Origin of the sequence: Microbispora rosea, assembly GCF_900156315.1 — a bacterium.
In the GTDB taxonomy this organism is placed as follows: domain Bacteria; phylum Actinomycetota; class Actinomycetes; order Streptosporangiales; family Streptosporangiaceae; genus Microbispora; species Microbispora rosea.
In genome coordinates this window covers 113,736-170,893 of record NZ_FTNI01000018.1, presented here as the reverse complement: position 1 = coordinate 170,893, position 57,158 = coordinate 113,736, and the positions used below count along the sequence as shown (strand labels likewise).

At 70.0% G+C, this 57,158-nt stretch carries 50 protein-coding genes (2 of these 50 cut by a window edge); 25 read left to right on the top strand and 25 right to left on the bottom strand.

Going from position 1 to position 57,158, the window contains the following annotated elements:
• Positions 1–2,881: the 5' portion of a S8 family serine peptidase gene (locus BXA11_RS45460; RefSeq protein ID WP_159454837.1), read on the bottom strand. Its footprint begins 851 nt before the window's first position; only the first 2,881 of its 3,732 coding nucleotides appear in the window; the start codon lies at positions 2,879–2,881; its stop codon lies beyond the left edge, outside the window.
• A gap of 210 nt (positions 2,882–3,091) precedes the next feature.
• On the opposite strand from BXA11_RS45460, the gene BXA11_RS45455 reads away from it, so the two are divergent.
• The 3 genes from BXA11_RS45455 (at position 3,092) to BXA11_RS24505 (ending at position 8,098) form a co-directional block, all read left to right on the top strand.
• Positions 3,092–5,986 (top strand): helix-turn-helix transcriptional regulator, encoded by a 2,895-nt coding sequence (locus BXA11_RS45455; RefSeq protein ID WP_076438208.1) that lies wholly within the window; start codon positions 3,092–3,094, stop codon positions 5,984–5,986.
• 317 nt (positions 5,987–6,303) lie between these two features.
• A complete protein-coding gene (locus tag BXA11_RS24510) occupies positions 6,304–7,221 on the top strand; it encodes an NADP-dependent oxidoreductase (RefSeq protein WP_076438258.1) in 918 nt (305 codons plus the stop codon).
• A 253-nt stretch (positions 7,222–7,474) separates the two neighbouring features.
• Positions 7,475–8,098, top strand: a complete 624-nt coding sequence (locus BXA11_RS24505; protein ID WP_030511553.1) for a sigma-70 family RNA polymerase sigma factor — start codon at positions 7,475–7,477, stop codon at positions 8,096–8,098.
• 48 nt (positions 8,099–8,146) lie between these two features.
• On the opposite strand, the gene BXA11_RS24500 is transcribed toward BXA11_RS24505, so the two are convergent.
• The 4 genes from BXA11_RS24500 to BXA11_RS24485 form a co-directional block, all read right to left on the bottom strand.
• Entirely contained in the window at positions 8,147–8,518 is a 372-nt protein-coding gene (locus BXA11_RS24500; protein WP_051762542.1) for a GNAT family N-acetyltransferase, read from the bottom strand.
• 19 nt (positions 8,519–8,537) lie between these two features.
• A complete protein-coding gene (gene nhaA / locus BXA11_RS24495; protein WP_076438206.1) occupies positions 8,538–10,412 on the bottom strand; it encodes a Na+/H+ antiporter NhaA in 1,875 nt (624 codons plus the stop codon).
• Positions 10,372–11,652: an MFS transporter gene (locus tag BXA11_RS24490; RefSeq protein WP_076438203.1), complete on the bottom strand. Its 1,281-nt coding sequence runs from the start codon at positions 11,650–11,652 to the stop codon at positions 10,372–10,374. Before BXA11_RS24490 ends, nhaA begins: the two co-directional genes overlap by 41 nt.
• A gap of 265 nt (positions 11,653–11,917) precedes the next feature.
• Positions 11,918–12,265 (bottom strand): TraR/DksA C4-type zinc finger protein, encoded by a 348-nt coding sequence (locus BXA11_RS24485; RefSeq protein ID WP_143734492.1) that lies wholly within the window; start codon positions 12,263–12,265, stop codon positions 11,918–11,920.
• 252 nt (positions 12,266–12,517) lie between these two features.
• Here BXA11_RS24485 and BXA11_RS24480 point away from each other — a divergent pair, with 252 nt between their 5' ends.
• From BXA11_RS24480 to BXA11_RS24470, 3 genes are all read left to right on the top strand, one after another.
• Positions 12,518–13,105 (top strand): GNAT family N-acetyltransferase, encoded by a 588-nt coding sequence (locus BXA11_RS24480; RefSeq protein ID WP_076438198.1) that lies wholly within the window; start codon positions 12,518–12,520, stop codon positions 13,103–13,105.
• Between the two features lie 131 nt (positions 13,106–13,236).
• Positions 13,237–13,707 (top strand): hypothetical protein, encoded by a 471-nt coding sequence (locus BXA11_RS24475; protein WP_076438196.1) that lies wholly within the window; start codon positions 13,237–13,239, stop codon positions 13,705–13,707.
• Positions 13,707–14,333 carry a TetR/AcrR family transcriptional regulator gene (locus BXA11_RS24470; RefSeq protein WP_030511559.1) on the top strand — a complete coding sequence of 209 codons (627 nt, stop codon included), beginning with the start codon at positions 13,707–13,709 and terminating at the stop codon, positions 14,331–14,333. The genes BXA11_RS24475 and BXA11_RS24470 overlap by 1 nt, the downstream gene beginning before the upstream one ends.
• A gap of 236 nt (positions 14,334–14,569) precedes the next feature.
• Here BXA11_RS24470 and BXA11_RS24465 read toward each other — a convergent pair whose 3' ends face one another.
• From BXA11_RS24465 to BXA11_RS24445, 6 genes are all read right to left on the bottom strand, one after another.
• Positions 14,570–14,920 (bottom strand): GNAT family N-acetyltransferase, encoded by a 351-nt coding sequence (locus tag BXA11_RS24465; RefSeq protein WP_051762544.1) that lies wholly within the window; start codon positions 14,918–14,920, stop codon positions 14,570–14,572.
• 134 nt (positions 14,921–15,054) lie between these two features.
• Positions 15,055–15,366, bottom strand: coding sequence for a hypothetical protein (locus BXA11_RS41530; protein ID WP_204053832.1), 312 nt, complete (start codon positions 15,364–15,366; stop codon positions 15,055–15,057).
• Between the two features lie 243 nt (positions 15,367–15,609).
• Positions 15,610–15,915, bottom strand: coding sequence for a DUF427 domain-containing protein (locus BXA11_RS24460; RefSeq protein WP_076438194.1), 306 nt, complete (start codon positions 15,913–15,915; stop codon positions 15,610–15,612).
• Between the two features lie 207 nt (positions 15,916–16,122).
• Positions 16,123–16,443 (bottom strand): DUF6510 family protein, encoded by a 321-nt coding sequence (locus tag BXA11_RS24455; RefSeq protein WP_204053831.1) that lies wholly within the window; start codon positions 16,441–16,443, stop codon positions 16,123–16,125.
• Positions 16,440–17,165, bottom strand: coding sequence for an FAD-binding oxidoreductase (locus tag BXA11_RS24450; protein WP_239105129.1), 726 nt, complete (start codon positions 17,163–17,165; stop codon positions 16,440–16,442). The genes BXA11_RS24455 and BXA11_RS24450 overlap by 4 nt, the downstream gene beginning before the upstream one ends.
• Before the next feature lie 88 nt (positions 17,166–17,253).
• A complete protein-coding gene (locus tag BXA11_RS24445; protein ID WP_030511565.1) occupies positions 17,254–17,850 on the bottom strand; it encodes a sulfite oxidase-like oxidoreductase in 597 nt (198 codons plus the stop codon).
• Between the two features lie 333 nt (positions 17,851–18,183).
• Here BXA11_RS24445 and BXA11_RS24440 point away from each other — a divergent pair, with 333 nt between their 5' ends.
• Positions 18,184–19,023, top strand: a complete 840-nt coding sequence (locus tag BXA11_RS24440) for an RNA polymerase sigma factor (RefSeq protein WP_143734491.1) — start codon at positions 18,184–18,186, stop codon at positions 19,021–19,023.
• Positions 19,024–19,194: 171 nt separating this feature from the next.
• Positions 19,195–19,692: an NUDIX domain-containing protein gene (locus tag BXA11_RS24435; RefSeq protein WP_076438190.1), complete on the top strand. Its 498-nt coding sequence runs from the start codon at positions 19,195–19,197 to the stop codon at positions 19,690–19,692.
• Here the strand turns inward: BXA11_RS24435 and BXA11_RS24430 are convergent.
• A complete protein-coding gene (locus BXA11_RS24430; RefSeq protein WP_076438188.1) occupies positions 19,665–21,884 on the bottom strand; it encodes an NACHT domain-containing protein in 2,220 nt (739 codons plus the stop codon). The genes BXA11_RS24435 and BXA11_RS24430 overlap by 28 nt on opposite strands.
• Before the next feature lie 199 nt (positions 21,885–22,083).
• Between BXA11_RS24430 and BXA11_RS24425 the strand changes: the two genes are divergently transcribed.
• Positions 22,084–23,490 carry a hypothetical protein gene (locus BXA11_RS24425; RefSeq protein WP_143734490.1) on the top strand — a complete coding sequence of 469 codons (1,407 nt, stop codon included), beginning with the start codon at positions 22,084–22,086 and terminating at the stop codon, positions 23,488–23,490.
• On the opposite strand, the gene BXA11_RS45655 is transcribed toward BXA11_RS24425, so the two are convergent.
• The 3 genes from BXA11_RS45655 to BXA11_RS24410 form a co-directional block, all read right to left on the bottom strand.
• Positions 23,462–25,117: a cellulose binding domain-containing protein gene (locus tag BXA11_RS45655; protein WP_083744548.1), complete on the bottom strand. Its 1,656-nt coding sequence runs from the start codon at positions 25,115–25,117 to the stop codon at positions 23,462–23,464. The genes BXA11_RS24425 and BXA11_RS45655 overlap by 29 nt on opposite strands.
• Before the next feature lie 228 nt (positions 25,118–25,345).
• A complete protein-coding gene (locus tag BXA11_RS24415) occupies positions 25,346–25,999 on the bottom strand; it encodes a response regulator transcription factor (protein ID WP_076438183.1) in 654 nt (217 codons plus the stop codon).
• A complete protein-coding gene (locus BXA11_RS24410) occupies positions 25,977–27,128 on the bottom strand; it encodes a sensor histidine kinase (RefSeq protein WP_076438181.1) in 1,152 nt (383 codons plus the stop codon). Before BXA11_RS24410 ends, BXA11_RS24415 begins: the two co-directional genes overlap by 23 nt.
• Positions 27,129–27,294: 166 nt before the next feature.
• On the opposite strand from BXA11_RS24410, the gene BXA11_RS24405 reads away from it, so the two are divergent.
• The 4 genes from BXA11_RS24405 to BXA11_RS24390 all read left to right on the top strand — a co-directional run bounded on the left by BXA11_RS24405 (position 27,295) and on the right by BXA11_RS24390 (position 32,026).
• Positions 27,295–29,151: a serine hydrolase domain-containing protein gene (locus tag BXA11_RS24405; protein WP_076438179.1), complete on the top strand. Its 1,857-nt coding sequence runs from the start codon at positions 27,295–27,297 to the stop codon at positions 29,149–29,151.
• A 162-nt stretch (positions 29,152–29,313) separates the two neighbouring features.
• On the top strand, positions 29,314–30,243 hold the full coding sequence (locus BXA11_RS24400; protein WP_239105128.1) for a copper resistance CopC family protein: 930 nt from the start codon (positions 29,314–29,316) through the stop codon (positions 30,241–30,243).
• A gap of 31 nt (positions 30,244–30,274) precedes the next feature.
• A complete protein-coding gene (locus tag BXA11_RS24395; protein ID WP_076438175.1) occupies positions 30,275–30,700 on the top strand; it encodes a cupredoxin domain-containing protein in 426 nt (141 codons plus the stop codon).
• 9 nt (positions 30,701–30,709) lie between these two features.
• Positions 30,710–32,026, top strand: coding sequence for a hypothetical protein (locus BXA11_RS24390; RefSeq protein ID WP_076438173.1), 1,317 nt, complete (start codon positions 30,710–30,712; stop codon positions 32,024–32,026).
• A 76-nt stretch (positions 32,027–32,102) separates the two neighbouring features.
• Here BXA11_RS24390 and BXA11_RS24385 read toward each other — a convergent pair whose 3' ends face one another.
• Positions 32,103–32,750 (bottom strand): response regulator transcription factor, encoded by a 648-nt coding sequence (locus BXA11_RS24385; protein ID WP_076438171.1) that lies wholly within the window; start codon positions 32,748–32,750, stop codon positions 32,103–32,105.
• A complete protein-coding gene (locus tag BXA11_RS24380; protein ID WP_076438169.1) occupies positions 32,741–34,759 on the bottom strand; it encodes a sensor histidine kinase in 2,019 nt (672 codons plus the stop codon). Before BXA11_RS24380 ends, BXA11_RS24385 begins: the two co-directional genes overlap by 10 nt.
• A 134-nt stretch (positions 34,760–34,893) precedes the next feature.
• Here BXA11_RS24380 and BXA11_RS24375 point away from each other — a divergent pair, with 134 nt between their 5' ends.
• Both BXA11_RS24375 and BXA11_RS24370 read left to right on the top strand, forming a co-directional pair.
• Complete coding sequence (locus BXA11_RS24375; RefSeq protein WP_076438167.1) at positions 34,894–35,538, top strand: hypothetical protein; 645 nt, start codon at positions 34,894–34,896, stop codon at positions 35,536–35,538.
• A gap of 97 nt (positions 35,539–35,635) precedes the next feature.
• Positions 35,636–36,118, top strand: coding sequence for an RICIN domain-containing protein (locus BXA11_RS24370; protein ID WP_076438165.1), 483 nt, complete (start codon positions 35,636–35,638; stop codon positions 36,116–36,118).
• A 38-nt stretch (positions 36,119–36,156) separates the two neighbouring features.
• Here BXA11_RS24370 and BXA11_RS24365 read toward each other — a convergent pair whose 3' ends face one another.
• From BXA11_RS24365 to BXA11_RS24340, 6 genes are all read right to left on the bottom strand, one after another.
• The gene (locus BXA11_RS24365) at positions 36,157–38,502 is read right to left on the bottom strand and encodes a tetratricopeptide repeat protein (protein ID WP_143734489.1); all 2,346 of its coding nucleotides are present in this window, start codon (positions 38,500–38,502) and stop codon (positions 36,157–36,159) included.
• 241 nt (positions 38,503–38,743) lie between these two features.
• A complete protein-coding gene (locus BXA11_RS24360) occupies positions 38,744–40,183 on the bottom strand; it encodes an aldehyde dehydrogenase family protein (protein WP_076438161.1) in 1,440 nt (479 codons plus the stop codon).
• A 59-nt stretch (positions 40,184–40,242) separates the two neighbouring features.
• Positions 40,243–41,853 (bottom strand): thiamine pyrophosphate-binding protein, encoded by a 1,611-nt coding sequence (locus BXA11_RS24355; RefSeq protein WP_076438159.1) that lies wholly within the window; start codon positions 41,851–41,853, stop codon positions 40,243–40,245.
• A gap of 66 nt (positions 41,854–41,919) precedes the next feature.
• Positions 41,920–43,176 (bottom strand): MFS transporter, encoded by a 1,257-nt coding sequence (locus BXA11_RS24350; protein ID WP_159454836.1) that lies wholly within the window; start codon positions 43,174–43,176, stop codon positions 41,920–41,922.
• A 93-nt stretch (positions 43,177–43,269) separates the two neighbouring features.
• Complete coding sequence (hisC, locus tag BXA11_RS24345; protein ID WP_076438155.1) at positions 43,270–44,340, bottom strand: histidinol-phosphate transaminase; 1,071 nt, start codon at positions 44,338–44,340, stop codon at positions 43,270–43,272.
• A gap of 200 nt (positions 44,341–44,540) precedes the next feature.
• Positions 44,541–45,497, bottom strand: coding sequence for a LysR family transcriptional regulator (locus BXA11_RS24340; protein ID WP_051762556.1), 957 nt, complete (start codon positions 45,495–45,497; stop codon positions 44,541–44,543).
• A 192-nt stretch (positions 45,498–45,689) separates the two neighbouring features.
• On the opposite strand from BXA11_RS24340, the gene BXA11_RS41525 reads away from it, so the two are divergent.
• The 8 genes from BXA11_RS41525 (at position 45,690) to BXA11_RS24305 (ending at position 53,763) form a co-directional block, all read left to right on the top strand.
• A complete protein-coding gene (locus BXA11_RS41525; RefSeq protein ID WP_143734487.1) occupies positions 45,690–45,863 on the top strand; it encodes an MHS family MFS transporter in 174 nt (57 codons plus the stop codon).
• Positions 45,860–46,102, top strand: coding sequence for a hypothetical protein (locus BXA11_RS24335; protein ID WP_083744544.1), 243 nt, complete (start codon positions 45,860–45,862; stop codon positions 46,100–46,102). The genes BXA11_RS41525 and BXA11_RS24335 overlap by 4 nt, the downstream gene beginning before the upstream one ends.
• A gap of 19 nt (positions 46,103–46,121) precedes the next feature.
• Positions 46,122–47,816 (top strand): FAD-dependent monooxygenase, encoded by a 1,695-nt coding sequence (locus BXA11_RS24330; protein ID WP_076438151.1) that lies wholly within the window; start codon positions 46,122–46,124, stop codon positions 47,814–47,816.
• A gap of 30 nt (positions 47,817–47,846) precedes the next feature.
• Positions 47,847–49,325 carry a fumarylacetoacetate hydrolase family protein gene (locus BXA11_RS24325; RefSeq protein WP_076438149.1) on the top strand — a complete coding sequence of 493 codons (1,479 nt, stop codon included), beginning with the start codon at positions 47,847–47,849 and terminating at the stop codon, positions 49,323–49,325.
• Positions 49,326–49,437: 112 nt separating this feature from the next.
• Positions 49,438–50,946 carry a 5-carboxymethyl-2-hydroxymuconate semialdehyde dehydrogenase gene (gene hpaE / locus BXA11_RS24320; protein ID WP_076438147.1) on the top strand — a complete coding sequence of 503 codons (1,509 nt, stop codon included), beginning with the start codon at positions 49,438–49,440 and terminating at the stop codon, positions 50,944–50,946.
• A 67-nt stretch (positions 50,947–51,013) separates the two neighbouring features.
• Positions 51,014–52,174 (top strand): 3,4-dihydroxyphenylacetate 2,3-dioxygenase, encoded by a 1,161-nt coding sequence (gene hpaD, locus BXA11_RS24315; protein WP_076438145.1) that lies wholly within the window; start codon positions 51,014–51,016, stop codon positions 52,172–52,174.
• 15 nt (positions 52,175–52,189) lie between these two features.
• The gene (gene hpaH / locus BXA11_RS24310) at positions 52,190–52,975 is read left to right on the top strand and encodes a 2-oxo-hept-4-ene-1,7-dioate hydratase (RefSeq protein ID WP_076438144.1); all 786 of its coding nucleotides are present in this window, start codon (positions 52,190–52,192) and stop codon (positions 52,973–52,975) included.
• Entirely contained in the window at positions 52,960–53,763 is an 804-nt protein-coding gene (locus tag BXA11_RS24305) for an HpcH/HpaI aldolase family protein (RefSeq protein ID WP_076438142.1), read from the top strand. Before hpaH ends, BXA11_RS24305 begins: the two co-directional genes overlap by 16 nt.
• Before the next feature lie 114 nt (positions 53,764–53,877).
• Here the strand turns inward: BXA11_RS24305 and BXA11_RS24300 are convergent, their stop codons facing one another.
• Positions 53,878–54,522, bottom strand: coding sequence for a TetR/AcrR family transcriptional regulator (locus tag BXA11_RS24300; protein WP_030511337.1), 645 nt, complete (start codon positions 54,520–54,522; stop codon positions 53,878–53,880).
• 69 nt (positions 54,523–54,591) lie between these two features.
• Between BXA11_RS24300 and BXA11_RS24295 the strand changes: the two genes are divergently transcribed.
• Complete coding sequence (locus BXA11_RS24295) at positions 54,592–55,002, top strand: VOC family protein (protein ID WP_076438140.1); 411 nt, start codon at positions 54,592–54,594, stop codon at positions 55,000–55,002.
• Positions 54,999–55,478 carry a quercetin 2,3-dioxygenase gene (locus tag BXA11_RS24290; RefSeq protein ID WP_076438138.1) on the top strand — a complete coding sequence of 160 codons (480 nt, stop codon included), beginning with the start codon at positions 54,999–55,001 and terminating at the stop codon, positions 55,476–55,478. Before BXA11_RS24295 ends, BXA11_RS24290 begins: the two co-directional genes overlap by 4 nt.
• Before the next feature lie 44 nt (positions 55,479–55,522).
• Here the strand turns inward: BXA11_RS24290 and mgtA are convergent, their stop codons facing one another.
• A protein-coding gene (gene mgtA / locus BXA11_RS24285; RefSeq protein WP_239105126.1) for a magnesium-translocating P-type ATPase crosses the window boundary here: on the bottom strand, positions 55,523–57,158 show its 3' portion. Its footprint extends 881 nt past the window's final position; the window shows 1,636 of its 2,517 coding nt (coding positions 882–2,517); the start codon falls outside the window, past its right edge; the stop codon is at positions 55,523–55,525.

Sequence of the window (57,158 nt, the reverse complement as noted above, 5' to 3'; positions counted from 1 at the left end):
GGCCGTCGTACTGCACGAACCAGGACTGCTTGCCGGTGGCGGTGTCGTACGCGGCCGTGAAGTAGTCGTTCTTGTCGGCCTCGCCGAACGAGGTCATGCCGCTGACGTAGACGGTCTTGCCGTCGGGCGCGACCGCGGCCCCCTTGGCGTAGTCGCCGGAGGAGCCCTGAGTGGCGTGCCGGGTCTCCCACAGCTGCTCACCGGACGCACTGTCGTACGCGATCGTGACGGCGTCCAGGCCGATGCCGGCGCCCTGGCTGGTGCCGACGACGAAGAGCTTGGAGCCGTCGGGGCTGATCTCCAGGCCGTACGGCTCGTCGTACACCTTCGCCGGGCCTGCGTAGGTCTTGCTCCACAGCTCGGCGCCGGTGACCGCGTCGTAGGCGACGGTGACCATGGACGTGCTGTTCTGGCCGAACGTGGCCGCCTGGCTGAGGCCGGTCACGTAGACCCGCTCACCCTTGGGGTCGAGCGTGACGTACTCGCCGGAGCCGGCGTCGCCCGCGACGCCGTACGAGGCCGCCCAGGTCTCCTGCGCCGGCCGGACCACCAGCGGGATGCGTACGGTGTGCTTCTCCTTCTCCTTCCAGGTGAGGTGGCCGCCGGCGTAGGCGTTCATCGCGGCGGTGGTGCGGCTGAACGTGACCGTGAACGACTTGGTCTCGCCCGCCTTGAGCTTGAGCGTGTCCGGCGTCACCTCGGCCTCGATCCCGTCCAGGCCGGTGACGGAAGCGGTGTACGTGGCGGTCGAGCGGCCGACGTTGGTCACCTTGCGGGTCACGGTCTGCGTGCCGGTCAGCCGGCCGATCGCGATCGAGGGGGTGTTCAGGTCGTTGGGGTCGAACGAGTAGCCCTTGTTCTTCAGCTCGTCGCAGGCGTCCTTGGTGACGCCCCTGGTCTCGCCGCAGAGGAACGCGATCCAGTCGTCGGTGCCGCTGTCGTAGACAAGGCCGGGGTCGGCGGCGTTGTTCGGGGCGGCGTGGCCGGCGCCCGCACCGAAGATCACCGAGGGATCGTCGGCAGGGCCGTCCTTGACGTCGGTGCCGCTGGTCATGAGGGCCGACTTGACGGCCATCGGCGACCAGTCGGGGTGCAGGTCCTTCAGCAGCGCGGCGAGGCCGGCGATGTGCGGGGCGGCCATCGACGTGCCGCTGGACAGGTTGAAGTCGAGACCCCCCGAGCCGGCCGGGGAGAACGCGGCGAGGATGTCCTGGCCGGGGGCGATCACGTCGGGCTTGAGCACGTCGCCGCCGCCGGCGCTGAGGGGGCCGCGCGAGGAGAAGTCCGCGACGTACGGAGCCGGGGCGCCGGTGTCGACCGTCGCCTGCTCGACGGTGGCGGTGGCGCCGTCGGTGGCCGCGTAGTCCTTGACGGCCTGCCGGTCCTTCACCCGCAGCTGCACTGTGGGCACGGGGGTCAGGTCGGTGTACAGCGAATCGTCGTCGACGTTGGTCAGGATGACGCCCAGGCCGCCGGCCTCCGACACCGCGACGCTCTTGCTGACCCGTGCCGTCACGCCGCGGTCGCAGACCACGATCTTGCCCTTGATCTTGGCCGGGTCGAGCACCGCCGTGCCGCCGTTGTCGCGGGCGGCCCAGCACTGCGCCGCCTCGGTGGGGTCGGCTCCGGGCAGGCCCGCCGTCGCGGCGTCGACGAGCGGCGCCGGACCCGCCTTCGCGGGAGCCGCGGACGGCCCGGTGTAGGAGGTGCCGTCGCCCAGTGTCACCTTCCCCTGCGTCGTCCGGTTGTGTGTGCCGGCGGCGACCGTGGTGAGCCACGGGGAGGGGTGCGCCACCGTGTTCGCGGCCGGGCCGCTGTTGCCTCCGGCGGCGGAGACGAAGATGCCCGCGTCGGCGGCGGCCAGGAAGGAGAGCTCGGCCGGGTCGAGGAAGTCGGTGCTCGTCCCGGAGACGGAGTAGTTGATGACGTCGACGCCGTCGGCCACCGCCTGGTCGATGGCGGCGACCAGGTCGGAGTTGTAGCCGCTGGCCGTGTCCGCGGCCTGGGTGGACCACAGCGCCTTGTACATGGCGATCCTGGCGCGCGGCGCGATGCCGCTGATCTTGCCGTACCCGGCGGCGGGGCCGGTCACCTGCACGTCGTGGTTGCCCGCGGCGGTCGAGGAGGTGTGGGTGCCGTGGCCGTTGTAGTCACGCGGCGAGGCGAACTCCCAGGGCATGAACTCCTTCATGCCCTGGTCGCCACCCCAGCCCTCGTCGAAGTGCCGGGCGCCGACGATCTTTCCGTCGCACAGCGAGGCGTCCCAGGAGTCGTCCGGGCTGCTCTGGTCGCACGTGCCGGTGTAGCCGCTGACCGGACCGTACGCGTGGCCGTCCGGATCGGGGTTGGCGAAGCTCGGGTTGTCCGCCCAGATGCCGCTGTCGATCACGCCGATGACAAGGTCCTCACCGGCGCCGCCCTTCCTGCCGCTGGGACCGCCGAGCCGGTCCCACAGGCCGCCGCGGGCGTCGAGGCCGAGGAACGACGGCGTCGAGGAGGTCTGTACCGTGACCTTCTTGTCCTCGGTGACCGTCACCACATCGGCCAGCGCGCGCATCTTCGCCGCCTGCGCGGCGGTCATCTTGGCGGCGAACCCGCCGAAGGAATAGACGTAGTCGTAGATCTTCTTGCCGCCGGCCTTCTTCAGCGCGGCGTCGTGGCGGCCCTTGAGATGGTCGACGTACCTCGTCACCGCGGCGGACCTGGGCTGAAGCTTCTTGCCCCGCTCCGGCTTGGTCCTGGTCAGCCCGGCCACGTCGCCCTCGTACGTCGCGACGGGGTCGGAAAGCATCTGCACGATGTAGGTCTTCTGCTCCTCGGCGCCGGTCGCCGCGGAGGCCGATCCAGGCCAGGCGAGGCCGCTCACCGCCAGTGCGGTCAACGCTGCGGCCGCTGCCAGCCTTCTGGGGACTATGGGGGTTGTGGGATGCATTGTTGCCCTTCATGCCTCTCCGCGCATCGCACGGACGATCGCTGAGGCTAGAAAGGGGCACGAGACGAGGCATCCGTACTGTATACGGATTTTTGGACGGTACTTTACCCACTCTTGGTACCCTGTTCGTGCCGGTTGGTGCAGGTAGGGGGTGGCCGCATGCCGTCGGGCGCCCTGTCCGACACGCTCGTCGGCCGGCACGCCGAGCTGGCCCTTCTGCGCGGGGTCATCGACGCACGGCCCTCGCTCGCCCTGGTCGAGGGCGAGGCGGGCATCGGCAAGAGCCGCCTGGTCGCCGAACTCTTCGCGGCACCCGGCCTGGCCGCGACCCGCCGGCTCGTGGGCCAATGCGAACAGCTCCAGGAACCGCTGCCGTTGTCGCCGCTGCTCGACGCGTTCCGCCGGGCGGGGGCCGAGCTGGCCCGGTCGCGACCGCCCAACCCCGTCGTCGGAGCGCTGGCGCCGCTGCTGCCCGAGATCGCCGAGCTCCTGCCGCCGCCGCTACCGCCTCTGCCCGACCAGCGGGCCGAGCGGCACCGGGTGTTCCGCGCCGCCGTCGCGCTGCTCGACCACCTCAGCCCGCTGGTGCTCGTCCTGGAGGATGTGCACTGGGCCGACGGCGGCACGCACGACTTCCTCGCGTTCCTGGCCGCTCACATGCCACCCGGCCTGACGGTGATCCTCACCGTACGCACCGGGTCGGGCTTACTGCCGATCCGCGAAGCCCTCGCCCGGGCCCCGTCGGGACCGGCCCGCACGATCAGCCTGGCCCCGCTCACCCTGCCCGAGGTCGAGGAGCTCGCGCGGAGCATAGTCAGAACCGATCTTCCTCCGGCGTTCGCCGAACCCCTCTACGAGAAGACCGGCGGCATCCCTTTCATCGTGGAGGAGGTGCTGCGCACGCTGCTGGAACGGCTGCCCGCGGGCCAGATCCCCGGCCGCCCCGACGTCCTGGCCGACCTCGCCGTGCCGACCGTGCTGCGCGACGTCGTCCTGCAGCGGCTGTCCGCGCTCGACGACCCGGCGCGGGAGATCCTCGGGGCCGCCGCCGTCGTCGGCATGACGCCGGACGAGCGCGTGCTCGCGGAGGTCGCGGGCAGCGGGCCGCCGGCCGTCGCCAGGGCGCTGGCGCAGGCCCAGGCGGTGGGGCTGCTGCACGAGGAGGGCGGCCGGTGCCGCTTCCGCCACGCGCTGGCGCGGCAGATCGTGTACGAGTCCGTCCCCGTGTCCGGCCGCCGATGGCTTCATCTCCAGACCGCGCAGGCACTCGAAACCGGCGCTGCGTCCGGCGCCGGGCCCAAGCCGGTGGCCCGGCTCGCCCACCACTACCGGCACGCGGGGCGCGCGGCCGAGTTCGTGGCCAACGCGGAGGCCGCCGCCGACACCGCCTCCTCCCACGGTGACGACGCCACCGCGGCACGGTTCCTGCTCCAGGCGCTGGAGATCGGCGAGTTGTCCCGTGAGGTACGCGTGCGGCTGGCCGTCAAGCTCGGCCGGGCGGCGGTGGACGGGCTGGCGCACGCGGAGGCCCTGCCGGTGCTCGAACGCCTGCTGGCCACCGAGCCCCTCCCCGCCCACCTGCGCGGCGAGCTGCGTTTCGCGCTCGGCCGCCTGCTGCGGCAGCAGGGCGAGACGCGGGCCGGCCACCTCCAGATCGAGGGCGCTCTGGAGGACCTGGCCGAGCGGCCCGCGCTCCTGGGACGGGCGCTGGCGGTGCTCGCCGCGCCGGAGACCGTCGTGGACCGGCACGTCAGCGAGCACGCCGCACGCTGCGACCAGGCCGAGAAGGCGGCCCGCCGCAGCGGCGAACGCGACGTCCGCGTCGCGGTGCGCATCGCCAGGGCCTCACTCCTGCTGGAACAGGGCGACCCCGCCAGCACGCGGCTGATCGCCGGGCTGCTGCACGACGACGAGCTCAGGGCCGCGCCGCGGGAGCACGCCCGCGCCTGCCTCAACTGGGCGCAGGGCGCCTTGCACGTGGGCCGGCTGGAGTTGGCCGAGGCCCTGCTCGCCGAGGGACGCCAGGTGGCCGACCAGGCCGAGTATCTCCGGCTGGCGGAGATCACCGAGCTGGTGACGGCCGCCGTCGACCTGGCCGCCGGGCGGTGGGCGGGCCTGGAGGAGCGCGCCTCCCGGTTGGCGGGCCAAGGGGCCAAGGTGGGGGCCGCGTCCCTGGACCGGCGGCTGCTGCACGCCACGCTTCTCGCCGCGACCGGCCCGGCCGAGGACGCGACCGCCCGGCTGGGTGACGTGATCGCGGTGGCGGAGCGGGTCGGGGCCGTCTGGCCGCTCATCCCCGCCCGGGTGACGTTGTCCCGGCTGCTGCTGACCTTGGACGACGCCGCCGGAGCGGTCGAGCACGCCACCGCCGCGCTGGCCCACGTACGGAGCAAGGGGAACTGGGTGTGGGGGGCGGAGAGCGTGCTGTGCCTGGTGAACGCCCTGGACGCGCTCGGCGAAGCAGACCAGGCGGCCGGGCTGGTGGACGAGCTGGGTGTGGGGATCTCGGGCGCCGACGCGCCGATCGCGCAGGCGGCGCTGCTGAGCGCGCGGGCCGTCCTGGCACGGGCCCTGGATGCGCTGGAGGCCGACCGGCTGCTGGACGCGGCGCGTACCACCCTGCGTGAGGCCGGGCTGCGCTACGAGGAGGCGCTCGCCGCCGAGCGCCTGGGCCGGTGGCGCTGCGAGCGCGGGGCGGCCGACGGCGGGCGGCTGCTGGAGGGCGCGCTGCGCCTGTACGGCGAGATGGGCGCGGACCGGGACATCGCGCGGGTGTGCCGGCTGATGCGGCAGAACGGGGTGCCCATTCCCTATCCGTGGCGCGGTGGGCGGCCGTCCCATGGGCAGACGTTGTCGTCCCGGGAGCGCGAGGTGGTGGCGCTGGCCGCGCGGGGGAAGACGAACCAGGAGATCGCCACCGAGCTGTTCCTGTCCAGGCGCACCGTGGAGAGCCACGTCTCCAGCGCGCTGCGCAAGCTCGGGCTGCTGTCGCGCAAGGAGCTGCGGGGGCGGGCGGCGCTCCCTGCCGAGCCGACCGGCTCGGCGGAGGCTTAGTCACCTCGATACGAGGGGTAGGTCAAGCCGGCCGCACATCTCCGCGAGGAGCTGGCGCCCGAGTAGCTTGGACTATTACGTCCACTATGCTGAGGTCCAGGGGGCTCCATGACAACAACCATCTGTGACGATCAAGCAATGAAGACGATCAGCGGCGTTCGTCCCTGAGTGACGCGCGCCCATCGATGCACGCGGCCGGCCGGCGGTGTCCAGATCGACCGGCCGCCTCCCATGGCCCCTGGCGCCCAGATGCCGAACGGGCTTCCATCCCCGCGACATCTCCGCAAAGAAGACACATGACCGAGGAGACGATTCTCATGAAAGCGATCGTGGTGACCGACCAGGCCGCCGGACCGGCCGGGATGAGGCTGGTGGAGCGGCCCGAGCCGCCGGCGGCCATCAACGACGTCATCGTCGAGGTTCATGCGTCGGGATTCGTCCCGACCGAGATGGAGTGGCCCTCGACCTGGACCGATCGCCGCGGCCTCGACCGGACACCGTCGATCCCCGGCCACGAGATGGCCGGAGTGGTCACCGCCCTCGGTTATGGCACGACGGGGCTGTCGGTGGGGCAACGGGTCTTCGGTCTCACGGACTGGCATCGCGACGGCACCCTGGCGGAGTACGTGGCCGTCGAGGCACGCAACCTCGCACCGCTCCCCGGCGACGTCGACTTCGTGGTGGGCGCGAGCCTGCCGATCTCGGGGCTGACCGCGTGGCAGGGACTGTTCGACCACGGCCGCCTGAAGGCCGGGCAGAGCGTGCTCGTGCACGGCGCGGCCGGCGCCGTCGGGTCGTTGGTGACGCAGCTCGCGAAAGAGTTCGGCGCGTACGTCATCGGCACCGGGCGCGCCGCCGACCGCCAGAAGACGCTCGACTACGGCGCGCAGGAGTTCGTCGACCTCGACAACGACGCACTGGAAGACGTCGGCGGAGTCGACCTGGTCATCGACGTCATCGGCGGCGACGTCCAGAGGCGGTCCGCGGCCATGATCCGAGCCGGAGGAACGCTGGTGTCCGTCGTCGGACCGCCGGAGGCGCGGCCCGCGGACGGCTTGGCGATCGACTTCGTCGTCGAGTCGGATCGCGCCCAGCTGGGTGAGATCGTGCAGCGGGTGCGGGACGGACGGCTGCGGACGAACATCGGCGCCGTCGCGACCCTCGACGACGCCGTCGCCGCCCTCAACCCGACCGAGCGACGCAAGGGGAAGACGGTCATCAGCGTCCGTCCGTGAGGCTCGGGGACGGCGAGAAACCCTTCCCCCCGGTGGATCACGGTCAGCCACGCGGCCGGATTCGCCGGCTCGTACGGGGACAGGCGATCGGACCGGTTCGCCATCCGGCGTGCACCCGGAGTAACCACGGCCGACTGTCGCCGGGTGGCGATCCTGGACTAAATCGTCCACTTTATGATTGCTCAGGTGCCGCGCCGGAGCGACCTGATCAGTGCGTGCGCGGCGTTGTGCTGCTCTGGCGAAAGAGGAGGCAGTGGGCGACCCAGAGACTGATCGAGAGAACCGCCGATGGGTGCGTGATCTCGCCGCCGCCGGCCCCGCCAGAGAGGCGGCGTCCCGGGAGCTGTATCCGTTGCTGCTTCGCATCGCGATCACCGAGGCACGCCGGCGTGCGCCGATCCTGGAGCTGGACGGCCCGGAGCTCGACGACATCGCTCGACAGGCCGCCGCCGACGCGTTGATGGCCGTCACCGAGCGTTTGGACAGATTCCGGGGTGAGGCACGGTTCACCACGTGGGCGAGCAAGTTCGTGATCTTCAACGTGGCCACCAAGATGAACCGTCACTTCTGGCGTCGCCAGGATGTCCCCTACGATCGAGAGGATTGGTCCAAGATCGCATCGCGGTTCGACGTGGGCCCCGACGACGAGGCGCAGGTCCGGGAGTTCGCGGCGGCGGTCTCGGCCGCGGTCGAAGAGAATCTGTCGGAGCGACAGCGCATCGTGTTCGTCGCGACGGTCCTCAACGGCATGCCGATGGATGTTCTGGCCGACGAGCTGGGCTCGACCCACAACGCGCTGTACAAGGTGCTCTTCGACGCCCGCAAGAAGCTCCGCGCGGCGCTGGTGGCGAGTGGCTACCTCGCCCGAGGCACCTGAGGCCCGCTCCGCGGGACGGCGCCCGTTCCGATACACGACCTGGCGGTCTCAGCCACCGGGCCTCGCGCGCGCCGCTGCCTCGGCAGACGCACGATCGGAGTAGCCAGGGTGCCGGGCGTCGATCAGATCGGCGTAGGCGGTCGTTCGCGAAAGGTAGTCGGCGACGAAGGGGCAGATCACGGTGATCGTGCCCTCGCGGGCGCGGATCTCGTCGAGCACGCGCCGCACCATCGCGCCCGCCACGCCCTGGTGCTGATGATTCGGCTCCACCTCGGTGTGCACTAGGGCGTACCGGTTGGGCTTCAGGTGGGTGTAGTAGAGCCACCCGACCAGGTCGCCGTCGCGATGGAGCTCGAAGCGGCCGCGGTCGGCGTTTTCGGACAGCTCCTCGGTTGCCGGCGCCTGTTCCTCGCCGCTCATCGACTCATTCCTCCAGTGTTCAAACGACGGGTGTGTCGGTCGCGTTCGTCAGCGCTCGCAGCAGCGATCGCGCGTCGTACGGGCCGGAGTGCCTGCGGCCGTTGATGAAGAGCGTGGGGACGGCCGTGATGTTCATGGCCTCGGCGTCGAGCATGTCGTCGCGCACCCGGCCGGTGACCTCGGCCGAGATGAGGTCCTTCTCGAACCGCTCGAGGTCCAGGCCCAGATCGTCGGCGATCCGGATGATGTCGGACGGCCGCTGGTTGTCCTGGTCGTCGAAGAGCGCGCGCGCGAAGTCGAAGAATCCGCCCTGTGCCGCCGCCGCCTCCGTCGCCTCCGCGGCCGCGAGGGCGTTGGGGTGGATCTGCACGAGCGGGGCGTGGCGCCAAACGTAGCGGAGCCGGTCTCCGAGTACGTCGCGCACCTCCAGGATCGAGCCGGACGCCTTGAGGCAGAAGCCGCACTGGAAGTCTCCATACTCGACGATCGTGTAGGGAGCGTACGGGTTCCCGAGCACGTGGTCGCGTGCGGGGTCGACCGGGCGCGCGAGCGTCTGACCGGAGTCGTCGTCGGGGCGCACGGCGTCCGAGATCCGGAAGATGATCGTCGCGAGCACGAAGGCGACGACAGACGCCGCGAGCACACCCACCCGCGCCTCGTTCTGCGCGAGCTCGTCGTCGATCGCGAGGTCCACGATGAACAGCGAGATGGTGAATCCGATCCCGCACACCGCGGCGCCGCCGAGGACGCGATCGAGGGTGAGTCCCGCTCCGAGTTCGCCGATCTTCAGGCGTCGGAGGACCGCGCTCGACCCGAAGACGCCGAGGAGCTTGCCGACGACGAGGCCCACGACGACGCCCCACGTCAGGGTGGAACCGGCAGCGCCGGCGAGAACCTCGGGATTCAGCACCACACCCGCGTTGGCGAGGGCGAACAACGGAAGGATGACGTACGCGACGTACGGGGCGTAGGCCGACTGGAGTCGCTCGTTGATCGAGATGGATTCGCGCAGGCTGTTCGCGGCGGCGCGGGCGTACTCGGTGTTGGGCGACTGGCGGAAGGTGCGCGCGAGTTCCAGCGCGCGCTCGACGTCGCTGCGGTTGGGGCGGTACACGGGGACGAGCAGTGCGATCGCGACGCCCGCGAGGGTCGGATGCACGCCCGAAGCGAGGAAGGCCAGCCACACCACGATCGCGAGAGACGCGTACACCGGCCCGCGGCCGCTAGGGAGATAGCGCGTGAAATACACCCCGGCGAGCCCGGCGGCGGCGATGAGGAGCGGCAGCGGGGTGAAGTGCTCGGTGTAGACCAGGGCGATGATGCTGAGCGCACCGATGTCGTCGACGACCGCGAGTGCCAGGAGGAACACGCGCAGGCGTCCGGGGACGCGGGGGCCGATCAGGGCCAGGGCGCCCACGAGGAAGGCCGTGTCGCTCGAGATCACGGCTCCCCACGCCTGCTCGTTTCCGGAGCCTCTCGCGATGAGGACGAAAAGGAGTGCGGGCACCACCAGGCCCGCGATGGCGGCGGCGACGGGCACCAGGGCACGGGACCAGCTCGTCAGTTCGCCGATCGCGAACTCCCGGCGCACTTCGAGCCCGACCGTGAAGAAGAAGACCGCCATCAGCGCGTCGTTCACGAGTGCGTGAAGCGTGAAGTCCAGATGCAGGTCGCCGATGCCGACCATGAGATGGGTCTGCCAGAACGTCTGATACGACCCCAGGGACACGTTGGCCCAGATGATCGCCGCAAGCGTCGTGCCGAGGAGGAGCAGGGCGCCGATCCGGTTCTGGCCCATTGCGCCGATCCGCGCGGCGATCGACGGGCGTCGACCAGCGCCGGCGGCGCCCTCCTCAGGGTCGAGTGAGGTCTGGATGACGGTGGGGTTCGTCATGATGACTCCCGTGCCGGCTGTTCCCGCTCGTGTCGGGGTGCGGGTTGCGTGCGGCGATGACGGTGAACACGGTGGCGACGAGGGCGAGCGCGCCGTATCCGAGGGCGATCTGAGGCAGTGAGAAGGTCGTGGAGAGTCGGCCGGAGACCAGGGCGGGGACAGCAGCGCCGCTGTAGCAGAGCAGGTAGATCACGCTGAAGATCGGTGCCCGGTCGGCCAGGGCGCTGCCGTACAGCAGGCCGCGGGTGGCGGCGCTGATGGCGATGCCTTGGCTGGCGCCCGCGACGACGGTTGCGGCGATGAACAGCACCAGGGTGCCGGTGGCGATCGCTGTGATGACGCCGATCCATCCGGCCAGGAAGATGATCACGCCGAGACGTTGGGCGGCCGCGGATGTGAACCGGCCGCCGAGGGGGGCGCCGAGAGCACTGGGGCCCATGTAGGCGGCGAACACCAGCCCGATGACGAGCGGGCTGCGCGTGTGGAGTTGATCTTCGACGAGTGCCGGTACGAAGGCCTGGTAGAAGGCCCCGGTCGCCCAGGTGGCCAGGAACACCGCCACCGCGACGGGGAGCAGATGCCTGACCCGGGCCGGCACGCGGACCTTGGGACGCAGTGACGACCAGGCGCCGGGCGACGGAGGCGCCGTCTCCGGGCTGACGGCGACGAGTGCGGCGGACAGGAGAAGAAGGCCGGCGGCGACCAGGTAGATGAGCTGTCGTGGCCAAGGGCCGAACTGGACCAGCGTTCCGGACGCGATGGCGCCCACGGCGAGGCCCAGCATGACTGTCTGGCTGGAGGCGACGGAGGCCAGCCAGGCCGGCCTGGCCGGTGCGGCATCGACGATGTAGGAGGTGAGGCTGCTGCTGGCCAGCCCGGCGCCGAGGCCCATCAGGAGCCGACCGGCGATCAGGACGCCGATGTCGCGCACGTTCAGCAACAGCAGACAGCCCAGCACGAGGAGGCCGAGGCTCGCGATGGAGATGGGCCGGCGGCCCAGATGGTTCGACAGCCGTCCCATCACCAACAGCGTGACAAGAGTGGCGGCGGAGTAGGCGACGACGGTCATCGAGATACCGGCGTTGGTGAACCCGTTCTCCGCCCGATAGATATTGAAAAGCGGGATCGTCGACCCCACCGCCGCGAACGCGGCCACCAGGGATACCACCGCAGCCAGGAATGCCAGCCGGATCGTTCTGCCCCGGCGAGTCTGGTCGAGCGCCGGCGTCACCTTCTGCATCGGGCCGTGCCTTTCTGTTGTTCTGGACCACCGTTTCCGGAGACTTCGCATCGCGCACGCCGACGTGGCCGCCCACCGTGAAGGTGTCGAGTCAGGTCCGCACCCGCGCACTTCCTCGGGGTGTGTTCCGCCCGCCTGAGGCCGGGCGTGCAGGAGAGGAACACGAGGTCGCGGTCTGCTGGAATGCGGACGGCGCCGGTGTACGAGGCGGTGTCGCCTCGCGACCGGCGCCCCGCGCGCGTGGTCGGGTCTGCGCTGCACGAGGTCAGGGCCGCGCGTCCTGCTCGACCTCATCGACGAGAAGCTCCGCCGCAGGGTCGGCCTCAAGCCGCTCATCGGGGATCGGACGGCCGCTGCGCAACGAAACTCCGTAGGTGCCGGCCCGCAGGCGCTCGCCGGCCCGATCGAGCGCAGCCAGCCGCAGGTTGAGTTGCTCGGCTACAGCATCGTCGAGAAGCTCTTGGGCGAGCGGGTTCGCCGAATCGAAGACCGAGGTCCTCGCATCAGCGGCCGCCTCCAGGTCGGCCGCCCGGGCAGCGGCCGCGTACATGAGAAGTTCCTTGATGCGTTCACGTTCACCCTCGATCAACTGATGTGCGCGGGCTGGATCCATGTGCGACTCCCTGCTGGTGCCGATCGGTGATCAGCGTCGGTGGCGGGACTTCGGCCGGGCCAGTCACGTCCGCCCCTGGCGGTCTTCCGAGTTAGTGTCCTGAAGGCCGCATCTCTTTCGTCTGCTGTCTCCGGCTCGCTGCGACGTCGCCCGATGCGAGCCCAAATGGACGACTTCGTCCAGTACGGCGTAGCGTTGTCAGCTGCCGAGCGCGCCTTCCGGCGCGCCCCTTTCCCGCATCGAGGAGCAGCGTTGGCTCACGAGGTCACTATCGCCGGTTCGACCATCAGCACTCCGCGGTTGCGGCTGCGTCCGTGGCATCACGATGACGCGGCCGCCGCGCTCGACATCTACGGCAGCTCGGAGGTCTCCCGGTGGCTGGCCCCGGCGATGGATCACGTCATCGACCTTGAGCAGATGCGCGCCGTGATCACCAAATGGATCGCCGCACCTTCGCGACCCCAGGGGCGCCCGAGTGGCCGGTGGGTGATCGAGGAGACCGAGAGCGGGCGCGTCGCAGGCTCGGGTCAGATTCTTCCGCTGCCGCCGGAGGGCGAGGACCTGGAGCTGGGTTACCAGCTCGCCCCGTGGGCGTGGGGTCGGGGGCTGGCGGCCGAGGCGGGTCACGCCCTGGCCCACTACGCGTTCAGCAACGGCGAGGAGGAGATCTTCGCCGTCCTACGGCCCAAGAACGAGCGCGGCGAACGCGCCGCCCGCCGCATCGGGATGGAGTGGGTCGGAGAGACGGACAAGTACTACGACCTGCGGCTTCAGATCTTTCGGCTGCGGAAGGGCGACTTGGACAGCTCCGTACTCCGGCCGGGCCCCGTCGAACGCTGATCTCGGTTCGTCCCCTGCCGTTCTCCCACAGGACGGCCGCACCCCGTCCTGTGGTGCCACAGTAAAGTGGACTAAATAGTCCTATATCGTGGCAGGATAGATAGGTGGTCTCGACTGGCCGGGAGGGATCGATGAGCACGCACTTCGCAGAAGTGCTGGCCCGCGAGAGCGCATGCCTGGCTGGAGTCACCGACGGGGCGAAGCTGGCCGACTGGCGCCGCCGGGTCGTCCAGGAGCTCATGACCCCACTGTCGCCGTACGTGTTCGCACTGAGACAGACAGGGGACGTCCCCGGGCGAGCCGACTTCCTCGATCGGTGGCGCGAGCTCCTCGCCGAGACGGTGGACCGGTTGCTGCGGTCCGGCACGACGGGCGACACACATTCCTCAGGTCAGACCCGGAGGACCGATGTCGACGCCCAGAAGACCGCGCTGCTGATTCTTGCGGCGCTGCATGGAGGCAGCACCCTGAGTCAGATCACAAAAGACCCTTGGCCACTCAACGCCGCGCTCGACCTCGCGCTCGCGCCTTTCACGGCAACGGAGGACAACAGCCCCGCAAGGACGGGGACGAGTAGTCCGATCGGTAACATGAACACGTGATGACGACCGCCGACCCGCGCAATGGCAGACGCCTGACGGCGCGCGGCGCAAAGACGCGGGCGAGGATCGTCGCTGCGGCAACCGACCTGATGTACGTAAAAGGAGTCGGGGCCACCACGCTTGATGACGTGCTGGCGGCGAGCGGAGTCAGCAAGTCGCAGTTGTACCACCACTTCGACGGCAAGGACGCGCTCGTACGGGCCGTTATCGACAACGTGGGGGAACGCGTCATCGAGCGCGAGCGCGAGGCCCTCGGTCACGTCTCGACCATCCGGGGCCTGCGACGCTGGCGGGACGTGCTGGTCCAGAACAACGCCCTCCGGCATGGCGCCTACGGCTGCGCGCTCGGCTCGCTGGCCTCCGAGGTCTCCGATCACGACGCTCTCGCACGTGAAGCCCTGTCTCGGCTGTTCGCCGAATGGCAGGGACTCCTGGCAGGCGTGTTGCGACGGCTTCAAGACGATGGTGTGCTTCCGCCCGACGCGTCGGTGGACCAGCTCGCGACCGGGCTCATGGCCGCCCTCCAGGGCGGGTACATGCTTGCCCAGACGGCGCGCGATGTCACACCCATGGCGACAGCGATCGACATGGTGCTTGCACACATCGAGAGCCTGTCCAAACGCTGAGCTCATCGCCCGACGGCTTCGGAACGACACGACTTCGGAACGACTCGAAGTCGCGGGGCGCCCGGATCTGCTCCGCCACCACGCGGCGGAATCCACGCTGTCGTGCACGGCCATCGCCTTCGATCCCCCGCGATCTGGATCTCGCCATCGCGAAGGATCAGGCGATGGCCGTCCTCGGCTCACGACGCCACGCCTCTACCAGCGCAAGCTCTTACACCACACCCGTGGACGCAGCGTCAGCGCCCGCCGTTCGTGTCTCGCGCGGTGCGAGTGGCGATGAAAGCCGAGCGGTGGACGTCGATGGCGTCCTTCCATTCGGGATGGTCTTCGACGTAGTCGGCGACAAACCCGCAGTAGATACCGGCCTTGGTGTGACTCTGGCTCAGATCTTCAAGCGCGTAGCGCGCCAGCGCCGAAGCGACGCCTCGATGCCGTTGGTCCTGGTCCACGAAGGAGTGCGTGAGCGAGACCCGTCCGCCGGTGGTCTCGTAAGCCAGAGTGCCGACGACCTGGCCATCGATCAGTGCCTCGTAAAGGCGGGTGGTCTCATCCTTGCGCACCTCGACGGTGGCCGGTGATCGCTCCATGCTCTCTTGCTCGCCTCGTTCGTCTCAAGTCGGTGGGTCTGGCCGGCGCCCGCATGGGCGCCTTCGGACTATTCAGTCCAATCTAAGGTACTTCAACCCCATGTTCCAAAGCAGCCGTACGCCCTGATTGGACTTCAGGGTCCAATATGAGAATCCTCGCCGGCGTGCTGCGGTGGGCCATGCCGAGAAGAGGCTGAGCCTGTGAGCGCCAATAGCAGGCCCTCCAAGTCCTGGGCGCATGGACCGCAGGCCGACAAGTGCGCATGAACGCCCGGGAACCGCTCGCTCGGGTCGTCTCCCGCAGCCAGCAGCTCCCCGTAGACGTCCAGGATCTCCATGGCTTCGTCGCAGCCGGCGTCGCGTGGATCGGTCTGGAGAAAGGCGTCCAGTCGAGCCCAGTGATCACTGCGCTGATCACCGGATCCGTTTTGCGCGTTGTCATCCACGCATCCACCTTGGTTGATCCATGCCTCGGACGCCTAACCGGAGTGTCGAGGAAACGGAAAGCACTCCCCCATCTCGTCGATGCGGTAGCGCGTCCCCACCCGTATCGGCTGGGCCGTACGGGAGGAGACGACCGCGGCAGCCGACGGCACGACCCGAGGGCGAGGCCGGGATGGGTGGCTCTGATGTGAAGAGCGGATCAGCAGGGGTTGAGACTGCAGCGTGCTCGGCACCGGCGTGATCGGTCAGGTATCAATCTGAACCTGGCGGCCGTCGAAAGCGACGTAGCCGCTGAAGTCGCGGCCGACACGGGCCGCCGCCGACTCCTTGATGTCCGGGTAGGACCAAGCCCCGTCCCTGAGCACCGTCTCGCCGGCCAGGACATCGTGATACTGCGCCCTCCCCTTCCAGGGGCAGGTGTAGGGCGTTGGGCTGTCGCGGAGCACGCCGGCCACGACCGAGTCCGGCGGGAAGTAGACATTCCCCTCTATCCTCACTACCGCCTCGTTCGCGGCCTCGGCCACGACCGTCTCCCCTACCACTGCCTTCATTCCGTTTCCCTCCATCGATCCTCCGGCCGACCACATTCGCCCTTGCGATGCGGGCACCAGAACCCCGCTTCCCTCGACGGACTCTTCGAGTCGAAGTCGGCTTGCACGTTCACCTAGACGTTGGTGACGGGAAGGGCGCTCCTTCTTACCCGTGTCTTGAGAACACACGGCCGGACGGATGAGCGCGCCGGCTGCCGGCGGTCGCCGTCAGGCGCGCCCTGGGGCCGGCAGAAACAACCACGAGCTGGAACCCGACATGTCGAGCCACACGCCCTGTGGTGTCCGGGCCACTCGGGCGACCATCGCCTCGCACTCGCGACAGCGCAGCACGGTTCCGGGTCCGCCCATGTAGGCCTGCAGCTGTCCGAACGCTTGGGCGACGCCGCAGCTACCGCAGCGGACGGTGACGGTGGTCGGGTCGCCTGCGAGGATCCCGGCGAACTCGCCGGCCGCCGCGTTGCCGTCCAATACCGTGCCTGACCCGGCGCCACCGTCGGGCGCGGCCGCGGTCGGGAGATCCCAGCTCATCGATCCACTCCTGTCGGTCCGAATCGTTCTGTGCGTATGCGATCGTCGGGGTATCCCGCCTCGCGGAGCAGGCGCGTGGCGTGGTCGACGAAGCCAGAGGGGCCGCACACGTAGACCCGGGCCGCCGAAGGCTCCGGCCACGAGGACGAAGGTCGGATGTCCCCGGCCGCGAGGTGTGAGGCGGGACGGGGATGCCCGTCGGGAACCTTGCGTGTGTAGACGAGACGCACTTCGGCAGACCCCGGCGCGGACAGATCGGCCGACATCTCTTCCAGCTCAGGCCCGTACATGAGGTCGCGAGGGCCGCGAAGCGAATACACGAGCGTCGTCGGCGTCGAGTCCCCCGCCCGTTTCCGGGCGCGCAGCATGGTGACCAGCGGCACCACCCCTGATCCGCCGGCGATCAGGAGGACCGGGCCGTCCCCGATGGACGGGTCCCCCGGCTCCCAGACGAACCACCCGCCGATGGGCCCGCGCACGTCGAGCTCGTCACCGATCTGCATGATCTCCACCAGGTACGGCGAGACCTCGCCGTGGGGAAGGAGGTCGACGGTGACCGCGACGCGGCCGGGCGTGGCGGGCTCAGCCAGCGAGTAACTCCGTTGGGCCGAGTAGCCGTCCTCGGCTGTGAGACGTAGGTCCACGTGCTGACCGGGCAGATGTCCGGTCCAGCCGGGGACGCGTAGAACAAGTGTCCGGGAATGCTGGGACTGCGAGCGCACACCGATGAGCGTCGCCTTGCGCCAGTGATTCCTGGCCGGCGGAGTCGCTTTCACGGAGCTTCCGGCCGGGCCTTCGGTCGTGTTCGTGTCAGTCACCGGCGTGCCGCTCCTCGCGCCACGGGTCCCCGTAGTTGTGATAGCCGAAGCTCTCCCAGAATCCCGGCTCGTCGAAGCGCTGCATCGTGATGCCGTTCACCCACTTCGCGGATTTCCAGAAGTAGAGATGGGGCACCAGCAGCCTGGCCGGACCACCGTGCTCGGCGGGAAGCGGCTCTCCCTCGTACTCGTACGCGATCCAGGCCTTGCCGCCGACCAGGTCCTCCAACGGGAGGTTCGTGGTGTAACCCCCGTACGAATGCACCATCGCGTATTCGTCGTAGGTCTCGATGTCCTCGAAGAAGGTGTCGAGCGCGACGCCCCGCCAGCGGGTCCCGAGTTTCGTCCACCGGGTCACGCAGTGGATATCGACGTTGATCTCCTCAGAGGGCAAGGCCATCATCTCGCCCCAGCTCCACCGCCTCGGCTTGCCGCTCTCGGGCGTGATTGTGAAGCTCCATTTATCCGTCGAGATCAGCTGCGTCGGCCCGGCCGTCAGCACGGGGAATCCGTGGGTCAGATGCTGGCCGGGCGGCAGGTCGGCGGCACGCGGGTCGTGTTGGCCGAAGAAGCCACGTGAGATTGTCACCCTGCGCTCTCTTCCAGACCCAACGGTCTCTAGTGGTGGGCGTCCCACGGTCGGGTCGATGGCGGAAGCGACCTTACAGTGGACCTTTTCGTCCAACCTAGGGTTCCGCTGTAATCGGTGTCAAAGCGCTCGCGGTCCGTCGCACACCGACCGAATCCCCAGTCCACTCGCCCCGGTCGCCCACAAGAGGGGCCGTCCCGAGTGTGTTAGATTGCACAACTTGGACTATATAGACCAGGCTCCGGCGAGATGGTCAAGAGGGACGGGCCGTCGATCAACGCCCCCTGGCCGGCCCTGTCGCGGTGCGACCAGGCGAACCGAGAAGGTGACTCCATGACTGAAGGCAGATGTTCCGACGTGGTGCGCTTCGGCGGCGATCTCGGGCTGGCACCTGAGCACCTCCAGGATTCGTTGACCGCCCATGTGTCCGGCTGCCCGGACTGCGCGACGTATGTCGCACAGATCGCCACGACCCGCGAGCTCCTTGGACGGCGCTCCGGTTACGGCGGCGTCCCGGACGACCTGGCCGGCGACGCGATGCCGGTGGCGGAAGAGTCGCAGGCGACGGGCGCCGAGGACCTGCGAAGCGCTCTCCTCACGCGTGCCTCACTGCTCGACCCCGCCAACGCCGAGGACCTCGCCCAGCGATCGCTACAAGTGGGCCTTGCTCTGCAACGCAGAGATTCCCGCCCACGGGGGATCGTCGAGCTGACCGAAATCATGCACACACTCAGCGATGCGCAAATGCGGCTTGACGGGCGTACAGCGCCCGCCGTCGACGTCACCGCGGCTGCCCGAGCCCGAGCGGGCTCGCTCGAAGACCTCAACAGCGATGCCGACGAGCCCGAGCTCTTCTACCCGGATCTCTACCCAGGCGAGGACGGGATCGACGGGTGGGTCGACAGCCCGAACGGGTGGCGCGATGGCGCGGAGATCCTGGGCCCGGAGGAGGTCGACGAGACCGAAGAGGTGTATGACCTGCTCGACAAGGCACTCGGCGAACTGCCCGAGCCACTCGGCGATCTTCTCGCGCTCGTCGATCTGCAGGGCAACGCGCTGGCCGGCTCAGCGAAGGCACTCGGACTCGACGAGCTCTCGGCGACAGCCGCCCTGGCCCGCGCCCGGAACCACGTTCGTGGCCGTCTCGACGAGTACCTGCACGGGACCGAGTAAAGGGTGTGCCCCGGCGAGCCGAGAGACTCCATCCGGCGGCGACCCCGGAGCGACCTGTCTGCCTCGACGGGCAGGGCGTAGCGAGATCGACGGGCAGGGCGTAGCGCGATCGAACGGTTCGTCGCGCCGAGGCCGGCGACCGACCCGCCATCCGTTGCTACCCTCCCGATCATGGCGATCAGGAACTCCCACTGCTCCTTCTGCGGAGCGGCCTACGCGCCCGGCCTGTCCTGGCCGAGGACCTGCCGGCAGTGCGGCAACACCAGCTATCTCAACCCTCTGCCGGTCGCGGTCGTGGTGCTTCCGGTGGGCGACGGCCTTCTCGTGGTGCGCCGGGACGTCGAGCCGCACCGCGGCCTGCTCGCCCTCCCCGGCGGCTTCATCGACGTCGGCGAGTCCTGGCAACAGGCCGCCGTACGAGAGCTCCGCGAGGAGACGAGCATCGCCGTCGACGCGGCCGGCGTCCGGCTGTTCGACGCGGTCAGCGCGCCCGACGGCACCGTGCTGATCTTCGGCCTCGGGCCGCGCACGTCCGCGGACGCCCTGCCGCCGGTCGCACGCACCGCGGAGACCAGCGAGTGGCTGGTGATCGACGGCCCCCAGGAGCTGGCGTTCCCGCTGCACACCCAGGTCGTGGCCCGCTACTTCGGCTCCGGCCGATCGTCGTGATCGTCGAGTTGGGCGAGACGATCCTGCAGCTTCTCGTGCCGAAACCGGTACGCCGGCCCCACCTGCCGCAGCAGCCCGACGCGATGGGCGTCCTCCAGAAGGCTCATCAGCCGTAGCGGGATCCGTCCGCGGGCGCGGAGCATCGCGACGGCGACGAGGTAGATCGAGCTGGCTCCCGTGAACCCGAACGTGAGCGTGAACACGACGCCGCCCGCGAGCCCGAACGCGATCCCGGCCTCGGCGCCGTGCAACAGCCCGGAGAAACCGTTCACCAGCGTCCCGGCGACGCCGAACGCGAGGCCCAACGCCAGCCCGAAGGTGAGGGAACGCCCATACACGAGCTGGAGGTCCCGCCGCAACGTGATCAGCGGGCCCTGCGGCCGGTCGTTCGTCAGGGGGGTCGTCACCCACTTGTTGAGCCCGAGGGTGACACCACCGATGACGCCGATGACGAGCGCGTAGAGGATCAGGTTGTCGACCTGCGAGGAGATCCCCGCGACCCGCCACAGCGCGAACGCCGCGATCATGCCGACCGGGAGCACCGTCACCAGCCCGAGCGCGAGCTGGACGGCGAGCCGGCCGACGCTACCTCGCCAGCGCAGCTTGGCGTACGCCGGCTCCAGCGTGTAGCCCTTCAGCCGCTCCAGGATGAGCCCGCCGGTGAGTCCGCCGACGAGCCCGCCCACCGGGCCACCGCAGAGGCCGAAGAGGAGCGCGTCACGGAGGCTGCCCTCGTGCGGGCTGCGCAGCGCCACCACGGCATCGCTGGTCAGCCCCACCGTGACGCCGACGGTCAGTCCGACGGTCACGCCTCCGACGAGGGTGATCCAGCGTCGTGAGATCGCCCGGTGGAGGTGCCACCAGTAGAAGTCCCTGGTGCCGATCTCCGACATCTGACGGGCGACGAACGACAGCCACCTACGCGCCTCGCTCGGGTCCCACGACCGCTGGGAACGGAACGGGTGGTCGTGCTCGTGCCGTTCGGTGGGGTCGTCGTCGGGTGAGGTGGCCGCGAAGCTCGCCTGCACGAGGTTGTCGAGCAGGTGGTCGGTGACGGCGGCCGCCGTCGGGAAGCGCCCGGCGTCGCACAAGGGGGCGGGATTCGAGCGGGTCTCGACGTACACCTTGTGCAGCAGCCACACGACGAGCGGCGTGGAGAGGGCCTTGGGCAGCGGGCCGTCCGGGTCGGCCTTCAACGCGGACAGCAGGCCGGTCCAGTCGGCCCGTTGCCCGGGCGCGAGCCGGTCGCGGAGATAGGAGACGACGTCCGAGCTCTTGACGGGTCTGGGCTCGATGACGGCCGCTCCCGCGAGCGCCACGCCGTCGTGGAGGTTCACGGCCGTCACATACTCGGCCGTGCGGCAGGTGAGGATGAGCGAATCGACTTTCGAGGCGGCGTTCAGCGCGTTGACCGCCCTCGGGCGCATGGCTTCGGGCAGCTCGTCCAGGCCGTCCAGGACCGGAAGGATCCGCCGGTAGGCGACCAGGCCGCGAGCCGCGTCCGGACCGAACTCGGGGGCGCGCAGCGCGGGGTAGTTCTCCCGCAACCGCCTGCCCAGCCACCGGTGGACAGGCTCGGCCGCCGGGTCCCACCCGGACATCGACAGCAGCACGGGGATTCGGTCCCCGGGCTGGGGCTCCTTCAGCAGTTCCCTGAGCAGGAGCACGGCCAACGTCGTCTTGCCCATGCCGGCCTCGCCGAGAATCACCAGCCGGCGCCGGTCGAGCTTGCGGAACCGGCTGGCCATCTCCGGCATCCGGTCGGTGCGTCCGTCGAACCGCACCCGCCCGAAGCCGAACCACGAGCGCAGCAGCCGCAGCCCCTCGACGTGCTCGCCCTGGTCCATCACGTCGAGACCGGAGATCTTCCAGCGGACCGGCAGCCGGGCCGGCTCGTCGAGATCGCGCATCACGATCTCCTCGCGCCACTGCTCGTGCACCAGCACCCGCAGCACCCGCTCGGCGCGGTCGATCTGCTCGATCGTGCTCGTGCCGCCCGGCTGCCGACGCCGCCAGGTGCCGACCAGGGGAGGGACGAGCGCGAAAACGCCGAGGGCCACGCTCGCGAGCTGTGCCCAGTTGACCGCCGCGTCCGACTCGGAGAGCCTGGTCAGCCCATAGCCGATCCCGGCGACTGCGGTCACGCCTGCGGCGGGCAGCACGACACGGCGCCAGCCGGCCCAGCCTCTCATTCCCACATGGTGACAGCGCCCGATCTATCTGGCGAGAACGTGATATGCCGGATCTTCCCTGGGGTCCTCCGTCGACGACCGATCGCAGCACGGTCTTGCCGTCCTGATTGATCGTTCGCGCGGATGAGCCCGCGGCATCCCGTCCGCTCCGAAAGCTGACGGTGGTTTCTGTCGGTAGGCATCGGTACGGTGTCGGCTCGTGTCGTGGAGATCACGTTGGTGGTGGGCCGCCGCCCTGGTGGCCTCGGCGGCCGAGGCCGGATACATCCTCTCCCTGAGGAACTCCTCAGCCTTTTTCACCGAGTTCTTTTACCCCGCCATGTGCCCGGGGTGGGACGCCTACATGGAGGCGGCCCTACCGTTGTCGGTGCTCCACAGCTGGATGCCGCCGGTCTGGTACGGCGGCCTGCCCGCGGTGGTCGTCGCGTTCCTCGCCCATTGGATCTCCACCCGGGCCCGGCATCCGCTGATCGGCCGCGTCGTCTCGCGAGTCCTCGCGGCGCTGCTGCTGGTCGCCTACAGCACGGCCCCACTCGCCCTCGCCGTCGACATCGGCATCAACCGGAGCTGCCTCGGCGTGTGGGGCGGGCCCGAGGGAGCCGCGCTGTTCCTGCGAGGCGACATCGCCCCCATGCTGGCCGCACTGTGCGTGCTGGCGGCCGTACGGACTCCCCGGCACCGCATCCGCCGGCTGATCACCTCCCGCCCGTTCCGCCGCGGCACGGTGATCCTGGCGGCGCTGGGTCTGCTGGCGCTGCTGCCCGCCGCCGACCTCACGAACGGCCCCATCGCCCCGCTCGACCACTGCCCCACCGGCGACGGCACCCGGGTCCTCACCGGCGAACACGCCTACCTCTGCCAGGCCCGGGGCGGCGGAGCCTTCGCCAACGTCTCCGACCGGGACCTCCTGGCGTACGGACAGGCCGCGTGCCGCGCCTACACCGGCCGCCTCGAAGACGCCTACGCCATCGCGCCCATCTGCCCTCCCGCCGCCACCCGCGTGCAGGCGAACATCGACGCCGAGGAGGCCGAGTTCCGGGCCGAGGAGACCAGGAACCAGAAGGTGTGCGACTCCTCCCGGCACCGTCCGCGGATCACACCGGTACGGGTGACCCGCGACCGCGCCTTCACCGACTACGGCGTGCTGGAGTCCTTCGAGTACGCCAGGGGTGTCGCGGAGAATCCATGGGATGACGGCGTGCTGGACAAGGCCCAGAAGAACGGGCTGGTGGCCACCGGCACCGGGCACGTGATCATCCTCAGCCACTCGGACTACGACATCTGCCTGACCCTGGAGACCTACCGTCGCCGGCCCCCTCTGGAGCTGAAGGGGTGGGACCACGTCGTCGAGGTCGGCTACGACAGCCTCACCGGCCACATCGAACTGATGGACCCCATGTCCGGGCTGACCGACGTGCCGAACCTCGCGTTCCGCGGAAAGGGTCACTACCGGATCCGGGTGCACTACCGGAGCCCCGGCTGGAAGGCGTGGACTCCCCAGCACCTCCTGGTGATGGTCTACCCGGGCACAGGCAGGCCGGTCGCCGAATACTGCGGAGCCGGGGCCGGTCGCGGGGTCACTTCCTCGCGCAGGGGGTGCCGTTGAGCGTGAACGCGCTCGGGGCGGCGTTGGAGCCGCTGTAGCTCGCCTGGAAGCCGAAGCCGGCCGTGCCGCCGTTGGCCGGGATCGCGCCGTTCCAGCTCGCGTTCTGCGCCGTGACCCGGGTTCCGGACTGGGTGACGGTGCCGTTCCAGGCGTTGGTGATCTTCTGGTTTCCGGCGAAGGCGAACACCAGGGTCCAGCCGTTGACCGCGGTGCTCGTGCCGTTGGCGATCGTCACGTCCGCGGTGAACCCGCTCCCCCAGTCATTGGTCTTGTAGGTGACCGTGCAGGGCGCCGACGCCGGGCTGGTCGAAGGAGAGGGAGACGGAGACGGGGACGGGGAGAGGGACGGGCTGGGAGACGGAGACGGCGACCGACTGGGAGAGGCAGACGGAGACACGGTGGGAGAAGGGGTGGGGGACGGGGAGGGCGAGGCGGTGCCGCCGCTCTTGGCCGCCATCCGGGCCGAGTGCGCCCGGAACACGGCCAGCGCCGCGTCGCCGCTCTTCACGCTGTGCTGGTCGCCCCCGGCGTTCTTGTCCGGGTACCACCAGAAGGCCGAGCCGTCGCCGTCCCTCGCCTCGAAGTCCGCGTAGAGCGCGGTCCACCAGGCGACCCGGTCGGCGTTTCCCTCGGTGTTGAACTCGCCCATGAAGAACGGCTTGCCCACCACGTCATGAGAGTCGGAGATCCACTTCCCGATGAGGGTCTTGGTCTGGTCGAGCGTGAGGTTGGCCCAGCCGGCGTTCGGATAGGGATGGGCCGAGGTGAAGTCGATGTACGGCGACTGGTGGATGTAGACGAACGGGTTGCCCTCGTCGCCGCCGAAGCCGTACCGGGACTCGTGCCCCTCCATGCCGGTCCCGACCAGGTGGTTCGGATCGATGCTCTTGACGTAGGAGGCCATCTCGTCGACCCACTTCCGCAGAGTGGCGCCGCTCTTGTTCTCGTCCGCGCTGACGTCCTGGTAGCGCGGCTCGTTCATGAGCTCCCAGGCGAAGATGGCCGACTCGTCCTTGTACTTGATCCCGCTGTAATGGTTCGTCCGGTTCAGGGCGTAATTGACGTAGTTCTTGTACTGAGTGAAGCAGCCCGGACACCTGGTCTTGTCGAAGAAGACGGCACGCCCGGGGTGGCCGCCGCTCAGGCCCTCCCACTTCAGCCGGGTGTCGATGCCGCCGTACGCCTCCCAGTAGTTCTCGAACACCGGGATGAGCCGGATGTCATGCGCCTTGGCGGACTCGATGACGTAGTCGAACAGCGCGAACTGCTGGTCGTTGTACACGCCCTTGCCGGCCTCGAACCCGTGCCAGCTCTCATGGCTGAACATCCACAGCCGCAGCACGCTCACCTTGTCGGCCTGCAACTCGGCCATGTGCGCGTCGATCCGCGCCTTGTCCATGTACTGCGTCTCGGTGTCGCCGTAGCTGCCGCCGTAGGTGAACACGTCGTAGGTGTTCGCGCCCGCGAAGTAGTACGTCTTGCCGTTCAGGCAGAAATGGATGCCGCACCGCTGCACGAAGCCGGAGCTCGCCGCGTCGGCGGCCGCGTGGGAAAGCGCCACCGTGCCGGCGGCCACGGCCAGAGCCAGCGACACGAGTAGGTGGATCGGGCGGAACCCTCGTCTCATGGGACTTCCTCATCGGCCGGTGCGGAGGGGAGCGGTTGCACGAAATACGCCTGTTGCCCCTCCCCGCAATCACGCCGCACCCGGCCGCCCGGCTCGACCCTCCCAAATGCCTCCTCAACTGGGGGAACCGGTTCGCGCCAGGGACCGGGCCGATGAAAGTTACACCTCTCTTCACCGGTTAAGCAGGACCTCGGAAGACGGTGGCCGGGCTGGGCGGGTTGAGCTGGGTCAGTCGACCAGACCGGCACGGTAGGCGGCGATGGCCACCTGTACGCGGTTCGTGACGGCGAGCTTGTCGAACAGGTGGGAGATGTGGCTCTTGACGGTGGCCTCGCTCATGTTCAGGCGAGCCGCGATCTCGGTGTTGGAGCGGCCGAGCCCGACCTCGATGAGCACCTCGCGCTCGCGGCCGGTCAGAGCCTCCAGCCGGGCGAGCGCGTCACGCCGTCGGCGAATGGGCTGATCGGTGGTGAGCCGGTGGATCAGCCGCCGAGTGACCCGCGGGGACAGCATCGAGTCGCCGGCATGCGCGAGACGGATCGCCCGGATCAGGTCGTGCGGCGAGGTGTCCTTGAGCAGGAACCCGCAGGCTCCCGCCTCCAGGGCGGTGAAGACGTGGTCGTCGGTGTCGAACGTGGTGAGGATGATCACCGCGGGCGCGGGGGCGAGCCGGCGGATGGCGCTGGTGGCGGCCAGGCCGTCGTACCGAGGCATCCTGACGTCCATCAGGACGACGTCGGGCTTCAGACGGCGGACCACGTCGACGGCCTGGTCGCCGTCCTCCGCCTCGCCCACGACCTCCACGTCGGGTGCGGACTCGATGATGAACCGCAGCCCCGCGCGGATCAGCGACTCGTCGTCAACCACCAGTGTTCTGATCATGTGATTCCCTCGGGGATGCGTCCGCGGCATGCCACGGCAGCCGGCCCTCCAGACGCCAGCCTCCCGCATCGTCCGGCCCGCCGCGCACCGTTCCGCCGATCAGCAGGAAACGCTCCGCCAGGCCCACCAGACCGACCCCGGCGCCGGTCTCCAGACTCGGCCGAGGCGATCGTCCGTTGGCGACCACGATCGTGACGCCGTCTTCCCTGCTCCCGGTCGCCGTGACCGTGACCGGGGCCCCGTGGGCGTGCTTGTGCGCATTGGTCAGGCCCTCCTGGACGAGGCGGTGCGCGGCCCTGGCCGTTTCCCGTGGCCAGGTGCCGATATCGCCGTGCAGGGTGACGGCCCCACCGGCCGATACCCAGGAGTCCACCAGCCGCCGCAGGTCGGGGAAGTCGTCGTCGTCATCGTCGGGCCCGGCGCGCAGCACACCGAGGATCTTGCGTAGCTCTTCGAGCGCCTCCTGCGCGCTGACCCTGATCAGCGCCGCCTCCCGCTCGACGCGCTCCGGCCCAGCGCTCCCGTTCACCTCGAGGCCGCCGGCGTGCAGCGAGATGAGCGTGATCTTGTGCGCGAGCACGTCGTGCATCTCCCGGGCGATCCGGCCGCGCTCAGCGGACCTCGCCTGCTCGTTGCGCAGACGCTGCTCGGTCTCGGCGCGTTCGGCGCGCTCGCGCAGGGATCGGGTCAGCTCGCGGCGGGTCGTGACGTACGCCCCTGCCGCCAGCGTGACCCCGGTGGCGGTCAGCGCCGAGATCAGCGCGTCCGTGCCCAACCGGCCGCCGTCCACCCACTGTTGGGCCAGGAACCCCGCCATGCCGATCGCCGCCAGCGCCGTGAAACGTGTGCCCGCGCCGGAGAACAGGCTGATCAGCAGCGGCCCCGGATTGCCCGACAGCACGTACGCGCCCGCCCCGGCGACGGCCACCGCGACCGGCCACCGGCCCCGGAACCACACCGCACCCGTGCCCGCCAGCCCGGCGGCGGCGATGACGGGCCGCGGCAGCGGCGCCCACGGCGTCGTGACCGCCAGGACGGTGAGGAACAGGCAGAGCGCCACGAAGGCCGCACTGATCACATGTGGCCCGAGCGCGGCCACCCGCCGCAGCGCCGCGCGGTACGACAGCATCGGTCCAGCGTAGCCAGGGCGGCCGCGCGCCACCTCATACCGGAGTCGGCGCCGGGCATCGGGCGGCCTCCGACTTTCGTCGCAGACACCTGTGGCCGCGATGGCGATGCGGCCGCACCCTCACCCGCCGCATCGTGGATGGCCTGGACAAGGTCAGGAGCGTCCCGTGTATGTCTTCCGTTCGATGCTCGTCGTGGTGTGCGCGGCGCTGACGATCCTCGCGCCGCCCTGCGTCGCCTCCCCTGCCGCGGCAGCCACCGATATTCCGGACGAACGTGCTCTGGCGGACTTCTTCGACGCCGCGATGGCGGACGGGCTGGCGGCCAACCACGTGCCGGGCGCGGTCGTCTCGGTGGTGGGCGGTGGGAAGACGCTCTTCAGCAGGGGGTACGGACTGGCCGACGTCGAGAACCGCAGGCCCTTCGACCCAGGCACCTCGATGGTCCGGATCGCCTCGATCACCAAACTGTTCACCTGGACCGCGGTGATGCAGCAGGTTCAGCGGGGCACGCTGGACCTTAAGGCGGACGTGAACCGCTACCTCACCGCGTTCCGGGTGCCCGCGACCTACCCCCGGCCGATCACGCTGCAGGATCTGATGGACCACACGGCCGGGTTCGAGGACCGCACGATCGGCGTGGGGTCGCGGAGCACGGACGAGGTGCCGCCCTTGGCGGACTATCTCGCCGGCGACATGCCGGCGCGGGTGCGCCCGCCCGGCGAGGTGTCGGCGTACTCGAACTATGGGGCGGCGCTGGCCGGATACATCGTGTCGGAGGTGAGCGGGCAGCCGTACGACGAGTACGTGCGCGACCACATCCTCGCCCCGCTCGCGATGCGGCACAGCACGGCCGCCGAGCCCGTCCCCGCCCCCTTGGCCGCGGATCTGGCGCGCAGCTACGAATACGAGGGCGGGGCGTATCGGCGCAAGCCGTTCGTCTTCGACAAGCTCGCCCCCGACGGGTCGATCAGCGCCACCGCGAACGACATGGCCCACTTCATGATCGCCCACCTGCGAGACGGGCGCTTCGGCGACCGGCGCATCCTCGACGAGCCGACGGCCCGGCTCATGCATCAGCGGACGTTCGCGGCCGATCCGCGCATCGACGGGTACGCCCACGGGTTCAAGGAGCAGACGCTCAACGGGCATCGCGTGATCATGCACGACGGCGGCTGGGAGGGCTTCCAGAGCGCGTTGCTGCTGGTGCCCGACGCGGACCTCGGCCTGTTCGTCTCCATGAACGGTGTGGGCGGGGCCGACGCCGCCGCCGACGTCATTCCTGCCTTCTTCGACCGCTTCCTGCCCGGGAAGCGCGCCGTGCCCGGCGGCGGCGCTTCCGTCATGCCCGTCGAAGGCTTCTACAAGCCCACCCGGTCCGCCGAGTCCAGCATCGAGAAGGTGGTCGCCCTGACCGGTTCCACCCGGCTGCGGGTGGAGGGCGGGAAGCTCACCTTCAAAGGTTCGACGTGGAGCCCGCTGGGGCCCGGGCTGTATCAGCAGAACGGCGGGACGCAGCGGCTGGCGCCGGTGATCGGCGCGGGCGGTGTCGCGTACGTGGTCACGGACGGACCCGCCTACCAACGCGTCCCCTGGTGGGACACCCCGCCGGTCAATGTCGTCATCGTCCTGCTGTTCGCCGTCACCGCCCTGTCCGCCGTGCTCGGCCTGCCGGTGGCGGCTGTGGTCCGCCGGGCCAGGGATCGTCCCGTTCCGCGTTCCTGGCGCGCCGGGCGTGTGCTGACCGGGCTCGCCGCCGCGGCCGGACTGATGTTCGTGGTGCTGTTCACGCTGGTCCTGACCGGCGACACGAGCATCCTGTACGGCGTGCCGGCCGGCGTCCAGGTCCTCCTGGTGCTGCCGCCGCTGGTCCTCGCACTCACCGTCGCCGCGATCGTCACCACCGTGAGGGCCTGGCGGCGCGCGGGCGCCCTGGCCCGCGGCCACCAGGTGGTCGTGCTGGCGGGACTGCTCGCCCTCCTCTGGTTCTGCCTGCATTGGAACCTGCTGGGCTGGCACCTGTGATCGCTCTTGATTCCGTCGCCCGGCCCCCTCCACTTCTGTTGCAGGCGCATCAAGTTCTGTTCTTTTACGGTGAAAGTCGTTAATCTCGTCGCAATCGGTCCCGCGGGTCCGAGCCGCATCTCCCCATCCAGGGGCCGTACCTCGTGGAGAGCAGAAGTGACGATGGCGCGCGGGGTGGGCCGCTTGCTTCTGCTGGTCGTCGCCGGCGTGCTGACGATGACCGCCCTGGCGACTCCCGCTTCCGCCCACGGCCAGCTCGCGATGTCGACACCGGCCAAGAACGGCACGGTGCGCGAGCCCCTGAAGTCCCTCTCCCTCTACTTCACCGAGCAGCCCGCCCCGAACGCGTACTTCGCGGTCACCGCTCCCAATGGTGCCCGGGTCGACCAGCCCTGGAGTCACGGCCAGCCCGAACGCCTCGACAAGCCGGTCCAGGAGTACAACCTGGTCAACGGGGTGTGGGAACCAAGCGTGTACAACACCGGATACCCGGCGCAGATCCCGGTCGCCTACTGGCCGGAGCGGGGCGAATACGTCGTCCGGTATCTGTCGATCGCCTCGGACGGGGAGCCGGTGCAGGGTGAGCTGCGGTTCACCTACAAGGGCACGACCTCGGGACCGCCGAAGGGCTGGCAGGCCCCGGACGACGAGCCCGACCCCAGCCTGCTCGCCTCGGCCGAGCACGGGAGCGGCGCCCAGCCCCCGGTGCCACAGGCCGGCGCCAGCCCGGCCCCGGCAACACAGAGTGAGGGCAGCCCGGCGGCGATGGGCCCCGCGGCGCCCCAAGCCGGCGGCAGCCCGGCCGCGGTCACGCAGACCGGCGGCGGTCAGGCCGCAGTTCCCCAAACCGGCACGGCCGGCACCGCCGCCAGGACAGCGCAGCCCGCCGACGCCGGGACCGGGTTGTCGGTATGGCTGGTGCCCGCGGTCCTCGTCGTCGGAGCGGGCGTCCTGGTGGTGCGGGCCGCGCGGAGGCCTGCGCCCGTCACCCCGGCGGCCCGGCGCTCTTCCGGCCGCCCACAGGCCAGGAAACCCGCACGCGCCCCGGCGGCACGCAGCCCCCACCGCCCCAAATCCACCAAGCGACGCTGATCCGCCCCGCCCCCTCTGGAGAACCCCCCCAATGACGATCGCCCCTGCCCGCCTGCGCCCGCTGCTCGCCGCGCTCCCGCTCGGCGTGGCCCTGCTGATGGCCACCTCGGCCTGCGGCGGGTCGGACGCCGCCGCGCCCGCCCAATCGGCCGCCCCGGCATCCGCCGAGTCGGCCGCCGCCCCCGCCGGCTCGGCCGTGAAGGAGATCACGGTCACCATCGCCGGTCGGACGGTCACCCCGCCGCCGGGACGGATCGAGGTGACCAAGGGCCAGACGGTGCGGATCACGGTCACCGGCGACGCCGCCGACGAGGCGCATCTGCACGGGTACGACAAGGAGGCCAGCCTGCAGCCCGGCGTCCCCGCGAGCATCGAGTTCGTCGCCGACGAGACCGGCCTGTTCGAGATGGAAACCCACGAGTCGGGACTGCAGCTGTTCCAGCTCGTCGTGCGTTAGGCCGCCGGGATGCTGCTGGCTCACGGCGTCGGGGGCCGTCAGGACCTGCCGATCCCGTTCTCGGCCGCGCTGACCGGCGCGGCCCTCGCGTTGCTGGTGTCGTTCGTGGCGCTCGGCGCGCTGTGGAAACAACCGCGCCTGGACGCCGCACTCACCGCCGCCCGCTCGGTGCCCGCCGCCCTGCAGACGGCGGTGGCCTCGCCGGCCTGGCGGTGGGGCTGGCGGATCGCCGGGCTCGTCGCCGCGGCGTACTTCTGCATCGGGCTGATCTTCGGGCCCGATCGGGCCGACAACCCCACGGCAGGGGCGTTCTACGTCCTGTTCTGGGTCGGCCTGGTGCCGCTATCGGTGCTGTTCGGCCCGGTGTGGCGCGGCCTGAGCCCGCTGCGGACGCTGCACCTGCTGGCCTGCAAGGGGCTCGGACGCGACCCCGAACTCGGCCTGCGGCCACTGCCGGCTCGCGTCGGATACTGGCCCGCCTGCGCAGGTCTGTTCGCCTTCGTCTGGCTGGAACTGGTCGCCCCCGAACGGGCCACCCTGCCCGTCATCGGCGCCTGGCTCGCGGGCTACGCCGTGCTCATGCTCGCTGGAGCGGTCGTCTTCGGCTCCCGGTGGTTCGGCCACGCCGATCCGTTCGAGGTCTACAGCGACCTCGTGGGCAGGCTCGCCCCGTCGGCGAGACGCGGCGACGGCGTCGTGGTCTGGCGTAACTCCCTCGACGGCATGGCCGGGCTGCGACCGGCACCGGGGCTGACGACGCTGGTGGTCGTGCTCCTGGGCTCCACCATGTACGACAGCCTGTCCAACGCCCCGGTGTGGGTGCGCTTCATTCAGGAGAGCGCGGTGCCGGCCCCGGTCACGGGCACCGCGGGCCTGGTGGCCGTCATCGCTGTGGTGCTCGCGGCGTACCGGGCCGCGACCGCGCTCGCCGGCCGATGGGGCGCGGCCGATCCCGGCATGACGGCGGGCGAGATCGCCCACTCGATCGTGCCGATAGCCGTCGGATACGTCGTCGCCCACTACTACACCCTGTTCCTCCTGGAGGGGCAGCGGACCATCGCCCTGCTGTCCGATCCGCTGGACACCGGCGCGGACTGGCTCGGCACCGCCGGGTGGACCATCCAGGCGTTCGGCACCACTCCGGCCGGGGTCGCCACCCTCCAGGTCACGGTCATCGTCATCGGCCACGTGCTGGGCACCGTCCTGGCACACGACCGCGCGCTGGCCCTGTTTCCCCGCCGGACCGCCGTACTCGGGCAGATCCCCCTGCTCGTGCTGATGGTGGTCTACACCGTCGTGGGTCTGCTTCTCCTGTTCGCCGCCTGAGCCGCAAGGGGGAGTCCGTCGCGGCGGGCGGCACGGCGCGGCGGCAGCCTCTCACTCCCCCATGGCGACATGGGGGTCAGTGCGTGCGCAGGAACCGCAACACCGCCAGCACGCGCCGGTGCTCCCGCTCACCCGGTGCCAGACCGAGTTTGGTGAAGACGCTGCGCACGTAGCCCTCGACGGTCTTCGGGCTGACGAAGAGCTCCTTGGCCAGTGCGGCGTTGGTCAGCCCCTGGGCCATCAGCGCCAGGACCTCGCGTTCGCGGTCGGTGAGCTCGGCGAGGGAGTCGTGTTCCCGGCGGCGGCCGACCAGCCGCGACACCAGCTCCGGGTCGATGACGACCTCGCCGGCCGCGACTCTGCGGATGTCGACGGCGAACGCTCCGAGGTCCGACACCCGGTCCTTGAGGAGGTAGCCGACCGCGCCGTCGAACTCGTCCATGAGCCGCAGCGCGTGGTGCACCTCGACGTACTGCGACAGCAGCATGAGTCCCACGTGCGGGGCGAAAGACCGGATCTCGGCGGCGGCCTCGATGCCTTCGTCGGCGAAGCCCGGCGGCATCCGCAGGTCGGTGATGACCACGGCGGGCGGATCCCGGCGCACCAGGCCGACCAGTTCGGTGCCGTGGCGCGCCCGCCCGATCACCTCGAAACCCATCTCGGTGAGGATGCGCGTCATCCCCTCCCGGAACAGCAGCGCGTCGTCTGCGACGATCACCCGCATGGCAGCACCGTCCTGAGCCGCGTCCCGCCACCGGCAGGGCTGTCGAGTTCGAGCCTGGCTCCCAACGCGGCGACCCGGTCCGCGAGCCCTTGCAGCCCGCTGCCCGCCGCGGGCCGTGCACCGCCGCGGCCGTCGTCGGCCACCAGGATCCGCAGCCCATCGCCGCCGACGCTGACGTCGACGGTCACCACGCCGGCCGCCGAGTGCCGCGCCGCGTTCGTGATCGACTCGCTGACCAGGTAGTACGCCGTCGCCTCTATCTCGCGTGGCAGTCTGCTCCCGACGCTCACCCGCAGCCGTACGGGGATGGCGGACCTGTCCGCCACTGCAGCAAGCGCGGCTTCCAAACCGTCCTGCGCGAGCACGATGGGATGCAGGCCGCGGGCCAGTTCGCGCAGATCCGCCGTGGCCTCCAGCAGCTGGGCGCGAGCGTCTTTGGCCCTGGACGCGAGGAGACCGTCGCCGGACGCCTTCGCCTGCTCGGCGAGAGCGCCGAGCTCCAGGCCCAGGGTCACCAGCCGGAGTTGCACGCCGTCGTGGAGGTCACGCTCCAGGCGCCGCCGGGCCGCGTCCTCCGCGGAGACGATGCGCCGCGCGGCCGCCTGCAACTGCTGAGCCTGCTCCTGCTGGACGATCACCAGACCGGTCTGCGCGACCAGGTCCGTCAGCAGCCGCTCCTCGGCCGCGGTCAGGGGCTCACCGGGCGGTTTGCGTACGGCGATCGCGCCACGGGCAGTGCCCTGATCGACGATCGGCCGCACATGCCAGCGCGGCCCCCCGTGACGCAGTCCATGGTGCAGGTCGTTCAGGGGCGCCGGATCGGTCCGGCCCACGGGCTGAGGCCAGCCCGCCCGCGGAGCCATGCACGCCTCGTCGCCGACCCAGACGACCACCTCCCTCGCGCCGAGCGCGCTCGCGACCGTCGCGGCGATCCCGTCCAGCAGCTCCTCAGGTGCGGCGGTGAGCTGAGCGGACAGCCGGGACAGTGCCTCGTACGGCGTCGCCCGCGGCCCGTAGACGAGGCGGTCGGCCAGACGCTGGGCACGCCGCCGCAACGGCTCGAACGCGACTGCGACGACGGCGGTCGCGAGCAGCGACCGCCAGCGTTCCTCCACCGGCACCAGCCCGCCGACGCCGACCACGAGCGCGACGTAGCCGGCGGTGACGAGCAGCAGCATCGATCCGACGACGATGGTCTTGTTGATGACCGGATCGATGTCATAGAGCCGGTGTCTCAAGATCCCGAACGCGGCGGCGACCGGAACGAGCGGCAAGCCGAGCAACCCCGGCACCGGGCTGCCGAAGATCGCCAACCCGGCCGCCAGGATCAGGATGTCCATCACGACCGCGAACACCAGCCACCGCATCCGGCGCGCCTCGTCGCCGCCGGCACGCCGCAGGCGTACCACGATCGCGACCGTCCCGAGCGCCTGGAAGAGCAGGTAACCGAACTGCGCGTACTCCCACACCCGGGCAGCCGCCGCGGCCCCCGGCACATCGAACGGGTGCGGCGCGACCAGACCGGTCCGGTCGTACTCCACCGGCCACAGCGCGGAGGCCGTCGCCATCGCGCCCGCCACCGCGGCCATGGCCCATGCGGCGCCGAGCCATCTCCCGGAGAGCAGCCTGCCGTCGGGGAACGCCATCAGCATCCAGCCGAACCCCGCGATCGCGAGCGGCAGCGGCCAGACGCCGAGCCACCCCAGCCATGACGCCGCCGGCAGCGGACCTTCGTGCAGGCCGTACTGCCGGCCGAAGAACATCACGGCGTGCACCACACCGGTGGCGACGAACAGCCAGCCCTCCCGGTGCCGGGGCCGCATCCGGACGACGTAGAGCCCGACCGCCGTCCACGACGCCGCGATCAGCCCGTTGTGGGCGTTCGCGAGGTGGAACCCGAGATACCACCCGTAACTGACGAGCACGGCGACCACCAGCGCCACCACGCCGAGTCCTGCCTCGCGGGCGGCCGGCGGGGCCTCCTCGTACGCGTTCGCCGCTGTGGCCACACCGGAATGGTGACACAGCCGAACGTCCCTGCGAATGAGGGTTTTCCCTGCAGAAAAGCAGGGTGTGCACGCATCCGCGAAGGACGACTGTCGGTCACCGTTGACCCATCAACGGCATGCACGAGGAGGCAGCTATGAGCACGCCGGTCACGACGCGCCCTTCCACCAGCTCGCGGCTCAACCGGGTCAGCGGCATCTGCCTGGTGCTGGGCGGCATCACCTTCATCGCCGGCGGCGCCACCCATCCCGGCGACAGCGGCGAGGGCGACAAAGTCCAGCAGCTGCACGAGATGCTCGTGCAGCCGAGCTGGTATCCCTCCCACGCGCTGCTGCTGCTCTCGATGGGCCTGTTCACCGCCGGGATCTTCGCGATCTCGCGCCGCGACCTCGGCAGGAGCATGGCCGCGGCGACCAAGGTCATCGCCGGCATCGGCGTCCTCGCCACCGTCGGCATGGCCGCGCACCTGTTCGCCGCGCTGGAGGCCGACTCACTCGCGGCGGGTCAGCCGACGACTGTCTCCACGATGCAAACGTGGAACGAGACGATCGTCGACACGCTCTGGGCACTGAGCATCGTGGTTCTCGCCGTCGCCGGCGGCCTCACCCGGACGGTCGGCAACCGCGTCACGCTCGCGCTCGGCCTGGTCGGCGGGCTGGCCTACGCGCTCGCCTCCGCCACCATCGCGTTCACCGACCGGTTCGACCCCCTGTTCCCGGTCGGGTCGCTCATCGGCGTCTGGGCCGCCGCCGTCGGAGTGGTGGCGATAATCCGGAAATGACCCCGGGCACACGCCGCACACGGTCACCGTGCCGCGCCGTTCCTCACCCGGTCGTCGCCCCGCAGCCGGCGACAGCTACCAACGAAAGGAAAGTGCTATGAAGAGGTCGACCCGCGTCATCGTCGTTCTTCTCGTCACGGCGGCGGGAGCCGTCACCGCGGCAACTGCCGACGCCGCAGCTTCGGGCCCGGCGTACGCAGGCCTCGGCGGGACCCGCGTCATCAGGAGCAACGAGACCGGGAGATGTCTCGACGACAGCGTCTACGGCCTGCGCACCTTCCCCTGCAACGGCCTCGCCTTCCAGAAGTTCAACGTCACCGACAACCCCGACGGCACCCATTATCTGGTGAACCGCTCCACCGGGCGATGCGTAGAGGACGCGCCCTCCGGCATCCGCGCCGCCGGCTGCAACGGCTCCTACAAACAGCGGTGGTACTTCAGCAACTGGGGCCCCGGCGGATGGGGCATCAGCAACAAGAAGACGCGCAGATGCATTTACTCAGTAGTTCTCGGGGCCCACGTGCTGGGGGTCGGTGCCTGCAACTGGAATTGGCGGTCGGAAAGTTTCTCCATCCGATAGATCGCTGATCGAGAGCCGGGATCGCGCCGTTCCAGCGGTCACGACGTCGCTGTCGGCGATGTCAAAAGCGCTTTCGTCCTGAGAGTCTCGGGATGCTCTGGCCCCAGCCAACGTTGCTGGAGTTCCAGCACGTCGCGGTAGATCAGCTCAGCCTGGCGTGCGTGTCCCTGTCCACTCACGGTGTCGGCGAGATACCTTCTGGCCGTGATCGCGCGGAAGTCACCGTTTCCAACGGTCCTCTCCATCACGGCCAGCACGTCCCGCAGCATCGGCTCGGCCTCGGTGAGAAGCCCTTGATTGGCGATCGAGCGCGCCAGGGTCGCACGGGTGGACAGGGTGAGCGGGTGCTCGTCTCCCAGCACCCCGCGCTCAACGTTGGCGAGTTCCCTGGCCATCTGTTCCGCCTCGCCGTGCCTGCCGTTCTCATCCGTCCATCGGGCCAGGTCCGCCCACGCGTCCAGAGTCCGTGGATGTTCGGGGCCCATCACGCGGCGATCGGCGGCGAGCGTCACCCGGCAGATCTCAGCGGCTTCGTCCGCGCGCCCCTGCATCCCGATCGACCAGGCAAGGTCGATGCGGGTCGTCAGCGTCTCGCGATGGTCGGAGCCCAACGCGCGCTCCATGTCCGAGATCAGTTCCCGATACATCTGTTCGGCTTCCCGATAGCGGCCCTGCGCCAAGATCGCACCAATGAGCTGGTCCCGGGTGAGGAGCGTGTCGGTATCGTCCTCGCCGAGCACGCGGCATCTGCGCTCCAGGACAACCCGGAACACCTTCTCGGCCTCTCCGGCCCTGCCGCGGTTGTACAGCGAGATCCCGACCTGGTGGCGCGCCGCGAGCGTGGCAGGATGCTCGTGGCCGAGCCGTTCGGCGACCGCGAGGATGGCACGGGCCAGGTCCTCCCCTTCGGCGTTCGCACGGGGTCCCGCCAGCCACAGTGAGGAGAACGCCTCCTGCCCGGCGCTCAGCAGCGCTTTCAGTGCGGCGTCGTCGTCCAGATGGGGAGCGATCCATGCCAGCAGGGCGCGTACGTGCGGGATCAGCCGCTCCCAGGACGGCCAGTCACCGGGATGCTCATGGTCAAGTTCCTCGACCGCCGACTGGGCGAGCCGTACGGCCGTGTGCATGATCGCGGGGTTGTCCGGCTCCGCGTTCACCAGCCTCGCCCGGCATGTGTCGGCTACCACCGGATGCACGACTACCTCGGGATACTCGGCGACGGAAACGCCGCCGACGTCGATCAGCCCCACCTCGGCCAGGCCTCGGAGAGCGGTGGTGAACGCGCGCCCGTCCTTGCCGGCCTCCGGCCTCAGGAGCAACGCCGGAATCGGGGTGGCCGACGCGAAACAGGACAGCAGATAGAGCAGCCTCCGTGCCTGTCCTAGGCCCTTGTCCGCCAGAGCGTCCAAGGACAGTTCCCAGGTCCGCGACACCATCGCACGGGGACCAGAACTTGCGGAGTCGAGGTCGGCGATCGCTTCCGGCGCCGCGCCGCTGTCCAGGGCCCGGCGGTAGTCGTCGAAGCCGCGCCAGCGCGCGAACGGGGAGGCCAGGTAGGTGCCGGCCAGATACAGCGCGAGCGGCAGCGCGCCGAGTCGCCTCGCCAGTTCCACGGCCTCCTGCCCGGTGCGATCGGCGACCGCGGGCGCGAGGGCGCGCAGCACAGCCGCCGCGGCGGCATCATCGAGAACCTTCAGCGACCTGATTCGCGCCCCGCCACCCCAGATGCGCGGATCACTCACCCGTGTCGTCACCACACAAACGATCGACGCGTCGTGCCGGACCCATCCCGTGCCGTCCGCAGGAAGCGAAACACCGTCAGCGGACAGCACAGCGGGGAGGTCGGCGTTATCGAAGATGAGCAGACTCCGCTTCATCGAGCCGGCGTCCACGAACGCCCAGAAGCGGTCGGCGGCCGTCGGTGCACCCTCGCGCACCTCACGTTTTATCGCCTCCGGTGCCCCGGCCTGCCTAAGGATCTCCACGATCCCGCCCCGCAGGGACAGCGCGTCCGCCGCGCTCACCCACCACACCTTCCATCCCCGCTTGCGGGCCTGCGCGGCGAGCCACAACGCGACCGTCGATTTTCCGACCCCGCCCATGCCCGCAAGCACCCATGCACCCGAATTCCGCTTCCGGCGGCCCAAAGCGCGCGTCAACTCGGCCAGCATGTCGTCCCGGCCCAGGACCTCGGGCGGGAGCCGGCCGACAGGAGCAGCAACCGGAAGAGCCCCCTCAGCGGCCGGCTCCGTATTCGAGCCAGCCGTAACAGAGGAACGAGCATAGGCATCCCGACGATCCATGATCGCAACACGTAATTGCCAGACGCCCACTCCGAGCGCCGCGACTCCGACCAGGGCACCGGCGGCTGTGACCAGATCCATGACCTCGACCTTAGAAGTCCCGGATCGCGCTGTCCTTGCGGAGATGCCGGGAAATCGAGGACCTTTCCCGCCGTGGGCCTGTCGGCGGCAAGGCGGCTCGTGCGGGAGAACGCCCTCAGCGGCCGGCCCCGGTCGCTCGCCGACACGAGCAGGCGCGCGGTGAATGTACGCGGGCGTGGCTCGAACCCGTGCCGTACAGCGTGGGCCGCTCCCCCACGAGCACGTCGAGGGGTCAGACCTGTCAGCCTCCGCGCTGCAGAGACTTGGGAACGAGGTACTCCTCGACACCGTACGCACCGCGCTCGCGCCCGTACCCGGAGTCCTTGACGCCTCCGAACGGCGCGTCCCACGCGGTCGGCGCGTCGCTCTGGATCACGCCGCCGACTCGAAGCCGCCGGGCGACGCGCTCGAAGCGGGCATCGTCATCGGTCCACACGCGGGCGATGAGGCCGAACCGCGTCCCTTCCGCGAGCTCGACCGCATGCGCCTCGTCGTCGGCAGGCTGGATCGCGAGCACGGGTCCGAACACTTCCTCCTGCACGATCGGCGCGCCTGGATCGTCGGCCACGACCACCGTAGGTGCCGCGTACCAACCGCGTGTGAGGTGGGAGACGTCCTTCGCCGCGACGGTGCGCACCCCTGCGGTCTCGCCGGCGACGCGGAGGTGCTCGGCCACTCTGTTTCGTTGTTCCCGGCTCGCCAGCGGTCCGACGGTGCTGGCCGCGTCGAAGGGGTCGCCCACGACGACCTGCTCCAGCACGGCGCGGACCTCGTCCTCGGCCTCTTCGAGGAGGTGGCGCGGAACGATCAGCCGGGACAGCGCCGCACACGTCTGCCCCGCGTTGCCGAAGCAGCTTGCGATCGTGTGCCGCACCGCGGCCCGCACCTTGTCCTCGTCGAGGACGATCGCGGCGCTCTTTCCGCCCAGTTCCAGCGATGTGCGCGTGCCCCACCGGGCGGCGGCCATGGCGACCTCGCGCCCGGCCGCGACGGAGCCGGTGAAGGAGACGAAGTCCGCGCGCGGATGGCCCGCGATCGCGCTGCCCACGCTTGCGCCGCTGCCGCAGACGACGTTCAGCACGCCCGCGGGGAGCCCGGCCTCGGCGAACGCCTCCGCCACGAGGAACGTCGTGAGCGGGGCGACCTCCGCCGGCTTGAGCACGACGCCGCAACCGGCGGCGATCGCCGGCGCCACCTTCAAAGCCACCTGGAACAGCGGATAGTTCCACGGGGTGATCGCTCCGACGACGCCCGCGGGTTCCCGGACGACCTCCGAGCCGCCGATCCTCTCGCGCTCCGTGATCGTGGCGAAAGCCGAGGCCGCCGTGAGACGCATGGCCGCGAGGCCCAGGCCGACCTGCGCGCCGCGGACCTGACTCGCCACGGTGCCGACCTCCGCCTGCATCGTGACGGCGAGGTCGTCCGCCATGCCCTCCAGGATGTCCGCGGCCTTCCCGACCACGGCGACGCGATCAGCGGGCGAGACGCCCGCCCACCGCCTCTGCGCGCGTGCGGCCGAGTCGAATGCGCGGTCGACGTCCTCGCTGGTGGCGGACCGCACCCTGGCGATCTCCTCACCGGTCGCGGAGTCGTCCACCGGCACGTACGTCGACCCCGACGGGACGACCCGGGCATTGTCCAGCCACAGCGAATCGTCGACGGTGCCCCTGGGAGATGCCATGAATCCAGCCTTCCTGGATCGTGAGTTGGTGAGCCCTGAACGGCTCTTCGCGTCGCCGCTCAGCCGATGGACGGTTCTGCCAGGAGCTTCCACGGGGAGGGGACGTCACCGAACGGAACCTCGATGAGCACCGGCGCGTCCGTCCCGCGGGCGTTGCGGATCGCGGCGCCGAGCGCCTCCGGCGTGGTCACCCGCTCGCCCGCGACGCCGAACTCCCCGGCCAGGGCGACGAAGTCGGGGTTCTTGAGCTCGACGCCGATGTTGCGGCCGAACGTCTCGGTCTGGATGCGCTGGACGTTGCCGAACGCGTCGTTGCGGAACACCACCGTCACGAGCCCGATAGCGTACTTGGCGGCCGTGGACAGCTCCTGCAGCGCCCACCCGAAACCACCGTCACCGTTGATCGAGACGACCTGCCGGCCCTCGGCTCCGACGGCCGCGCCGAGACCGGTCGGGAAACCGTAGCCGAGCGTGCCCTGGTAGCCGGGCGTCACGTAGGTTCCCGGCTCGTACACGGGGAACGCCAGGCGCGCCGCGTAGCCGACCTGCGTGAGCTCTTCCACGAAGACGCCGTCGTCCGGCATGGCCCCGCGGATCGCCCGGAGCCACTCCACCTGAGGCGCGATCACGCTCAGGGCGTCACGTTCCCGCTTGCGGTGGCCGTCGAGCTCCGGCGCCTCACGCCTGCCGTCGGGGAGGGAGCTCGCGATCGCCTCCAGCGCGACCCTGGCGTCGGCGATGACGGCGACGTCGAACTCGCGCGGCGCGCCCACGTCGGCGGGATCCGCGTTGATCGCGATGAGGCGGCGGCGTCCGGGCCGGACGACCGGCTGCCCGGTCATCGTGATGAAGCGGGTGCCGACGGCGAGCACGACGTCGGCGTCCGCGAGGACGTCCGCGCCGGCCAGTCGCGACAGGGCGAGCGGGTGCCGGTCGCTGATGGCGCCCTTGCCGTTCCGGCTGGTGATGACGGGCGCGCCGAGTCGCTCGGCGAGTGCCTGGAGTGCGGCGCCGGATGCGGCGTCGCGCACTCCTCCCCCCGCGACGATCACGGGCCGCTCGGCGGCGGCGAGGAGCTCGACGGCACGGCCGACCGAGTCCTCGTCGATCTCATCGGTGAGGTCACCCTCGGGGGGCGCCACCCCGGCGGTCGTCTTCGCCTGGAGCACGTCCGGTGGGATCTCGATGCCGACGGGCCGCGGGCGTCCGCTGGAGACCCGCGTGAACGCTTCGCGTACGAGGCCGGGGATCTCCTCGGGCGACGTAGCGATCCCGTTCCACTTGGTGAGCGAACGGAGGAGGTCCGACTGCCCCGGGATCTCATGAAGCATGCCGAGACCCCGGCCGATGGTCGGCGAAGGGATCTGACCGGCGATGCAGACGACGGGACTGTTCGTCGCGTACGCGGTCGACAACGCCGCGGCGGCGTTCAGGAGGCCGGGTCCGGGCACGACCATGCAGACGCCGGGCCTGTCGGCCACCCGCGCGTAGCCGTCCGCCATGTACGCGGCGCCCTGCTCGTGCCGCGCCGAGATGAAATCGATCGACTCGCGGTTCTGCGCGAGACCGTCCAGCGCGTAGTCCAACTGGATCCCGGGAACTCCGAAGATCGTTCGAACGCCCTCCGCGATCAGCTGTTCGGCGAGGAGTTCTCCACCGGTCTTCGTCATTGGCTTACCTTTCCTCCGCTCCTGAGCGGGTGTGATGCGGGGCTTCTGCGGGAGTGTCTCGGACCGCTAGATGGCGCTGAGATCCCGCTTCCGGCCCTCCGACGCGATCAGAGTCGCCACGAGGCAGACGGCGAGCACCCCCATCCACACCCAGCCCAGCACGGCGATTCCACCGCCGACGGCGACCAGGGAGGTCGCGATGAGCGGTGTGAAGCCCGAGCCGAGCGCCGAAGCGGTCTGGAAGCACAGCGAGGCGCCGGTGAAACGAAGGCGCGTGGGGAACAGCTCCGCCAGGAACGCGGCGAGCGGACCGAGGATGAATCCCTGGATGAACTGGCCGACGATGACGGCGGCGGCGAAGCCCCCCGCGGTGCCCGTCTGGATCAGGTTGAGCATCGGGAAGACGAAGATCAGCGCTGCCACGATGCCGGCGGCGAGGGGCAGACGCCGCCCCCAACGGTCGCTCAGCCGGGCGCTGATGATGGCCGCGATGAGGAGGGCGATCGAGCCGAAGATCTTCAGGTTCAGGATGGTCGTGCGGTCGGCCCCGAGCTCGACGGCGTGGTTGACCGCCCATGAGGTGGCGATGCCGTCGATGGTCAGCTGGCTGATCGCGACGGTGATGCCGAGCGCGGCCTGCGACGGGTAGCGGCGCAGGACCTCCAGGATCGGCACCTTCCGCTTCTCCGCTTCCAGGCCCAGCGACTTGAACAGCGGGCTCTCGCTGACCTTCAGACGGATGGTCATTCCGACCAGGACGAGCAGGACGCTGAACAGGAAGGGGATGCGCCATCCCCACGAGAGGAACTGGTCCTGCGGGAGGCTGGAGGCGAGGGAGATGGAGCCGGTGGCGAGCATCGCGCCGGCCGGTGCGCCGAGGCTCGCGAACGAGGCAGCGAAACCACGCTTGGCGCCGGGCGAGTTCTCGAGGGCGATGAGCATCGCGCCGCCCCACTCGCCGCCGACGGCCACCCCCTGCAGGACCCGGCAGAGGACGAGGAGGATCGGCGCCAGGACACCGACGGTGGCGGTGGCGGGAAGGAGCCCGATCGCCATGGTCGAAACGCCCATGAGGAGCATGGTGGTGACGAGCACGCCCTTGCGGCCGAGCCTGTCGCCGAAGTGGCCGAAGATCACGCCTCCGAGCGGTCGCCCGACGTACCCGACGGCGAGCGTGACGAAGGAGGCGATGGTCGCCATCGTCGGCGAGAGGTTGTTGAAGAAGACGTGCGGGAAGACGACCGCGGCCGCGATGACGTACAGGACGAAGTCGTAGAACTCAATCACGCTGCCGCTGAAGCTGGACATCAGGATGCGTCGCATCGGGCCATGCCACAGAGAGTCGGATCGGTCCTGCCGCGTGACTGTGATGTTCGATTCCATGGGGGGTCTTTCAGGTATGGCCGCGACGGTGTGTCAGCGGGGGTCGTTGGAGAAGACGGGGAGGGCGTCGAGGAGGTGCTCGGTGTCCTCCGGGGAGCCGACGGTCACTCGTATGCCGCCACCGATCGGGCGCACGAGCACGCCCTTGGCCGCGCATTCCCTGGCCACGGCCGCGGCAGATTCGCCCAGCGGAAGGAAGACGAAGTTCGCCGCGGATTCGACGACGTTCCATCCGCGGGAGCGAAGTGCCGCGGTGAGGAGTGCGCGCTCCGCCACGATCGACGCGACGCGACGCCCGGACTCGGCCACCTGCTCCGGCTGAAGCGCGGCCAGCGCCCCCGCGACGGCGACGCCGTCGATGCGGAACGGGACTCCCATGCGCGACACGTAGCTCATCACCTCGCCGTCACCGATCGCGTAGCCGATGCGCAGGCCCGCGAGACCGTGGGCCTTGCTGAGCGTGCGGACGACGATCACGTTCGGATGCCCGTCCAGGAGTTCCAGACCGTCGACGTCCGTCGCGAACTCGACGTACGCCTCGTCGAGGACGACGGCGACGTCCTCGGGTATGCGCGCCAGGAAGTCCTTGAGTTCCGCGTTGGTGTACGCCGTGCCCGTCGGATTGTTCGGGTTGCAGATGACGACGACCCGGGTGCGGGCTGTGATGGCATCGCGCATGGCGTCCAGGTCGTGTGCATGCGACAGCAGCGGAACGGCGACCGGCACCGCCGAGTTGGCGATGGCGGCGGTCCGGTAGTACGGAAAGCTCGGCTCGGCGAAGATCACCTCGGAGTCGGCTTCGACGAGGACGCCGACGATGTCCCGCAGCAGCGCGGTGGAACCGTTGGCGACCGCGATGCCACCGGCCGGCCGGCCGACGTGCGCCGCGATGGCCCCGCGAAGCTCGGTGTACTGCATGTCCGGATACCGGTGTGCGTCATCGAGCGCGGCCCTCATCGCATCCACGATCGCCGCCTGCGGAGGCCACGGGACCTCGTTGGACGCGAGGCGCGCCTGCCTGCGCGTCTCTCCGCGTTCGGGACGTCGACCCGGCACGTACGGAGGCAAGCCTTCGAGCCGGTGGGCGATCCTCAGTGATCCCACGTCTCTCCTTCGGTGAACGATCGCCGACCGCGTGCCGTCGCGGCCGCGCGGCCGGTTGCACCACATTGCGCCCACCGGTGGGATTACGGCAATCACAAATATCCGGCTAAACAATTCAATAAATCGAAACTTTGTCCCGCCCGTCACCCGCGGAGGCCCGCAGCCCCTTCGCCGCCGGGGCCGAAGGGCCGTCGCCTCCCTCAGAGGACGCCGGGCTTGCTCACGGGCATGCCGTCGCGCGAGGCGAAATGCCCCGCGACCGCTTCCCGGCAGTACGCCCGCAGCGCTTCGACCCGGGCGGTGCGCCGGGCGCCGGGCGCAGTGGCGAGCACGATGTGATTCGGGGGGATCTCATCCGCGATGGGACGGTAAACGATCGGCTTGCCGTCGTAGGTCAGGTCGCCGTGGGGACGGCCCATGATGATCGTGTAGCCGAGACCCCGCGCGACGAGCGAGCGGATCGTCTCGACGTTCGCACTTCGCCAGCGCACTCGAGGTGTGATGCCGGCGTTGCGCAGGATCTCCTCCACATGATCAGTGGCCGGGCGCATGGCGAGAAGGACGGCGTACTCGTCGCGCAGCGCGCTGAGCGAGACCTTGTCGTGGCCGGCCAGCGGGTGGTCGGGCGAGACGGCGAGCTGCAGCCGGACGGGGGCGAGGCGCTGCACATCGACCTCGGCGACGATGTGGTTCTCGTACAGGAGGGCCGCGTCCAGCCGCCCTTCGGTCAGGAGCGTCTGAAGCGCCGCCGACGCTCCTTCCTCCAGCTGGAGATCGATCGCCGGGTGATGCTCGGCGAAGTACTCCGCCATCTGCGGGAACAGCCATGGGGACAGAGTCGTGAAGATGCCCACCCGCAGGGGGCCGCTCAGCTCGCCGCGGATGGTCCCGGCCAGCTCCTGGATGTCCTCGATGCTGCGGGCGATCACTCGGGCGGTGTCGTAGACGCTTCGCCCGGCATCGGTGATCTCCACGCCCTTGCCGCGCGTACGCAGCGTGAGCTGGACGTCGAGGAGCTCCTCCAGCTGCGTGATGGCGAGGGAGACCCCGCCGGCGGACACGTGCAGTCTCCTCGCCGCCTCGGTGACCGAACCGCTCTCGACGACGGCGCAGAAGTACTGGAGCTGCCTGAGCGAGAGCGCCGACGCTCCGTTCACTTTAGTCTCCTTGAACTATCAATCCTGATAGTTGTCATTGCCTGATTAAGTGCGTCCCCGCACACTCGATGTGTCCCTCCATCGAGGTTCGGCATGGAGCGCCCTGATCCCCCTACCAGGAATACGACGATGCACGCCAAACCTACGACCGGGCCCCATGCCGGGGCGGTCTCGACTCTACGCACTTCGCAGATGCGGCGGATTCTCGCGTCGAGCCTCCTCGGCAGTGCGATCGAGTTCTACGACTTCCTGCTCTACGCGAGCGCGTCCGCACTGGTCTTCGCGCACGCCTTCTTCGCCTCGCTCGATGCCATGTGCTCGCGAAGTCGCCGAAGGTCCTCCTTCTCGGCACGCTCGTCGCGATGACCCAGCCGACGATCTCCGGCATGGCAAGCGTGTGGGGACTCGGTCACGCGACCGCCCAGGGAGTCGACCAGACCTTCGCGCTCAACGCGAAGGTGGCCTCCGCGATCGCTTCGCTCGCCGCCTCGGCTGGAGGGCTTCCCCTGCTCGGCGGCGTGTGGATCGCCGCCCTCATCGTCTGCGCCGTCGCGCTGTTCATCATCCCCGAAAGCAACCAGCGCGATCTCGCTGCGATCCGCTGACCGATGGGAGTCCCATAAAGTGACCAACTCCGCCACCTTCGACGCCGACGTCATCATCGTCGGCGGGGGACCCGTCGGCCTGCTGGCGGCCATGGAGCTGGACTCGCACGGAGTCTCGACGATCATCGTCGAGGAGAATCCCTACCTTGCGCCCCCGAACGTCAAGTGCAACCACGTGGCCGCCCGCACGATGGAGGCGTTTCGCCGCTTCGGACTGGCCGACAGGGTTCGCTCGGCCGGCCTCCCCTCCGACCACCCGCAGGACGTCGCCTTCCTCACCTCGGTGACCGGCAAGGAGTTCGGCCGCATCCCCATCCCTTCCGCCTCCGCACGTCTCGACGGAACCGGGCAGGGCCCCGACACCACCTGGGCGGCCGCCGAGCCGGCGCATCGCGTGAACCAGCGGTTCCTCGAGCCCGTCCTCGAGGAGCACGTGGCCTCCCTCCGGAACGTGAGCCTCCGCAACGAGGTCAAGGCCGTCGCGGTCGCCCAGGACGAGGACGGCGTGACGGTGGAGATCGTCCCGGTGGGCTCGGAGGAGAGGACGACTCTTCGCGGCCGTTATCTCATCGGCGCCGACGGCGGCCGCTCGCTCGTACGGAAGACCATCGGATCCGAGTTCCACGGCGACCCCGTCCTGCAGCACGTCCAGTCGACGTGCATCAGGATGCCGGACCTGTACGAGCGCATGTCGGCGGGGAAGGCGTGGGGCTACTACGTCTACAACGACCGCCGGAACGGTCACGTCTACTCCATCGACGGCGTCGAGACGTTCCTGATCCACACCTACCTGAGCCCTGAGGAAGCCGAGCGCGAGGAGGTCGACCGCGACCGTGCGATCCGCGACATCCTCGGCGTCTCCGACGACCAGTCCTACGATTTCCTCTCTCGTGAAGACTGGGTCGCTCGCCGTCTCGTGGCCGACAAGTTCCGCGAAGGCCGCATCTTCATCGCCGGTGACGCCGCTCATCTGTGGGTGCCCTACGGCGGATACGGCATGAACGCGGGCATCGCCGACGGGCTCAATCTGTCATGGCTGTTGAGCGCCGTGGTCTCCGGCTGGGCGGACGAGTCGATCCTGGACGCCTACGAGGCCGAACGCCTGCCGATCACGGACCAGGTGTCCCGCTTCGCGATGTCCCATCTGCGGAAGATCGCCGATACGGATGTGCCCGCCGGCCTCGAGGCCGACGGTCCTGAAGGGGACGCGGCCCGCGAGGCCTTCGGGAAGCTCGCGTACGACCTGAACGTCCAGCAGTTCGCCGCCGCGGGCCTCAACTTCGGATACAGCTACGCGAACAGCCCCATCATCGTCGCGGACGGCCGGGCACCGGAATACACGATGGGCACGTACACGCCCTCCACGGTGCCGGGCTGCCGCCTCCCCCACCATTGGCTCGCGGACGGTTCGTCGCTGTACGACCGCCTCGGTCCGTGGTACACGCTCGTGGCGCTCGATCACTTCGACGCCGCGGAGCGGTGGGCGGAGGAGGCACGCGCCGCCGGCCTGCCCGTCACCGTGGTCCGGTTCCCCGAAGGCGCCGCGGACTCCGCGTACACGACGCCGTTCGTCGTCGCCCGTCGCGATCAGCACGTGGCGTGGCGAGGAACCGCACTGCCTTCGGATGTCGCCGCCTTCGCCGCCCGTCTCGGTGCTGTGACCCGCTCGCGGAGCGAGCAGGGCGCCGACGTCATCGCCACCTCCACTCACTGAGATCCTCTGTAGACGCGCGAAGGTCACACCATGAGCACCGCACCCGCACATCCCTCCCTTCCCCACCGGCCGGGGAAGATCGTTGCCGTCCACGTCAGCCACGAGTCGCGCGCGGCGCAGCGCGGCCGCCGTCCTGCCGCTCCCTCGTACTTCTTCAAGCCGTCGAGCTCCCTTGCGGCCTCGGGCGACGCGGTCGAGCGGCCCGAGGGCACGGAGCTGCTCGCCTTCGAGGGCGAGATCGCCCTCGTCATCGGCACACCCGCGCGAAGCGTCGCCCCCGCCGAGGCCTGGAGTCACGTGGCGTGGGTGACGGCGTCGAACGACTGGGGGCTGTACGACCTGCGCGCCAACGACAAGGGGTCGAACGTCCGCAACAAGGGCCGCGACGGCTACACCCCGGTCGGCCCGCGGCTCATCGACGCACGCGCGGTCGACCCCACCGCGCTGCGCGTCCGGACGTGGCTCAACGGCGAGCTCGTCCAGGAGGGTGAGACCACCGACCTCATCTTCCCGTTCTCCCAGATCATCGCCGACCTCTCCCAGCACCTCACCCTCGAGACCGGCGACGTCATCCTCACCGGCACTCCGGCCGGAGCCTCGGTGGCCGTCCCGGGAGACGTCGTCGAGGTCGAGGTCGACGCGCCGGGAGGACCGAGCTCGGGCAGGCTGACCAGCCGGGTGATCGACGGCCCCGGCGGCTTCGATCCCGCCGTCGGTTCTCTCCCCTCGGTCGACGACCTCCAGCGCGAGGAGGCGTGGGGCTCGCGCGAGGCGGCGGGGCTCCCCGCCGCCTCCCCGGTCATCTCCCCCGGGCTGCGTGACAAGCTGCTCAGGACGCCCGTCGCCGGGCTGTCGCAGCAGCTGCGCAAGCGCGGCCTCGACAACGTCTCGATCGACGGCCTGCGCGCGACCCGGCCGGGCACGAAGCTCGTCGGCGTCGCGAGGACGCTGCGCTTCGTCCCGAACCGCGAGGACCTCTTCCGCAGCCACGGCGGCGGCTACAACGCGCAGAAGCGCGCCTTCGACGCCGTGCGGGAGGGCGAGGTCATCGTCATCGAGGCGCGCGGCGAGCGCGGCTCCGGCACCCTGGGCGACGTGCTCGCCCTCCGCGCTCTCGCACGCGGCGCGGCGGGTGTCGTCACGGACGGCGGCGTGCGCGACTACGCGACGGTCGCCGGCATCGACCTCCCCGTCTTCAGCCAGGGGCCGCACCCCGCCGTGCTGGGCCGCAGGCACGTGCCGTGGGACACCGGCCTCACGATCGCGTGCGGCGGCGCCACGGTCCAGCCCGGCGACATCATCGTGGGCGACGACGACGGCGTCATCGTGATCCCCCCGGCGATCGCCGAGGAGGTGGCCGACGCCGCGCTCGCCCAGGAGACCGAGGACGCGTGGATCGCCGCGCAGGTCGCCGCGGGTCACCCCGTCGACGGCCTGTTCCCCATGAACGCGGAATGGCGTGCGAAGTACGAGGCGGCCACCGAGGCGGCCACCGAGGCCGGCGCCTGATGACGGGCCTGATGACGGGCCTGATGACGGGCGCTCCTCGCGAACGCGCACCCCGATCTCGAAGGCCTGCTCCACCGTCCGATCCCACATCACCTCCGAACGGGAAGATCAGATGACCGACACCGCGGCATCCGTCCGGCACGTCCCCGCCGACCTGCCCACGCGCATCCAGCACTACATCGACGGCCGGTTCGTCGACTCCCTCGACGGCGGCACGTTCGACGTGCTCGACCCCGTCTCGAACGAGGTGTACGCGCGGGCCGCGGCCGGCAAGAAGGCCGACATCGACCACGCCGTCGCCGCGGCCCGCCGTGCGTTCGAGGAGGGCCCGTGGCCGCGCATGCTGCCGCGCGAGCGCTCGCGCGTGCTGCACCGCATCGCCGACATCGTCGAGTCCCGCGACGCCCGCCTCGCCGAGCTCGAGTCGTTCGACTCGGGACTGCCGATCACGCAGGCGCTCGGTCAGGCGCGCCGCGCGGCCGAGAACTTCCGGTTCTTCGCCGACCTGGTCGTCGCGCAGGCCGACGACACCTTCAAGGTCCCCGGCCGCCAGATCAACTACGTCAACCGCAAGCCGATCGGCGTCGCGGGACTCATCACGCCGTGGAACACGCCCTTCATGCTCGAGAGCTGGAAGCTCGGCCCCGCCCTCGCGACGGGCAACACCGTCGTGCTCAAGCCGGCCGAGTTCACCCCGCTGTCGGCGTCGCTGTGGGCGGGGATCTTCGAGGAGGCGGGGCTTCCCCGGGGCGTCTTCAACCTCGTCAACGGCCTCGGGGAGGACGCCGGCGACGCGCTCGTGCGGCACCCCGACGTGCCGCTCATCTCGTTCACGGGCGAGAGCCGTACGGGGCAGATCATCTTCGGCAACGCCGCCCCCCACCTCAAGGGCCTCTCGATGGAGCTCGGCGGCAAGTCGCCCGCCGTCGTCTTCGCCGACGCCGATCTCGACGCGGCGATCGACGCGACCGTCTTCGGTGTCTTCTCACTCAACGGCGAGCGCTGCACGGCCGGCAGCCGCATCCTCGTCCAGCGGGAGGTGTACGACGAGTTCGTCGAGCGGTACGCCGCGCAGGCGAAGCGCGTGAAGGTCGGCTACCCGCACGACCCCGCCACGGAAGTCGGCGCGCTCGTGCACCCCGAGCACTTCGAGAAGGTCATGAGCTACGTCGAGATCGGCAAGGGCGAGGGCCGCCTCGTGGCGGGAGGCGGACGCCCCGAAGGCTTCAAGTCCGGCAACTTCGTCGCGCCGACCGTGTTCGCCGACGTCGCCCCCGACGCCCGCATCTTCCAGGAGGAGATCTTCGGTCCCGTCGTCGCGATCACGCCCTTCGACACGGACGAGGAGGCGCTCGCGCTCGCTAACGACACGAAGTACGGTCTCGCCGCCTACGTCTGGACGAACGACCTCAAGCGCGCGCACAACTTCGCGCAGGCCGTCGAGGCGGGCATGGTGTGGCTCAACTCCAACAACGTCCGCGACCTGCGCACCCCCTTCGGCGGCGTCAAGGCGTCGGGCCTCGGACACGAGGGCGGCTACCGCTCGATCGACTTCTACACCCATCAGCAGGCCGTGCACATCACGCTCGGCAAGGTCCACAACCCCACCTTCGGCAAGTAGGAATCCCCACGAGGCCACCGGATCCCGACGCGTTTCCCACCCCCACCACGAAAGCAAGGACGCTCACATGACCGCCGCCGACCGCACCCCGGCCTCCTCCGGCTTCTCCGTCAGCCAGGAGGCGCCCATCCACGCGGACAATCCCGTCCCCACGCCCGCCTCGCCCGCTCCCGACATCCTGCGCTGCGCCTACATGGAGCTCGTCGTCACCGACCTCGCCGCCTCCCGCGAGTTCTACGTCGACGTCCTGGGCCTGATCGTCACGGAGGAGGACGACGAGGCGATCTATCTCCGCCCCCTCGAGGAGTTCATCCACCACAACCTCGTGCTGCGCAAAGGCCCCGTCCCTGCCGTCGCGGCGTTCTCCTACCGGGTCCGCACCCCGGAGGACCTCGACAAGGCCGTCGCCTTCTACACGGAGCTGGGATGCCGCGTCGAGCGCCGGCCGGAGGGCTTCGTCAAGGGCATCGGTGACTCCGTGCGCGTGGAGGACCCGCTCGGCTTCCCGTACGAGTTCTTCCACGCCGTGGAGCACGTCGAGCGCCTCGCCTGGCGTTACGACCTCCACACGCCCGGCGCCATCGTCCGCCTCGACCACTTCAACCAGGTCACGCCCGACGTGCCCAAGGCCGTCCGCCACTACCAGGACCTCGGGTTCCGCGTCACGGAGGACATCCAGGACTCCGACGGAGTCGTCTACGCCGCGTGGATGCGCCGCAAGCCCACGGTCCACGACACCGCGACCACGGGCGGCGACGGTCCCCGCATGCACCACGTGGCGTTCGCCACGCACGAGAAGCACAACATCCTCGCGATCTGCGACAGGCTCGGCGCGCTGCGACGTTCCGACGCCATCGAGCGCGGCCCCGGCCGCCACGGCGTCTCGAACGCGTTCTACCTCTACCTGCGCGACCCCGACGGCCACCGCGTCGAGATCTACACCCAGGACTACTACACGGGCGACCCCGACAACCCCGTCATCACCTGGGACGTGCACGACAACCAGCGCCGCGACTGGTGGGGCAACCCCGTCGTGCCGAGCTGGTACACCGAGGCCTCGCTCGTGCTCGACCTCGACGGCAACCCGCAGCCCCTCGTCGCCCGCACCGACGCGAGCGAGATGGCGGTCACGATCGGCGCCGACGGCTTCTCCTACACCCGCAAGGACGACGCCGAAGGGCTGCCGGAGTACAAGCAGGGTGAGTACAAGCTGGGCCACCAGCTCTAGGGCGGGAGAGTCGTCATGCTTTCGAAGGACATCATCGCCTCCCTCGCGGAGGAGCTCGCGGAGGCGGAGCGGACGCACGGGGTCATCCCCCGCATCACCACCCGGTTCCCCGAGGCCACGGTCGAGGACTCGTACGCCATCCAGGCGGTGTGGAGGGAGAAGAACCTCGCATCCGGCCGTCGCCTCGTCGGCCGCAAGATCGGGCTCACCTCACGCGCCATGCAGGCCTCGACCGGCATCACGGAGCCCGACTACGGCGTCATGTTCGACGACACCGTGTGGGAGAACGGCGCGCGCATCCCGCACGACCGGTTCTCCAACGTCCGCATCGAGGTCGAGCTCGCCTTCGTGCTGAAGGAGCCCCTGGAGGGCCCGCACTGCACGCTGTTCGACGTCATGCGCGCGACGGAGTACGTCACGCCGGCCCTGGAGGTGCTCAACTCCCACATCGAGATCGAGGGCCGCACGATCGTCGACACCATCTCCGACAACGCCGCCTACGGCGGGCTCGTGCTCGGAGGCAATCCGACGAGCCCCGACGCGGTCGATCTGCGGTGGGTTTCGGCTCTCCTCTACCGCAACGAGACGATCGAGGAGACGGGCGTCGCCGCCGCCGTCCTCAACCACCCGGCGACGGGGGTCGCATGGCTCGCGAACAAGACGCACCGGCACGGCGACCGCCTGGAGGCCAACGAGATCATCCTCGCCGGCTCCTTCACCCGTCCCGTGTGGATCGAGAAGGGCGACACGGTGCTGGCCGACTACGGACCGATGGGGACCATCTCATGCCGCTTCGTCTGAGCCCGACACTCCGCGACCGTCTCGCCGCGGCCGAGCGTCCGCTGTTCGGCGGATGGGTGTGCTCCGGCTCCCCCGTCATGGCCGAGATCATGGCGGGCTCGGGCCTCGACTGGGTGCTCATCGACATGGAGCACGCCCCCAACGGCCTCGAGTCCACGCTCGCGCAGCTGTACGCCGTCTCGGCCTACCCTGTCACGCCCGTCGTCCGCGCCCCCGCCGCCGACCCCGTGACGATCAAGCAGATTCTCGACCTCGGCGCCCGGACGGTCCTCGTGCCGATGGTCTCGACACCTGACGAGGCCCGGACGGTGGCGGAGGCCGCGCAGTACCCACCCGCGGGCCGTCGCGGCGTCGGCAGCGCCCTCGCCCGCTCCGCCCGTTGGAACCGCGTCGACGGCTACCTCCAGAACGCCGCCGACCACGTCTCCGTGTTCGTGCAGATCGAGACGGCCGAGGGCGCCGCAGCCGCGGAGGCGATCGCGGCGACCCCCGGCATCGACGGCGTCTTCGTCGGCCCGAGCGACCTCGCCGCCTCCATGGGCGTCCTGGGGCAGCAGACGCACCCCGACGTCATCGCCGCCGTCCACCGCGCCTTCGACGGCGTCACCACCGCCGGCAAGCCCGTCGGCGTCAACGCCTTCGACCCGCAGGCGGCACACGCCTACGCGGAGGCCGGGGCCAGCTTCCTGCTCGTCGGCGCCGACGTCGCCCTCGTCGCACGCGCTTCCGAGGCCCTCGCGACGACCTTCATCCACGACAGGGACGACCCGACACGCGCTTCGTACTGACCACCTACTCGACGGATTCCCCGGGTTCACGCCGCAGGCGACAGGACTGCTGCGGCGCGTCGTCCCAGCACTGCCCGCTGCGTCCGGCTGACAGCTCTCACACCCGTGCCGCCTTCATCGCAGGATCGCCGCGGCAAGGATCTTGTTGATCCAGCCTTCCCACTGATCGGGTGTCCACCCGCGTACACCGGTGAGCAAGAGGTAGACCTCGAAGCTGACCATGGTGAAGATGACGTCGGCCGCCTCCTCGGTCGACAGGTCCGGGCGCAGGGCCTGCTTGTCGGCGAGTTGCCGTGCGAGGGTGTGGTGGGCGAGGAAGCGCTGGTTCTGATTGGTCTCCCACTGCGCGGCCATCTCGGCGTCGGCGCCGGCGGCGTCGCGGACGATCTTCATGATCGGCGCCACCCGGCCGAAGATGATGCGACTGTTGGCCAGCCAGATCGCCAGCGCCCGGCGGCCGTCCGGTTCGTCGCGTACCCGCTTCACCCAGGGCCGATCGAGCATCGGTATCGGCTCGTCGTCGCCGACCGACAGCACATCGACGATCTCTTTGAGAACCGTGGCCTTGTTGCCGAAGTGGAAGTACACCGTCTGCACCGCGACCCCGGCCCCCGCGGCGATCTGATCCAGGGTGGTCGAGGCGTACCCCTGCCGCAGGAACAGTTCCCGCGCCGCGTCGGTGATCCGTCTCCGGGTGGCGCGCGCTTGAGCGGCTCGGCGGGTGCCCTGTCCGGTCGTGCTCTTGACAGGATCGCTCATTCGCTAGAGCCTACTACAGAGAAACTCGCTAGAGAGAACTCTAGTGAACCCCCCTCTCCGGAGGTGCCCATGGCGGCGACACTCAACGGCTTCCACCACGTCAAACTCCCGGTCACGGACGTGGAACGCAGTCGAGACTGGTACGAGCGCGTATTGGGCCTGCGCGTCTTCATCGAGTTCGTCGAAGACGGCACGCTCATGGGCGTCGCCCTCCGCGATGCGAGCGACGTCGTCGACGTCGCCCTCCGCAAAGATCCGGTACGGGCTGCCGCGATGGCCGGATTCGACCCGATGGCCTTGTGCGTACCCACGCTGCGTGACCTGAAGGCCTGGCAGCAGCGGCTGGACGACCTGAGCGAGCCGCACGGCGGCATCGTCACAGGCCACGTCGGCCAGGTGCTGGTCGGCCTGCACGACCCGGACGGCATCGAGATCCGCTTCTACCACCCAGCTCGGAACGACCCCGAGGACGCCCGATGAGCTTCGACCCCACCGGCTATTTGCTCACCCCCGCCGACGGCCACCACCTGTGGTTCCTGGACACCCGCATGACCGTGAAGGCCGGCGCGGACCAGACCGGCGGCGCCTTCACCCTCCTCGAGTGGTCCGCACCCGTCGGCTTCGGGCCGCCTCAGCACATCCACGACCGCGAGGATGAGGCGTTCTACATCCTCGAGGGAAAGATCACTATCGACTGCGGCGACAATCGCTGGACCGCCGGACCCGGGGACTTCGCCTTCCTCCCCCGCCGCATACCACACTCGTTCATCGTCGCCGACGGGCCCGTACGCGGCCTGCAGATCACCACACCGTCGGGGTTCGAGCAGTTCATCACCGAACTCGGCCGTCCCGCCGAACACCCCGGCCTACCCGCCCCCACCCCGCCCGACATTCCCCGCCTGATCGAGGCCGGCCAACGCTACGGCCACCAGATCCTCGGCCCGCCTTCCACGTGACTCGGCACACCGACAATCGAGGGAGACGACTTCGGTCTTGACGGTCAGCTCCCTGACGCGGACCTGGCCAGGCCGTGCCGGACCACCCGCAGACCGCGGCTGAACGGGGTGGCCCGGCGGTGCACGTGGTGGTGGGGTGGCAGGTGCCGCCCGCGTGGGGCGGGCACGGTGCGGAAGCGCCGCTTGACGACCTCGACGAGTGCCAAGTAGACGATCAGGACGACGGCGATCGTGCCGAGAATCGCCGGTGGGATGGGCGCCAGCCCCAAGTCGGATGCGAAGGGCGCGTAGGGCAGGGCGAGTCCGGCCGCCACCACGACTCCCACGGCGATCACGAGGGCTGTGGCCGGCCTGCTTCGCCAGAACGGAGTACGGCGGGTCCTGACAATGAAGATCACCAAGGTCTGGGTGGCGAGGGACTCCACGAACCAGGCCGCCCGGAACAGCGGCGGCGCGGTGTGGAAGACCCGCAGCAGCAGCGCGAACATGGCGAGGTCGAACATCGAGCTGAGCGGTCCGAAGACCAGCATGAACCGGCGGATGAGCCCGAGGTCGAAGCGCGCGGGCCGGGCGAGCTGCTCGCCGTCGACGGCGTCCGCCGGGATGGTCAGCTGGCTGGCGTCGTACAGAAGGTTGTTGAGCAGCACCTGGCTCGGCAGCATCGGCAGGAACGGAAGCACCGCCGAGGCGGCCGCGGCGGAGAACATGTTGCCGACGTTGCTGGCCGTCCCCATCAGGAGGTACTTGATGGTGTTGGCGAAGATGCGGCGCCCTTCGACGATGCCGTCGGCGAGCACGCCCAGGTCCTTCTCCAGCAGCACGACGTCGGCCGCGTCCCTGGCGACGTCGGCCCCGGTGTCGACGGAGATGCCCACATCCGCCCGGTGCAGCGCGAGCGCGTCGTTGACGCCGTCGCCGAGGTAGGCGACGTCCAGGCCCCCGCTTCGCTGGATGCCGACGATCCTGGCCTTCTGCTCGGGGCTGACTCGCGCGAACACCGTGGTCGCCGGCAGGGCATCGGCCAGGGCGGCGTCGTCGAGACGCTCGATCTCCTCACCGGCCAGCACTCCGGTGACGGGCAGGCCGATCTTCTCGCACAGGCCGGTCGCGACGGCGGGGTGGTCACCGGTGAGGATCTTCACGGTGACTCCGAGCGCGGCCAGGCGTTCGAGCGCGTGCTCCACTCCGGGTTTGGGCGGGTCGCTGAACACCAGGAACCCGGCCAGATCGAGATCGGATTCCACCAGCTCGCGTTCCCCTTGGCGTACGGCGACCGCGACCAGGCGGGCACCCTCGGCGAACAGCCGCTCGGCCAGCCTTCGGGACTCCTCGGGCACGGCCCGGCACCGGGCCAGCACCGCTTCCGGGGCTCCCTTGACGATGGTCCGCGTCTCTCCGGCAAGGTCCTCGACCAGCACGGATGCCATGCGCCGCTCGTGGTCGAACGGCTTGGCATCGATGCGCCGGCAGTTTTCCGGCGCCCACTCCCGCATGGCACGCGCATCGTGCATGGCTTCGTGGAGGGCGTCGTCGAGTGGCGTGGATCCGGGCGGGTCCGCGCACAGCACGCCGAAGCGGAACGGGCCGTCGGCGCCACCCGGGTCGGGGGTTCCGTCGGGGAAGACGGCCTGGCGCAGGGCGATCTTGGCTTGGGTCAGCGTGCCGGTCTTGTCGGTGAAC

What these genes read in the sequence shown, in the direction of transcription:
- BXA11_RS45455 (WP_076438208.1), top strand. Translation starts at nt 3,092, where the DNA reads ATGCCGTCGGGCGCCCTGTCCGACACGCTCGTCGGCCGGCACGCCGAG.
- BXA11_RS24510 (WP_076438258.1), top strand. Translation starts at nt 6,304, where the DNA reads ATGAAAGCGATCGTGGTGACCGACCAGGCCGCCGGACCGGCCGGGATG.
- BXA11_RS24500 (WP_051762542.1), bottom strand. Translation starts at nt 8,518, where the DNA reads ATGAGCGGCGAGGAACAGGCGCCGGCAACCGAGGAGCTGTCCGAAAAC.
- nhaA (WP_076438206.1), bottom strand. Translation starts at nt 10,412, where the DNA reads ATGACGAACCCCACCGTCATCCAGACCTCACTCGACCCTGAGGAGGGC.
- BXA11_RS24490 (WP_076438203.1), bottom strand. Translation starts at nt 11,652, where the DNA reads ATGCAGAAGGTGACGCCGGCGCTCGACCAGACTCGCCGGGGCAGAACG.
- BXA11_RS24485 (WP_143734492.1), bottom strand. Translation starts at nt 12,265, where the DNA reads ATGGATCCAGCCCGCGCACATCAGTTGATCGAGGGTGAACGTGAACGC.
- BXA11_RS24475 (WP_076438196.1), top strand. Translation starts at nt 13,237, where the DNA reads ATGAGCACGCACTTCGCAGAAGTGCTGGCCCGCGAGAGCGCATGCCTG.
- BXA11_RS24470 (WP_030511559.1), top strand. Translation starts at nt 13,707, where the DNA reads ATGACGACCGCCGACCCGCGCAATGGCAGACGCCTGACGGCGCGCGGC.
- BXA11_RS24465 (WP_051762544.1), bottom strand. Translation starts at nt 14,920, where the DNA reads ATGGAGCGATCACCGGCCACCGTCGAGGTGCGCAAGGATGAGACCACC.
- BXA11_RS24460 (WP_076438194.1), bottom strand. Translation starts at nt 15,915, where the DNA reads ATGAAGGCAGTGGTAGGGGAGACGGTCGTGGCCGAGGCCGCGAACGAG.
- BXA11_RS24455 (WP_204053831.1), bottom strand. Translation starts at nt 16,443, where the DNA reads ATGAGCTGGGATCTCCCGACCGCGGCCGCGCCCGACGGTGGCGCCGGG.
- BXA11_RS24440 (WP_143734491.1), top strand. Translation starts at nt 18,184, where the DNA reads ATGACTGAAGGCAGATGTTCCGACGTGGTGCGCTTCGGCGGCGATCTC.
- BXA11_RS24435 (WP_076438190.1), top strand. Translation starts at nt 19,195, where the DNA reads ATGGCGATCAGGAACTCCCACTGCTCCTTCTGCGGAGCGGCCTACGCG.
- BXA11_RS24430 (WP_076438188.1), bottom strand. Translation starts at nt 21,884, where the DNA reads ATGAGAGGCTGGGCCGGCTGGCGCCGTGTCGTGCTGCCCGCCGCAGGC.
- BXA11_RS45655 (WP_083744548.1), bottom strand. Translation starts at nt 25,117, where the DNA reads ATGAGACGAGGGTTCCGCCCGATCCACCTACTCGTGTCGCTGGCTCTG.
- BXA11_RS24415 (WP_076438183.1), bottom strand. Translation starts at nt 25,999, where the DNA reads ATGATCAGAACACTGGTGGTTGACGACGAGTCGCTGATCCGCGCGGGG.
- BXA11_RS24410 (WP_076438181.1), bottom strand. Translation starts at nt 27,128, where the DNA reads ATGCTGTCGTACCGCGCGGCGCTGCGGCGGGTGGCCGCGCTCGGGCCA.
- BXA11_RS24400 (WP_239105128.1), top strand. Translation starts at nt 29,314, where the DNA reads ATGGCGCGCGGGGTGGGCCGCTTGCTTCTGCTGGTCGTCGCCGGCGTG.
- BXA11_RS24395 (WP_076438175.1), top strand. Translation starts at nt 30,275, where the DNA reads ATGACGATCGCCCCTGCCCGCCTGCGCCCGCTGCTCGCCGCGCTCCCG.
- BXA11_RS24390 (WP_076438173.1), top strand. Translation starts at nt 30,710, where the DNA reads ATGCTGCTGGCTCACGGCGTCGGGGGCCGTCAGGACCTGCCGATCCCG.
- BXA11_RS24385 (WP_076438171.1), bottom strand. Translation starts at nt 32,750, where the DNA reads ATGCGGGTGATCGTCGCAGACGACGCGCTGCTGTTCCGGGAGGGGATG.
- BXA11_RS24375 (WP_076438167.1), top strand. Translation starts at nt 34,894, where the DNA reads ATGAGCACGCCGGTCACGACGCGCCCTTCCACCAGCTCGCGGCTCAAC.
- BXA11_RS24370 (WP_076438165.1), top strand. Translation starts at nt 35,636, where the DNA reads ATGAAGAGGTCGACCCGCGTCATCGTCGTTCTTCTCGTCACGGCGGCG.
- BXA11_RS24365 (WP_143734489.1), bottom strand. Translation starts at nt 38,502, where the DNA reads ATGGATCTGGTCACAGCCGCCGGTGCCCTGGTCGGAGTCGCGGCGCTC.
- BXA11_RS24360 (WP_076438161.1), bottom strand. Translation starts at nt 40,183, where the DNA reads ATGGCATCTCCCAGGGGCACCGTCGACGATTCGCTGTGGCTGGACAAT.
- BXA11_RS24355 (WP_076438159.1), bottom strand. Translation starts at nt 41,853, where the DNA reads ATGACGAAGACCGGTGGAGAACTCCTCGCCGAACAGCTGATCGCGGAG.
- BXA11_RS24350 (WP_159454836.1), bottom strand. Translation starts at nt 43,176, where the DNA reads ATGCGACGCATCCTGATGTCCAGCTTCAGCGGCAGCGTGATTGAGTTC.
- BXA11_RS41525 (WP_143734487.1), top strand. Translation starts at nt 45,690, where the DNA reads ATGCGGCGGATTCTCGCGTCGAGCCTCCTCGGCAGTGCGATCGAGTTC.
- BXA11_RS24335 (WP_083744544.1), top strand. Translation starts at nt 45,860, where the DNA reads ATGACCCAGCCGACGATCTCCGGCATGGCAAGCGTGTGGGGACTCGGT.
- BXA11_RS24325 (WP_076438149.1), top strand. Translation starts at nt 47,847, where the DNA reads ATGAGCACCGCACCCGCACATCCCTCCCTTCCCCACCGGCCGGGGAAG.
- hpaE (WP_076438147.1), top strand. Translation starts at nt 49,438, where the DNA reads ATGACCGACACCGCGGCATCCGTCCGGCACGTCCCCGCCGACCTGCCC.
- hpaD (WP_076438145.1), top strand. Translation starts at nt 51,014, where the DNA reads ATGACCGCCGCCGACCGCACCCCGGCCTCCTCCGGCTTCTCCGTCAGC.
- hpaH (WP_076438144.1), top strand. Translation starts at nt 52,190, where the DNA reads ATGCTTTCGAAGGACATCATCGCCTCCCTCGCGGAGGAGCTCGCGGAG.
- BXA11_RS24305 (WP_076438142.1), top strand. Translation starts at nt 52,960, where the DNA reads ATGCCGCTTCGTCTGAGCCCGACACTCCGCGACCGTCTCGCCGCGGCC.
- BXA11_RS24300 (WP_030511337.1), bottom strand. Translation starts at nt 54,522, where the DNA reads ATGAGCGATCCTGTCAAGAGCACGACCGGACAGGGCACCCGCCGAGCC.
- BXA11_RS24295 (WP_076438140.1), top strand. Translation starts at nt 54,592, where the DNA reads ATGGCGGCGACACTCAACGGCTTCCACCACGTCAAACTCCCGGTCACG.
- BXA11_RS24290 (WP_076438138.1), top strand. Translation starts at nt 54,999, where the DNA reads ATGAGCTTCGACCCCACCGGCTATTTGCTCACCCCCGCCGACGGCCAC.